Here is a 57,205-nt window from a genome sequence, read left to right on the forward strand (position 1 = left end):
AGGTAATCCCGGTTTATCCGGTAAGCCACCACCTCACCGTCCACCATACAGCGTACGGCTTGCTCCCCCTGATACGGTACCGGAAAGTCCACAGCCTCATTCATCGCCTGACCACTGAGCGCACACCACGGCGTGGTGGTATCGGTGATATGTAACCCGCTATGCCACATCCCGTTACGCCCGATAAGCCAGTGGCCGCTGTACTCTCCTTCCAGGTGCGCCAGCACCTCTTCAAGGTTACCGAACTCACCGTTCCGGTTGTTTTTCGGTACCGGCCAGCAAATGGCGGGAAGCTGTTCCCTGTCTGTCATGATGATGACTCCCTGCGTTATTTTGTTTTTCTAAAACCATAATATTCGCAGGGAGTTAACCCCAATGGGAGCAAAATTTATGCACGTTTTGTTTCAGAAATGAAATTGAAGAGTCGCCATAAAACCACAACAATGAAAGGAGTATTCATACACAAATCAGGAAAATAGAAATGCATGGAGCTTCATTTACACACAATCCGGCATGGCTAACCATTAAATGGTTAGCCTCATTTTTTATGCTGGCTTTTTTTTCAATGCAGAGTTCGGCTTCTGACAGTTTACCCAAGGGGCGGGATTATCCTGTTGAGCATATTTACAGCGGAAAACCGGCTGAACATTTAGACAGGTCAGATGAATTCACCAACATGTTCCGCACTCGTTTTAAAGAAGCGATTCAGGGAGATGTAGTTTTTGCCGGCGAATACGCTCGGGTTGGATGGGGATGTGGCGGATCTGGTTGCAATACAACCGCATTTATCAACAAACGAACCGGACGAGCACTGAATCATTCATTCATGGTTTATTACGTTGGTGATGATGAAAATCCAACCCCTGTAGGGGAGGAAATTCTTTATATCAATAAAAACAGCAGGCTTCTGGTGACATACGAGACAGACGATACTCCCGATAGCAGCTTCTATAATTATTACGCCCTGAATAAAAACGCGCTTACCCTCATCCGAAAAGTCAAAGATACAAACACAAAAGTCCCGTGATAACAAAGAGGTGATGTAATCAACGTAAACCTGTCCTGGAACACAACAAATTTATAAATTTAAACTCATATCATTACGTTATTAGCATACGTTTTCGTTTCATTGGGCTTCAAACCCCTCAACGCACCTGCGGCTTGAAGTATGACGGGTATCCGCAAGACTCCCGCACCACCAATGTAGGCGGGAGAATAATGCGTTTTGGCGGCTCATCGTTGCCCTGAATGCGGCTAAATAACAACTCCCCGGCTTTACGGCCAATCTCCTTGGCGGCCACCGAAACGGTGGTCAACGCAGGCTGAACCAAAGACGCCTCGGTAATATCGTCAAACCCGACCAGCGCAAAATCAACACCTGGCTGGCGGCCCATTTTGCGCAGAGTCTGCATCACGCCCAGCGCCACGATATCCTGATAACAGACCGCCGCCGTGATTTCCGGGTAATGCCGGAACAACTCCTCGGCCACACGTGCACCGTCACTTTGGCTGGCAAGAGAAGACACCACCCACTCGCTTTTCGGCTGAATGCGATGCTCGAGCAATTTGCTGCTGTAGCCGCCAATACGTTGCGCGCGGCTGATGGAATTTTCACTCCCACCAATAAACGCAATATGACGATGCCCCAGACGCAGCAGATGTTGTGTTGCCAGTTGGGTGCCAAGGAAGTTATCGGTGCCGACAAAATCGAAGTCCACGTCGTCCATCGGGCGCACCACCATAATCGCCGGAATGTTGCGCCGCTTCAGCGTTTCAAAAAACAGCGGCGGTGTTTCTCGTGCCGCGCACAACACCATGCCGCAGGCGTTATTGCGCATCAGAGAATCGACAAACTTTTGCTGCCGCTCACCGGATTCTTCGCTGTTTGCCAGAAAAAGCAGCAGATCGTGGCGCTCCATTTCCTGACTCAGACCGGCGGTCATTTCACCGTAAAACGGGTTGGTGATGTCATGGAGCAACAATCCAACCTGATTGCTGGTGCGGTTGCGCAAATTGGCCGCCGTTTGGTTATACACATAACCCAAATCATCCAGCGCTTTGAGCACGCGCTGGCGAGTGGCGTCAGAAATACGGCCCCGATTTCGCAACACCATTGAAACGGTAGCGGTTGAAACTTCAGCCTGTTTCGCGACCAGGGCAAGGGTGACAGTGCTCATTAGCACTCCTCAAAATTAAGCAATTCCACACAGATTAATCGAATAACCCAAAAATTGCATATCTCCATGTGAATGCCGTCACAGATAACTCAACTTTAAGCAACACCTTGTTAAAAATGGCGGGTTAATCGCGTTTACCACGCTGTTCAAAATGGGTTAATCGATTAATCTTAGTTCATCAGAAACAGGGAGAAGATTATGCATCCGGCATCATACGATAAGTATCCCGAAGTCCGCGTTTCGGGGTTTGAGCATCAGGCCTGGCAGGGTTGGCCCGCCATTAAACAAGCCGTGAGCGAACGGCTTTCCGCTTCGGGCAAAACGGTACTGGTGATTGACTGTTATCCCGGCGTTCAACTCGACGAACTGCACACGCAGCTCATTGAACAACTTAACCCGCAACACATTATCAACGCTGAATCCGCGCGTCTGTGTGAACAGCATCTGCATGATTTGCTGGCCCGCAATTTGACGGACGACCGGGTGTTCGGCGTGCTTTCCTGCCACGAACTCAGCGAGTTTTTCTGCCCGGACAAACTGGCGCAAGCACAGCGTGAAGCCGCAGAAACGACGTCTGGCCTGGTGGTGATTTACGGCCCAGGTGCTGCCTTAGTTCATCCGGGTGATGTGCTGATTTATGCCGATCTCGCTCGCTGGGAAATTCAGCAGCGTTTTCGCCGTGGAGAATTGGGCAACTGGGGGGCAGATAACGTTAATGAAGATATTCTGCGCCGCTATAAACGTGCCTTTTTCATTGAGTGGCGCGTGTTCGACCGCCATAAAACCCCGCTTCTCAAGCGCGCGGATTTCCTGCTCGATACCAATAATGCGCAACAACCGGCGATGGTGAACGGAGATGCGCTGCGTCATGGCCTACAACAAACCACGCAGCAACCGTTCCGCGTGGTGCCATTCTTCGACCCCGGTGTCTGGGGCGGGCAATGGATGAAAGACAAGTTTGATCTCGATCCCTCAAAGCCAAATTACGCTTGGTGTTTTGACTGTGTGCCCGAGGAGAACAGCCTGTTACTGCGTTTTGGTGATGTGCGGATCGAGATCCCCTCACAAGATCTGGTGTTGCTCTACCCGCGTCCGCTGCTTGGCGAGCGCGTCCACGCCCGATTTGGCGCAGAATTCCCGATCCGTTTCGACTTCCTCGATACCATCGGCGGGCAGAATTTGAGTTTCCAGGTTCACCCGATTACCGAATACATCCAGCAGCATTTCGGGATGCATTACACCCAGGATGAGAGCTATTACTTGCTGGAAGCCGAGCCGGGCGCAGAAGTCTATCTCGGTACAAAAACGGGGATCGACCCGCAGGAAATGCTCGACGATTTGGCCCGCGCCCAGCGTGGCGAAAAAGCGTTTGATGACGAGAAATTCGTTAACCGTTTCCAGGCGCGTAAACACGATCACTTCCTGATACCGGCAGGCACCGTGCACTGTTCCGGATCGGGAGCCATGGTGCTGGAGATCAGCGCGACACCGTATATTTTCACCTTCAAATTATGGGACTGGGGACGACTGGGGCTGGACGGTCTGCCGCGCCCGGTGCATCTGGACCACGGCGCACAAGTCATTGACTGGCAACGCGATACCCAATGGGTAAGCGAGCACCTGGTTAACCATTTTGAACCGATTGCCGAAGGCGATGGCTGGCGCGAGGAGCGCACCGGCCTGCATGAACGCGAGTTTATTGAAACGCGTCGCCACTGGTTTACACAGCCCGTCACACACCACACGCACGGCGGCGTGAATGTCCTGAATCTGGTGGAAGGCGACGAGGCGCTGGTTGAAAGCCCGAGCGGCGCGTTCGAGCCGTTTGTGGTGCATTACGCCGAAACCTTCATCATTCCTGCTGCCGTCGGGGAATACCGAATTTCACCGTATGGACGGAGTGCAGGTCAGCAACTCGCCACCATGAAAGCCTGGGTAAGGGGTTAATTATGATCAACGTCATTCTGGCAACACACGGCACGCTGGCGGAAGCCCTGCTGGCAAGTTCACGCATGGTCTACGGTGAATTGCCGCATGTATTCCCGGTCATGCTCACGGAAAACAAAGGCATTAATAGCTTTGGCGATGAGTTTGCGGCGGTGTTGAAACAAGCCAGCAAAGAGGCTGATGGCGTCGTGGTACTGTGCGATCTGCAAAGCGGCACGCCGTGGAATATCGCCTGCCACTACGCCTTTAACCCTGATACGCAACCGCCGGTCACTGTACTGGGGGGCGTCAACTTCCCCATGGTGCTGTTAAGCGATGAGATAAAAGATCTCGCGGATATCGAACAGGCCACCGCACAACTGCTTGCAAACACCCAGGACACGCTGGTGCAGGCAACGCTTGCTGAAACTACGCAGTCAGATGATTTTTAAGGGGCAACGATGAGCATTTCATTTGTACGAATCGACGACCGCGTGATCCACGGCCAGCTCGTCACTCGCTGGGCAAAAGAGCTGCCGTGCGATGGGATTATTGCCATCGACGATGCGGTCGCCGCCGATCCTTTACTTTCTTCGGTGATGAAAGGCGCGGTTCAGGACATCAAAGTCTGGCTGTTTGACACCGCCACGGCCATCGAAAAACTGCCAAAAATCATCGCCAGCGAGAAGCATTACTTCGTGATTGGCAAATCACCCGTCACGTTAAAGCGCATCGAAGAAGCAGGTATCAGCCTGCAAAACAGCAATAAAAAAATCAACGTCGGCCCGATGAGCGCACGAGCCACAACCACCACCATTGGCCCTAATCAATCTGTGAATCCGGAAGAGAGTGCTGCGTTCGACTACCTCTTGCTGCGCGGGCATCAGATTGAATTTCGTCTGGTGCCCGATGCCAGCAGTTATAGCTGGCAGGACGCTCGCCAAAAACTCAAATAAAGGAGTGCAATATGGCTTTTGAAGCGGCTTTGATCGGCATTCTCTGTTACCTCGGTGCGTTAAGTAGCCCATGGCTGCTGGGGCTAACCGGCGGCTGGTATTTGATTACCCGCCCATTAGTTTCAGGGATGCTGGTAGGTTTCATTCTCGGCGATGTGCAGACCGGGATTATCATCGGCGTGGCGGTTCAGGCCGTATATATCGCGATGGTAACCCCCGGTGGCTCAATGCCTGCGGATCTCAACTTTGTAGCTTTCCCGGCTATCGCACTGGGTATTCTTTCCAACAAAGGCCCGGAAGTGGCCGTGGCGCTGGCGGCCACTATCGGTATTGCAGGCACCGTATTGTTTAACGCCATGATGGTGCTCAATTCCTGGTGGAACCACCGCGCAGATCTGGCGCTGGAAAAAGGCGACGAGCGTGGCGTGTATCTCAACAGCGCTATCTGGCCGCAGGCGACCAATTTCCTGATGCGTTTTATTCCGACGTTTATCGCGGTCTATTTCGGCGCGCAGTACATCAACGCCTTTATGGACAGCCTGCCGCACATCGTGCTTTCGACGATGAACGTGCTCGGCGGCATTCTGCCAGCGGTGGGCATCGCGATTCTGCTTAAACAAATCATCAAAAATTACAGCATGTTGATTTACTTCCTGGTGGGGTTTATCTGCATCGTTTTCCTGAAACTGAACATGGTGGCGCTGGTCATCGTCGGCGCATTGCTGGCCCTGATTCACTACAACTACAAACCTGAGCCGCAGGCTGAACGTGCAGCCTCCACGCCCGCTGATGATGAGGATGAATTCTGATGGAAGAACGTAAACTCACTCGCCAGGATCTGCGCCGCTGCTGGCGCAGTTGGATGATGTACAACCTTTCGTCCATGAGCTTTGAGCGTCTTGAATCATTCGGCTTTTGTTTGAGTATGTTGCCGGTGGCGAAAAAGCTGTATCCCGATGACGAACAGCGCAAAGAGATGCTTAAACGCCACGCCTCGTTCTATAACACCGAGCCACAGCTTGGGGCGATTGTGAACGGCATGGTGCTGGGGCTGGAAGAGAAACGCGCCAATGGTGAACCGATTGACGGCGAAACCATCAACACCCTGAAAGTCGGCCTGATGGGGCCAGTGGCAGGGATTGGCGATTCGATGATTCCGGGCATGCTGATCCCAATTTTGCTCAGTATCGGCATGGCGCTGGCTGCAGGCGGGAATATCCTCGGGCCACTGTTTTATTGCGTGGCGTGGCTGGCGATTATCATTCCCGGCTCGTGGTTCCTGTTCCTGAAAGGCTACCGCATGGGGTCGACGTCGGTTGAGATGCTGGTCAGCAGTAAATCGACGCGCCTGCGTGAAGCGCTATCGTTATTAGGCGTGTTCGTGATGGGCGGCGTGGCGGCAAGCTACGTGAAGCTCGGCACCGGGCTTGAATTTGTCACCAAAGATGGCGTGAATATTCATGTGCAGCAGATGCTGGACGGAATTTTCCCTAATCTGCTGCCGCTGCTGGTGGTGATTGGCACCTGGTATTTGATGGCGAAACGCGGCGTGTCACCGGTGAAAGCGATGCTGTTGCTACTGGTGCTGGCGGCAGTTGGCGTGGCGGTGGGGTTATTTTCTTAGTTGTATGCCCTCACCCCGACCCTCTCCCCCAGGAGAGGGAGAAAATCGAGTTAATTCCCTCTCCCTCAGGGTGAGGGTTGTTTTAAGGATGAAACCCCACCCACTTCTGCCCGACTATCCCCGGCTTCGAAATAAACTGAAACCGCGCGGGATCATCAATAAACTGCTGATACAACGGCTCCTCGGTTATCCCAAACTCGGTATACTGGCGCGGTGAAGTCACCTGCAAACGCCCCGGCATGTAGCTGCGGTTGTGCTGCCAGGCAATATGCTCGTCTTGCAATAGCGGATACCATGCCAGCCCTTTGTAGGCGCGAACTGCATCGTATTCAAAACCGTATTCGCGGTCGCACCAGGCACCAAACGTCAGCGGTTCATCCGGCGAAGCTGAAATCGTGGCGTGCGCCCAACCCGGCGGCACTAGCACTTTCTCGCCAGGCCCGGCGCAAACCGCAAAGCAACGCCCCGGATCGTCCGCCACATACTCCTGCATGTAGATAATCGCTTTGCCCTGCCAGATTTCATACAGCTCAGGCGGCGACCAACCGCTGTGGCTGCTGATACGGTGAATGTGGCCCTGGCTGCGAATCGGCTCGTCTCCCAGGCGGCCAGAAGCGTAAGTCACCACGCCAAATAACAGCATGCGTTTCTTCAGTTCTTCTCTGTCCTGCAAACGCGCCACATCCATCACGATCGCGTACACATCCTCCGGCCCGTTGCACGAGGGATCGCGCAACGAGGCGCGGATCTGATCGAGTTTACGGATCTCCGGCACCGGGCCGATCACCTCTTCGCCGTAGCTAAACCCCATCGGCTGGTGGTGGATCTTCATATCCAACCCAAAATTCAGGTGCTGATCAGCCATTTTGCACCTCTTTTGCCTGGATTTTGTCGTCCTGCAAAACCACTCGCAGCGCAAAGCCTTGCGCCAACGCCGCGTAATCATGCCCGGCAATGGTTGGCCAAACGGCGAGTGTAGAGAGAACTTCGCTGCCGGTGTTAATCAGGCGGTGCGCTGTAGCACCTGGAATGATATGCACTGACCCCGTAGAAACCTGCTCAAGCCGGGCTTTACCCTGCTCGTCTTGCAGCAGCAACAAGCCCGTTCCGCGCAAGCCAATATACACTTCGCCTTGTTCACGTCGTTGGTGGAAATGGCCACGCGTCATATAAAACTCATCGCCAACACGCCCCGGATTGAGGTGCGTGGTGCCAACAAAAAGCTCACCTTCCCCTTGCGCAGATTGCAGCATTTCAACCTGATAGATGGGTGTATTAGCAGGTAGCGCAAGCCATGCGGCTTCGTCGTGAAAGACGCCCACAAGATCGCCACTGTGTGTGGTTTTATTAATGATATTTTCAGCCGTGAAATGGCCGTTCTGGAATGCCACGCCCGGTGGCATGATGACAGGTATATTCATTTTGTTTCTCCGGCCCAAGGAGAACTGCTTAATCAGCATAGCAGGTTAATCGATTAACCCTATGGTCAGGCCGAAGAAACTCGATCTACGTCGCGTTATATATTTAAGGTGCTAGTGCCAGGACTTCTGCAACCCATGTCTGAAAACCGGCAACATCGAGATCCAACGCCACATGGGCGTTTGGCTCGCGCTGATAACGCCCTTCAATATCCACAACCGTGGTGCCTGCAGTAAATTCACCGTGAGTTTCGACTGCCACAAAACACGGTTGAGTCTGGAATAATTCCGGTTTTACCAGCCAGGCGATGGCGCACAGATCGTGCATGCGTAAACCCGTCGCCATGCTGCCGCTGCGGTAATGGCTAAACAGCGCATGCAGCATTTTCCCGGTTTGGTTGAGTTCTGACAGCGTTGCCAGATATTCAGGACTCAGCAGCGCCTGGTTGGTGACGTCGAGGCCGCACATCACAATTTCCAGGCCACTTTCAAATACGCGCGCACCCGCCTCAGGATCGATAGCGATATTAAACTCGGCATTTGGCGTGAAGTTGCCGCGCCCTGCCGATCCGCCCATGATCACCAGGCGTTTGATCTTCGCTTTACAGCCAGGATATTGGGTGAGCAACAGCGCAATATTTGTCAGCGGGCCGATCGCCACCAGCGTGACGGGTTCAGGGCTGGCATTTAAACAATCATAAATCGCCTGAAAAGCGGGTTTATCCAGCGGCTGACGTTGATGCTCCACAAACGCATAACCTTCCATGCCAGACTCGCCGTGCACATAAGCCGCATCGCGTAATTTACGCACCAGTGGCGTAGCAGCCCCCTGCGCAACGGGAATATCCTTCTGCCAAAAGTGCATCAATTGCAAGGCGTTGCGGGTAGTTTTCTCGACGCTGACATTGCCTGCGACCGTCGTCAGCAACTTTAAATCAAGCTGTGGGGCAAAGAGTGCGGCGGCAATGGCTACGGCGTCGTCGATGCCTGGGTCGGTATCGAGAATAATGGGAGTTGTGCTCATACGTTGCTCTCTTATCTTTTAAGGACATACGGTGCGAATACGGCGCGATTAGCTTACTATGTAGCTCATTTCCATGTTCAGACTCGACCGAGAAAGTGTAATGAAAGTCCCACAGACAAATATTTCAGAATCTGTCACCCAGCATCTTGCACGCCGGATAATGCATGGCGATCTCGCGCCGGGGCTTTCTTTACCAGGTGAAAATGAGCTGGCCGTGGAATATGAAGTCTCCCGCACCTCAGTGCGCAACGCCCTGCAAGTGCTTGCGGCAAAAGGGCTTATCTCGATTCAGGCCAAAAAACGCAGCACCGTGAATAGCCGCGAGCAGTGGAGCCTGCTGGATATTGACGTGCTCGGCTGGCTGGCTGAAGGTGAGCTCGACCTGAAACTGGTTGAGCAACTGATTGTAACGCGCCTGATTTTCGAGCCAAACGTGGCAACGCTTGCGGCGCTAAACGCTAACGGACACGATCTGGCGGCGATGGAGGATGCGTTACAGTTAATGCGCAAAGGCCAGCTCGAGGCGCAGCGCTCCCTGTTTGAAGAAGGCGATATGGCCTTTCACCATGCCTTATTACGCGCCACGCATAACCCCTTTCTTTTAGCCCTCGGTAACGCGCTTTCTGCGGCCATGGCGCTCTCGTTTAAACAAACCCTCGAAAAAGATGTGCGTCAGACCAAAGCCGCCGTCGATGAACACTACCAGTTATTCGATGCGATTCGCCTGAAACAGGTCGATAACGCGCGCCTTAAAATGCGCGATATTTTGCTCAATGCTGCCAAAAAACGTATCTGGCAAGATCGTCCGGAAATGTTCGACCACATTATTTGATCCTCATCTGACGTAATTTCGATCTCCCTCACACACTGTGGGTGTTTTTTGCTCTAGCATTCTTGTATTACAAGATTACATGGTTTGTATTACTTGAATGAAGACTCACTGGATTGCCATCGATTGGGGAACGACCAACTTCCGTGCATTTTTGATGCAGGGTTCAAAGCCAGTTTCCAGAATTAGCCAGCCTTGCGGATTGTTATCCGTCGAGAAAGATCAATTTGCGCCGACGCTGCAAGCCTTGCTGCAAACGTGGTTAGAAGAGTACGGCAACCTGCCGATTGTGATGGCGGGAATGGTCGGTTCGCAGCAGGGCTGGCATGAAGTGTCTTATGCGCCGCTCCCCTGTATGGCAAAAAATCTGGCTGCCCGCACGCTGGCTTTCACCACCCCCTGGGGCAGCACGGCGTGGATTATCCCAGGCGCTAACGGCAACAGTCCGTTCTCTCAACCCGACGTGATGCGCGGCGAGGAAGTGCAATTATTAGGCCTGGCATCACTGCACCCCGCCTACCAGCACACCGCATTACTGCCCGGTACGCACAGTAAACATGCGTATATGGTGAACGGTGAAATCACCTCGTTCGCCACGTTTATGACAGGCGAAATATTCTCGCTCCTCAGCCAGCATTCCATTCTTGGGCGGGCACTGCCTGAACAGCAGGAAGATGCAGATGCTTTCTTGTTGGGCGTGAAAACCGCTCAGCAAGGTGCGCCCTTCACCCACTTAATCTTCTCAGCCCGCACCCGCCGCCTGGCCGGTGAAATTGCTGAAACGAGCGTTCACAGTTATTTGTCCGGTTTAACTATTGGCTACGAATTGCAGGCACTTCCCACTGGGTTGCAGGCGTGGGTGGTTGGCAGCCCGGCTTTGACGGCTCGCTATCAGCTTGCGGCAGGCCCGTTGGATCTCAATCTCATCCCGGCGAATGGCGATGACTGCTTTATTCACGGCCTGTGGCATCTCTTTTGCCAACTTCAAGGAACCCCATCATGAACTCAGAAAATTTCATCGCCCAATGGCAAAAAGAGCCGTTACCACTGGTCGCTATTTTGCGCGGTATTACGCCGCAAGACGCCCTGGAAGCCGCGGAAATCCTACTCGACTGCGGATTTCGTTACCTTGAAGTACCGCTCAATAGCCCGAAACCGCTGGAGTCAATTTCCCTGATGCGAAAAGTGGTCGCCGAACGCGGCTACGTTGGCGCAGGAACCGTGCTGACAGTTGAGCAAGTTGATGCTGTCGCCGAATGCGGCGGGCAATTGATCATCTCCCCGAACTGCTGCCCGGAGGTGATCCGCTATACCCGCAAGCTCGGGCTTATCAGCATGCCGGGGATCATGACACCAAGCGAGGCGTTCAGCGCCATGGCAGCCGGGGCCAGCGCATTGAAACTGTTCCCCGCCGAACATATCAGCCCGGTGATAACCAAAGCCTTTCGCGCGGTGATCCCCGCAGAAGTGGCGTTACTTCCCGTTGGCGGCATTCAGCCCGATGCCGCGCAAATGCGCAGTTACATTCAGGCGGGTGCCAACGGTTTTGGCCTTGGCGGGGGGCTTTACCAGGCGGGGATGAGCATGGATTTGCTACACATGCGTGCGCAGGCTTATCAACACGCCTGGCGCGAGTGTGCGGAATAAATCATGGCGGCATTTATCAGCGGCAGCCTGCAAATCATTGGCGATTACCGCGCCCAGAGCCATCGATTCCTATTTTAAAAATTATAACTATTAAGGTCTTAACTATGAACCCTACAAAAACAAACAGGCAAACAATACTTGTTTGCCTTCTTGCCGCCCTCGCTGGATTGCTGTTTGGTCTGGATATGGGCGTTATCGCGGGTGCACTGCCATTTATTGCTAAAGAATTTGGTTTAAGCAGCCACCATCAAGAAATTGTGGTCAGCGTGATGATGTTTGGTGCCGCGTTTGGTGCCTTGTGTAGCGGCCCGATGTCATCTTCTCTGGGCCGTAAAAAGAGCCTGCTACTGGGTGCGGTGCTGTTTGTGATTGGCTCGATTGGCTGCGCGTTTGCACACAATGTTGAGATCCTCACGGTCTCCCGCTTTATCCTCGGCCTGGCGGTCGGCGTCGCCTCTTTTACTGCCCCGCTGTATCTCTCAGAAATCGCTCCGGAACGTATTCGTGGCAGCATGATTTCGCTTTATCAGCTGATGATCACCATCGGGATTCTGGTGGCGTTTCTCTCCGACACCGCACTGAGTGAAGGTGGACACTGGCGCTGGATGTTGGGTGTGATCACCTTCCCGGCGATTGTTCTGTTTATCGGTGTGTTAACACTGCCGGAAAGCCCGCGCTGGCTGGCGATGAAAGACAGACATGAACTGGCAGGAAAAGTGCTGAAACTGCTACGTAATTCCGACAAAGAAGCGCAGAACGAACTCAATCAGATCCGCGACAGTCTGAAGATGAAACAGCGCGGATGGCAGCTTTTCCGCCATAACTCGCATTTTCGCCGTTCCACCTATCTTGGCGTATTACTCCAGTTCATGCAGCAGTTCACCGGCATGACCGTCATCATGTATTACGCGCCGAAAATCTTCGAAATTGCCGGTTTCTCTACCACGCGTGAACAAATGTGGGGAACGGTGATTGCCGGGTTAACGAACGTGCTGGCGACCTTTATCGCTATCGCCCTGGTGGATCGTTGGGGGCGCAAACCTATCCTGAAATTAGGTTTCTCCGGCATGGCCATCTGCATGGGTATTCTCGGTTATATGTTCCATAGCGGGATATCAAACCCGACGGAGCAGTACGCCGCCGTTATCGTCCTGCTTATTTTCATCGTTGGTTTTGCCATGAGTGCAGGCCCGCTGATTTGGGTGCTGTGTTCCGAAATCCAACCGCTGGCCGGGCGCGATTTTGGTGTGACCTGTTCAACAATGGCGAACTGGATTGCCAATATGATCATTGGCGCGACCTTCCTGACACTCATCGACACCATCGGCAGTCCGAATACCTTCTGGCTTTACGGCGTGATGAACATCGTCTGCATCGTGCTGACGATCCTCTTTGTGCCTGAAACCAAAAATATTTCCCTCGAAAACATTGAACGTAATTTGATGCGTGGCGAACCGCTGCGTCTTATTGGCCAGCAAATTTTCAAGGCAACACGCCCGGGTACCGCCGCGGCGAAATAACAATAAATCTCACCTCTGGAGCAGACAAAATGCAGAAAACTCTGGGCAACAATCCCACCGCTGCGGTGGAAGAATCAAAGGTCTACAGCAAGATAACGCGACGCCTGATCCCGTTTTTGATCTTGTGTTATTTCTTCGCTTATCTGGATCGCGTTAATGTCGGTTTCGCCAAACTCCACATGCAGGATGCGCTGAACTTTAGCGACACCGTATATGGGCTGGGAGCGGGCATCTTCTTTATCGGCTACTTCCTGTTTGAGATGCCGAGCAACCTGCTGATGCAACGCTTCGGGCCATGCTTCTGGATTGCGCGCATTATGGCAACCTGGGCGGTGCTTTCGGCTGGCATGATGTTTGTCACCACCCCGTCGCAATTTTACATCGTGCGTTTCTTGCTCGGTGTGGCGGAAGCCGGTTTCTTCCCTGGCATCGTGTTCTATCTCACGCTGTGGTTCCCGTCGTGGCGCTCCGCTCGCACACTGGGTCTGTTTATTCTGGTGACGCCGCTTTCGACCATTATCGGCAGCCCGCTTTCCGGCCTGATCCTTAAACTTTTTGAAGGCGTTGGCAGCCTGCACAACTGGCAGTGGCTGTTCCTGGTTGAAGCGATTCCCTCTTTCCTGCTCGCTTTTGTGGTGCTGCGTTATCTCGATAACGATGTGAAATCGGCCAAATGGTTAACTGATACCGAAAAACAGGTCGTCATTAACGACCTGGCAAAAGATGCCGCCAACCGTGAGCGTGCCAATAAAGGCAAAGTAGACTCCAGCCTGAAAGGGATGTTGAAAAACGGCTATGTCTGGCTGCTGGCAGTCGTGTTCTTTAGTTTCAACATTGGCTACTACGGCATCAACTTCTGGCTGCCGTCGATCATCAAATCCTCCGGCGTCAGCGACGATTTCCATATCGGCCTGCTCGCGGCACTGCCGTATGTCTTCGGTGCCTGTTTTATGGTGTGGAACAGTCGCCATTCTGATTTGAAACAAGAACGCCGTTGGCACATCGCCATTCCCGCCATGATTGGCTGCGTGGGCCTGGCACTGAGTGCTTATTGCAGCGGGTCTACCTTCTGGATGATGGCGTGGATTTGCGTGGCAATGTCCGGCACCCTGGCATTGATTCCAACCTATATCAGCCTGCCTGGCGCTTTGCTTTCCGGCACAGCTGCTGCCGCAGGTATCGCGTTTGTTAACTCCATCGGCAACCTGGCCGGGTTCTTTGGCCCAACGGTTCTTGGCTGGCTGAAAGATACCACCGGACGCACCGACACGGGCTTATATATTCTCGCCGCCTTCTTGCTGTTGTGCGCCCCGCTCATTCTCACTTTGCCTGCCCGGCTGGCAAACCCGAAGAAAGTTATCGCTGTACCCGAACAGTCAACTGAGCGCTCTGACGCTGCTCAACATATCAACGCGACAATCGATCGCTAACGTTTAGAAGAGATAAAAACTATGAGTGGATGTGGCGGATGTGCCAGCTGTGGCACGCATTTCAACCCGATCCTCGAAGGTGACGATGGTGCACTGAAACGTGCGCTGTACAAATCAATGGGTCATACCGATGAACAATTGCGCAAACCTGTCATTGCAGTGGTTAACAGCTACACCAATGCAACGGCGGGCCATGCCAACCTCAATGAGCTGACCGCTAAAGTGCTCGAAGGCATTGAAGAGGCAGGCGGCGTGGGCATGGTGTTTGGCACTATCGCACCGTGCGACGGCATTGCCGAAGGGCATTTGGGGATGCGCTATATCCTCGCCGCCCGCGAAGTGATTACCGCATCGATTGAAGTGATGATGCGCGCCCACCGTTTTGACGGCATGGTGTTACTCGGCTCGTGCGACAAAATCGTTCCGGCGATGTTAATGGCCGCGGCACGCCTGGATATCCCGGCGATTATGGTTAACGGCGGGCCGATGTATCCGGCTGAATACAAAGGCAAACACTGGGACGGCAATATCGTTACCGAAGCCATCGGCTGGAAAAAACGCGGTGAAATCAGCGAAGAAGAGTTCGCGCATATTGAAAATATCGCCGAACCTGGCCCTGGCTCCTGCACCATGTATGGCACCGCGAACACCATGTGCTGTATTGGCGAAGTGCTGGGCATGAGTTTGCCGGGCAGCAGCACGCTACCTGCCGTGTCGCAAGAGCGCCGTGATTGTGCAGTAGAAACCGGCCGCCAGTCGGTAGAGCTGGTGCTCAATGGCGTGAACGCGCGCCAAATTATTACCCGGGAGTCCATCCATAATGCGATGGTTTATCTGCTGGCAACGGGCGGCTCAACCAACGCGATCCTTCACCTTCAGGCCATTTATTACGAAGCAGAATTGGGCCACCTGCCGCTATCAGCGTTTGATGAACTGAGCCATAAAGTCCCGTTAGTCGCGTCGCTGTATCCGGCTTCCGAGCATGACATGATTGATTTCTGGGAAGCGGGTGGCGTGCAGGCTGTAGAGGTTGAAATCAGCAAGCTGATGCATCTGGATGCGCTGACTGTAGCCGGCAAAACCAAAGCCGAACTGATTGCCGAAACAAAACCGAGTTGCCGCCCGGAAGTGATTCACACGCTGGCGATTCCTGTGCGAAATGAAGCGGGCGTTGCCGTGCTGCACGGTAATCTTTCGCCACTCGGATGCGTGGTGAAACCGGCTGCCGTACCGGAAAACCTGATGGTATTCCGTGGCCCTGCGGTGGTGTTCAACAGCGAGCTGGAATCCGTAGAAGCGATTATGTCCGGTCAAATTCAGCCGGGCAGCGTGCTGGTGCTACGCTACGAAGGGCCGAAAGGCGGGCCTGGCATGCCGGAAATGTATAAGCCGATGAAATCGCTGGAAGGCATGGGGCTTTCTGATACTTGCGCCCTGATCACCGATGGGCGTTTTTCTGGCTCCAACCGTGGTTTGTTCGTGGGCCATATTTCGCCAGAGGCGGTAGACGGCGGTGAACTGGGGCTGGTGGAAAATGGCGATGAAATCTCGATTGATATTCCTTCGCGCACCCTGACGCTGCACGTAGCCGAGGCCGAACTGGCTACGCGTCGTGAAAACTGGCAGCCGGTCGATAAAGAAGTCCCGCGCGGTTTCCTGCGTTTGTATCGCCGTTGGGCGCTACCTGCCGCCCAAGGTGCGGTGCTGGCCGACCGGGAGGAAGACTGATGACTAAGCACTATACGGCGCAAGACATTGGTGGTGTGAATCCGATTACCGCAATGCCGTTTACCGCTGGCGGCGAGATTGATGAAGTGAGTTTTGTGCGTCTGCTGGAGCATCTTTCCGCCAGCGGCGCGCAAGGCACCACGCTGTTTGGCATCGCCAGTGAATTCCCGAAATTACATGACCAGGAACGCGATCGACTGGCGCAAATGTTTGTCAGCACTCTGGCAGGTAGCCCGCTTTATCGGGCGATGTCAGTGACCGATCACAGCACCGAGCTGGCAGTCAAACGCGCGCGTTACTACGCCAGGTTGGGTGTGGATGCGCTAATGCTGTTGCCACCGTTCTTTCTCAGCCCTAATCCACAGGCGATTCAGGAGCATATTTTTGCCGTGCTGGAAGCGGTAGATATTCCGGTGATGGTGCAGTATGCGCCGGGCGAAACCGGCCTGGCGATTACGCCAGAACAACTGGCGGCTGTCGCGGCGCGATATCCGCATGCGGTGTTCAAAATCGAGTGTAACCCGCCAGTCGACTACACCTGCGATTTCCTGAGACTGGCTCCGCAGGCCAGCGTGCTCAACGGCTATGCGGGTTTATATATGCTGCAAATGCTGGCGGCAGGCGGAAAAGGTGTGATGCCGGGCTGTTCGTTTACCGACGTTTATGTGCGGATTTATCAGCACTGGCAGCGGGGCGAAACGGCCCAGGCCGAGGCGTTGCATCAGGCACTATTACCGTATATCCAGCGCTGGATGACGCATTGCGAATACATCATTCAGGTTGAGAAAACGATTCTGAAACGACGGGGAATTATCGCAACGGATTATTGCCGCAAGCCTGGCTGGCCGCTTTCCTCAGACGATAGTCAGCTTATCGATCATTTCATCAGGGACTTATTATGAAAACCCAACAATCTGCACGCGTTGTGATTGTTACCGGAACCAGTCAGGGGATCGGCCAGGCCATTGCACAGACTTTTTTGAATAATGGCGACATCGTTATCGGTTGTGCGTTTTCTGCATTAGAAAAAGCACCCAATGCCCGGAAGATGCTGGGTGAATATCCCGATCGTTATTTCTATTTTTCCGTCGACGTCACCAAAACGGAATCTATTAAGCAGTTCGTTATTGATGCCGAAAAGCTGTTTGGTCGCATTGATGTCGTGATTTCTAACGCGGGCAAAAACGTATTCAAAGGCATCGACTGTGAAGAGAGTGACTGGTCACATAACTTCGATTTGAATTTACGATCCCACTGGTTCCTGGCGAAATGCGCCCGCCCGGCGCTGCGCAAAAGCAACGGGGTGATTATTGTTATTACCTCGAATCACGCATTTTCGACTATGCCGGGCTGTGCGCCGTATAACATCAGTAAGCGGGCGCTATTGTCGCTGGTGCAAAGCCTGACTATCGAATGGGGACCAGAAATCCGAACCGTGGGTATCGCGCCTGGCTTTATTGATACAGATGGCAACCAGGTGTGGTTCGACTCGCATGCTGATGGAAAAATGGCACGCGAGAAAACCATCAAAAAGCACCCGGTTGGGCGCATTGGCCGTTCAGATGAAGTTGGCGATCTTTGCCTGTTTTTATCCAGTGATAAAGCCGGGTTTATTGCCGGGACAACGATTGTGATGGATGGCGGGCGAAGCGCGATTATGCAGGATGAGGAAGACGCCTGAGTTTCTGGCAAAGAAAAATGGGGAGCCTAAGCTCCCCATTTAAAACGGATGACGGTATTGCTTATGCGCCCTACACTTCTTTCACATCCATACGCAGTTCACGCGGCACTTCGAAGATAATATTTTCTTCGCGCCCGACCAACTCGCGGGTTTCGCTGCCGCCTAACTCACGCAGGCGAGCCAGAACGTTTTGCACCAGGATATCTGGCGCGGACGCTCCTGCCGTAACACCAACACATGCCACATCTTTAACCCAGGATTCCTGGATATCCATCGCATCATCAATCAGATATGCGGCTTTGCCCATGCGTTGTGCAAGCTCTGCCAGACGGTTGGAGTTGGATGAGTTCTTCGAACCAACGACCAACACCACGTCAGCTTCATCTGCCAACGCACGTACAGCTTCCTGACGGTTAGTCGTTGCGTAGCAAATGTCGTCTTTACGTGGGCCGATGATTTTCGGGAAGCGTTTACGCAGCGCGTCAATCACGTCGGAAGTGTCATCAACAGAAAGCGTGGTTTGCGTCATAAACGAAAGTTTTCCTTCGTTTTTCACATCCAGCTTGCTGACATCTTCCGGTGATTCAACCAGGTACATGCCGCCTTTCGGGTTGCTATACTGGCCCATGGTGCCTTCCACTTCCGGATGACCGGCGTGGCCAATCAGAATGGATTCTTCACCACGACGGCTGGCGCGAGCCACTTCCATATGCACTTTAGTCACCAACGGGCACGTCGCATCAAACACCGTTAAATCACGGCCTTTCGCTTCGTTACGCACCGCCTGGGAAACACCATGTGCCGAGAAAATCAGAATTGCGCCATCCGGCACTTCACTGATCTGCTCGATGAAAATCGCTCCACGTTCACGTAGGCTATCAACCACGTAGCGGTTATGCACCACTTCGTGACGGACATAAATCGGCGCGCCGTAAATAGCCAGCGCGTTTTCAACAATGCTGATAGCGCGGTCTACCCCGGCACAAAAGCCGCGTGGGTTAGCCAACAGGATCTGCATTCAACGCCTCCAGTACCGGGTCAATTTCCAGTACTTCGATATCGAAATGAATGGTTTGCCCGGCAAGTGGGTGGTTAAAATCAACGGTGATGGAATCGCCGTTAACTTCACGCACCACGCCTGGCATCTCGCTGCCATCCATTCCTGTGAACAGCATAATGGCACCCGGCACCGGTTCGCCCGCGTCAATAAATTCACGACGCGAGAAATACTGGATCATGTCCGGGCTTGGAATACCAAACGCGGATTCAGGTGCCAGAGAGAACGCTTTTTTGTCCCCTGCTTTCAAACCGACTAGCTGGTCTTCCATGCCTGGCGACAGTGTTTCATCGCCCAGCGTGAAGAGTGCCGGTTTGCCGTTGTTGCGGGTCGACTCGGCAGTGGAGCCATCTTCGAGTTTCAGCGTGAAATGCACGAAAACTCTGCTATTGGCCTGGATAGACTCAGCCATGGATTACCCTTTTTGCTTAGCGGGCTTGTCGGAGGAGACAAAGAACCCCTCCAGCACAATCAGCGCCGCGCCGATACAGATTGCCGTATCGGCCAGATTAAACGTGGCGAAGTGCCAGTCGCCGACATAGAAATCAATCATGTCGACCACAAAACCGTGCCATAAACGGTCAAACAAGTTGCCGAGTGCGCCGCCAATGATTAAAGCATAGGCGATATTATTCAGCTTCTGCGTCGCTTTAGCGCGATACATCAGCACCGCCAGAATCACGCAGATACCAATGGCGATACCCGCGAAGAACCAGCGCTGCCAGCCGCCTTTATCCGCAAGGAAACTAAACGCGGCACCGTAGTTACGGGCATAGTGCAGATTCAGCGACGGGAACAGCGATACGGTGTCCCCCAGCATGAAATGCTGGAGGATCAGGTATTTGCTGCCCAGATCGACAATCAGGACTACGACCACCAGCCACAGCCAGCGCAGACCAGTCGAACTAATCAATTTACTCATCAGGCAAATTTACGCTTTTCGCCGTCACCGGCAATGTTAGTTACACAGCGGCCACAGATTTCTGCGTGTTCCGCTACCTGGCCAACGTCAGTGGTGTAATGCCAGCAACGCGGGCACTTCTCACCGTCAGCTTTACGCAGTGCAACTTTCAACCCTTTAAGGATTTCGCTTTGCTGCGCGTCTTCAGTTGCTTGCGCATAATCGACAACTTCGCTACCTGAGGTCAACAGGACAAATCGCAATTCCTCGCCCAGGCTGTTGAGCTTCGCTGCCAGTTCGCTGTCAGCGTATAAAGTCACAGCTGCTTCCAGAGAACCGCCCACACGCTTGTCAGCACGCGCTTGTTCGATGACTTTGTTGACTTCGCCACGCACGGTTAACAGGGTGTCCCAGTAATCGTTGTTCATGGTTTCGCTATCAGCCAGGCCGAACAAACCTTCGTACCATTCGCCGGTGAAGACATATTTCTCGCGCTCACCTGGCAGGTAAGCCCAGATTTCATCAGCAGTGAAGGACATGATCGGTGCCATCCAGCGAACCAGCGCTTCGGCAATGTGGTACAGAGCAGTCTGGCAGCTACGACGCGCCACGCTGTCTGACTTCGCGGTGTACTGGCGGTCTTTAATGATGTCGAGATAGAACGAGCCCATTTCGATGGAGCAGAAACGCATCAGGCGTTGCACCACTTCATGGAAGTCGTAGTTTTCGTAAGCTGCAAGGATATCGGCCTGTGCTTCTTGCGCACAACCTACCGCCCAGCGATCCAGTTTCACCATCTCTTCTGGTTTCACCATATCGGTTTCTGGATTGAAGCCGTTCAGGTTCGCCAGCAGGAAGCGTGCGGTGTTACGGATACGACGATAAGCGTCGGCAGCACGTTTCAGGATTTCGTCAGAAACCGCCATTTCGCCGGTGTAATCGGTCGATGCCACCCACAGACGCAGGATATCCGCGCCCAGTTTGTTCATCACGTCTTGCGGAGAAACGGTGTTACCGATGGATTTAGACATTTTGCGGCCCTGACCATCAACGGTGAAACCGTGTGTCAGTACCTGGCGGTATGGCGCTTTGCCTTTCATCGCCGTCGAAATCATCAGGGAAGACATGAACCAGCCGCGATGCTGATCCGAACCTTCCAGATACATATCTGCTGCATGGCCGCTGAACTCTGGGCGCACATCAACAACAGATGAATGTGTTGAACCGGAGTCGAACCACACGTCCAGGGTGTCTGGCACTTTGGTGTAGTTGTCAGCGTCATCACCCATGATGTCGCGCGGGTCGAGATCCCACCACGCCTGGATGCCGTCTTGCTCCACGCGTTTAGCGACTTCTTCCATCAGCTCCAGCGTGCGCGGGTGCAGCTCTTCGGTGTCTTTGTGTACGAACATGGACATTGGCACGCCCCACGTACGCTGACGAGAGATACACCAGTCCGGGCGGTTCGCCACCATAGATTCGATACGCGCCTGGCCCCAGTCAGGGATCCATTGCACGCCTTTGATCTCTTTCAGAGACTGCGCGCGCAGGCCTTTTTGATCCATGCTGATGAACCATTGCGGCGTTGCACGGAAGATGATTGGCGTTTTGTGACGCCAGCAGTGCGGGTAGCTGTGCAGCAGTTTTTCAACATGCAGCAGAACGCCTTTATCTCGCAGGATATTGACGATCAGGTCGTTCGCTTTGAACACCTGAACGCCGTCCAGACCTTCATACGTACCTGGCAGGTAGCAACCGTCCGGGCCAACCGGGTTGGCGATTTCCAGATTGTATTTCTGGCTGATCACATAGTCGTCAGGGCCGTGGCCGCCAGCGGTATGAACCGCACCGGTACCGGCTTCCAGCGTAACGTGGTCGCCAAGAATAGCTGGCACGTCGAAATCTAAGAACGGGTGTTTGTAGCGGGTCAGCTCAAGGTCTGCACCTTTGGCAGTACCCAGAACGGTCCAATCGGTGATAGCCGCGCTCTTCATTACGCCTTCGAGCAAATCTTTGGCGACAATCAGCGCCTGACCGTCAACCTGAACCAGCACGTATTCGAATTCGGCATTCAGAGAAACCGCACGGTTTGCTGGCAGAGTCCACGGAGTGGTCGTCCAGATAACCATTGAAACTGGGCCGTTAACTTGTGTTACACCAAACTTCGCTTTGACCGCGTCGGCATCAACAGCCTTGAAGTTCACAAAGATGGATGGAGACGTTTTGTCGTAATACTCAACTTCCGCTTCAGCCAATGCTGAACGGCAGTCAACACACCAGTGCACAGGCTTAGCGCCTTTATGCAGGTGGCCGTTACCGACGATTTTACCCAGCGCACGGATGATGTTCGCTTCGGTTTTGAAATCCATGGTCAGGTACGGACGTGACCAGTCGCCCAGCACACCCAGACGGATGAAGTCTTCGCGCTGCCCATCAACCTGCTCAGCGGCGTATTTACGGCACGCGGCACGGAATTCAGCGGCAGACACTTTCTCACCAGGCTTACCGATAAGCTGCTCTACTTTCAGCTCGATTGGCAGGCCGTGGCAGTCCCAACCCGGAACGTATGGGGAGTCAAAACCGCTCAGTCCTTTGGACTTCACGATAATGTCTTTCAGAATCTTGTTAACTGAGTGACCAATGTGAATGCTGCCGTTCGCGTATGGAGGGCCATCATGCAGAATGAAGGATTTTTTGCCTTTCTTTGCATTACGGATGATGCCGTACAGGTCATCATCATTCCAGCGAGCCAGCATGCCCGGTTCGCGTTTGGCGAGATCGCCACGCATCGGGAACCCTGTTTCCGGTAAATTCAGGGTAGATTTAAAGTCACTCATTAGATTCTCGGTTCCGTAGTTAGCTTGCTCAGGTATTGGGCCCAAAAAATTCGCGGGCGGTTACCACATCTTTGGCGATTTGCGCTTTCAGTTCATCAAGCGAAGCAAACCGTTGTTCATTTCGTATTTTTTTACGTAGCACCACATCAATATGGTGCCCATATAAGTCCATTACAACGTCCAGCAAATGGACTTCCAGCTGTTGGCGCAGGCCCGCCACCGTTGGACGAGTACCAATATTGGCAACACCAGGCAGCAGTTTATCGCCAAGGCCTGCGACTTCTACCGCAAACACCCCTTTCACCGGGGAAACCTGACGACGAAGCGGTAAATTCGCCGTTGGGAAACCAATGGTTCTTCCGAGTTCATCACCATGGACAACGCGCCCGGAGATGATAAACGGATGACCCAGTAAACTTTCAGCCAGCGCTAAGTCGTCCTCGGCCAGAGCCTGACGCACCGCTGTGCTGCTAATTCGCACGCCGCCTTCACAGAAAGTTTGCGTACTGGTGACGTCAAAGCCGTATTCCAGGCCAGCCTTCTGTAATAACAAGAAATCCCCCTGGCGACCAGCACCAAAGCGGAAATCATCACCTACCGCGAGGAATTTTACCCCGAGGCGGTCGACCAGCAGATCGCTGACGAAGTTTTGCGCGGTGAATGCAGCAAAGCGACGGTCAAATCGCACGCACAACACGTAGTCCACTCCACACTCGGCCAGATAACGCAGCTTTTCGCGCAGCCTTGTCAGACGCGCTGGAGCTTTATCACCCGCAAAAAGCTCAAGCGGTTGCGGCTCAAAGATCATGACCATCACCGGCAGATTGCGCGCACGTCCTTCCGCACACAGCCCTTTTAACAGGGACTTGTGGCCTCGATGAACGCCGTCGAAATTCCCAATGGTGAGGACACACCCGTGGTGGTTCTGGCGTAAATTATGTATGCCGCGTATCAGCTTCATGGCTGGCTCAAGACAGTGGAAATCGGCGGATTATATCAATTACCACGGTGAAGGTTAACCGGCGATTGTACCCTTTGACATAAAGCATTAAGGATTTCATCGCGCTGGCGTCTGGTTTCTATATAGATGCGCATCACTGGACGATTTTTGTTGCTTAAAGCTGTATTCATGAGCATGAAGCTGGTAGAATCCGCGCCATCACAACGTAAGAGGCTCCGGAAATTTAACGGCGCTTATTTGCACAAATCCATTGACAAAAGAAGGCTAAGAGGGCATATTCCTCGGCCTTTGAATTGTCCACATAGATCATATTTGGGAGTTGGACCTTGGCTAATATCAAATCAGCTAAGAAACGTGCTGTACAGTCTGAAAAGGCTCGTAAGCACAACGCAAGCCGTCGCTCTATGATGCGTACTTTCATCAAGAAAGTATACGCAGCGATTGAAACTGGCGACAAAGCTGCTGCACAGAAAGCATTTAACGAAATGCAACCAATCGTGGATCGTCAGGCTAGCAAAGGTCTGATCCACAAAAACAAAGCTGCGCGTCATAAGGCTAACCTTGTAGCGCAAATCAACAAACTGGCTTAATCGCCAACTTGTTGTTAGCTTAAAAAAAACCGGCTTCTGCCGGTTTTTTTATATCTGAAATTTGAGCTTTTGAATCAAGCTTCTTTGAACAAAGCCGAATAATCCCTGTTACACACACGCTGCACCGCGGGGTGCTGAATCATTCGTTCAGCGAATATCGCGTGATATTCTTCCATCACATTCTCAACGCGCCCGATTTCGACAATGCTCTCATCTTTGTAAGTGTCTTCACCGTAAAGGGTTGGTGCGACAAATATCGCATTATGCGCCGCCCCAAAAGCCTTCATCAGTGCCGCATCATCAAACTCGCCGAGGATCTCAACATTCAGCCCCTGGCCATTAATCCAGTTGAGAATTTTGCGCCCTAGCATCGAACGACGCCCCGGAATCAGTAAGCGTCGGGTTTCCAGGCATGCAGGGAATGGCAAATCAGGCACCGGATTCTGGCTCCAGAAGCTAATTCCGCATTCGCCGATTTTCACCGAGAACAACCCTTCTTGCTGGGTCGAATCAATCGGGCAGTCAGAGATAATCATATCCAGCTTATGTTGGCTCAATTGTTCGAGCAGCATTTCGTGTGTCGATTCAAAGCAGCGCAGGTGAATTTGTTCATCCTCAACCACCGCGGCATCCAGCACGCCGCTGACCAGACGTTTTGATAACGCATCGGCAATACCCACATCAAAGAGCAGGCTCGACTCTTTGCGATAGTTGACGATATCCAGCATCTCCTGGCTTAGCGTAAACATGCGGTCTGCATAACGAAATACAAGCTGGCCCAGTTCAGAAGGAACTAAACCACGCCCCTGGCGACGGAACAGTTTGCCTTGCAGGCGTTCTTCTAATGCTTTGATTTGGCCGGTAATGGTTTGTGGCGTCAGATATAGAGCTTCTGCTGCACCTACGACAGAACCTTCTTTGCAAACGTGCCAGAAATAGTAGAGATGATTGTAATTTATGTGTGACATGCGTTGTTCGCTCCCTGATAAACCATCCATTTGCTAACGGCTCCCAAGGAGCCGTTAGTGGAATATTAATTATGTTTTAGTTGTGGGCTGAAACGACTTCTCAACATGCAGTAACCCACCACTGCTGAAAGCAGTGAGCCAAGCAGAATACCCAGTTTCGCCCAGGTAATAAGTGCCGGATCCGCGCCGTCGAATGCCAGCGACGCGATGAAAATCGACATCGTAAAGCCAATTCCGCACAGCACACCCACCGCCATAATCTCTTTGCAGGTTGTCCCTTCAGGCAAGGTTGCCAGTTTAAATTTCAGGGCAGCCCAGCAGAACAGGCTAATGCCCAGCGGCTTGCCGATAAACAGACCCGCCATAATCCCCATTGGCAACAGCGAGGTTAAGCCGGCAAAAGTTACACCGCTCAACGACACACCTGCATTGGCAAAAGCGAACAATGGGAGAATCAGGAACGCGACCCAAGGGTGAAGCACATGCTCCAGCTCTTTTGCCGGGGAACGCCCGTCTTTCTCTTTAAGCGGAATAAGGAAGCCAATGATGACCCCGGCAAGCGTTGCGTGTACACCTGATTTCAATACCGCAGTCCACAATACGACCCCCACCAGAATATACAAGCCGGTGCGACGAACGTTGCAGATGTTCAGTAATGCCAGGACCGCAATCGCCCCCGCAGCAACCGCCAGCGACAGAATTGAAAGGTCGCTGGTGTAGAACAAAGCGATGATAACAATCGCGCCCAGGTCATCGATAATCGCCAGCGCCATCAGGAACACTTTAAGTGCAACAGGTACACGGTTGCCCAGCAATGCCAGAATACCCAAAGCGAAAGCGATATCCGTCGCAGCCGGGATCGCCCAGCCCTCACGGGTGATTGGGTCCTGGAAGTTAAACAGTAAATAAATTGCCGCCGGAACAACCATGCCGCCCAACGCCGCAATTACCGGGAACGACGCCTGACGCATGCTGGCAAGCGAGCCGCTCACCATTTCACGCTTCACTTCCAGACCAATCATCAGGAAGAAGATGGCCATCAGTGCATCATTCACCCATAACAACAGGTTTTTACTGATATCCAGAGAACCGATACGGACTTCTACCGGTGTGTTCAAAAACGATTGATATAACTCGCTGGTGGAACCCAGATTAGCAAGAACCATTGCCAGAACTGCGGCAAGGATCAAAAAGATGCCGCTTGAGGCATCGCTATGGAAAAAGCATTTTAGTTTTTTAGTCATTCTGTCATCCCGGTTTTTCAACTGCCTTAAATCATTTAGGGCTTTAATATGTATTAAGCATAGCCTGTCTAATACATCGAGAAAAGTAGATTATATAGCATCAAAGAATCGGAAATAACGAACTGTATTACTTGTAGAATTAATACATTTTTAGCGCATAAAAAAGCCTGAATCAAAAAACAAACGATTCAGGCTTTTGTACTGCTGAAAGGAAATGGGGTTTAGCGGGTCAAATCATCAAAGAACTTTTTCACGCCGTCAAAGAAGTTCTTTGAACGCGGACTGTTCTTTTCACCGCTTGGGCCACCAAAACTTTCAGCCAAATCACGCAGCAGTTGTTTCTGCTTTTCGTTCAGGCTGACAGGGGTTTCCACCACAACGCGGCACAGCAGATCGCCTTGAGCGCCGCCACGTACGGATTTCACACCTTTGCCACGCATTCTGAACAATTTGCCCGTTTGCGTTTCGCCCGGCACTTTCAGGTTCACACGGCCATCAAGCGTAGGGACTTCGATTTCGCCACCGAGCGCAGCCATCGCGAAGTTAATTGGCACTTCGCAATACAGGTTGTTGCCTTCACGTTCGAAGATCGGGTGCTGTTTAACCTGAACCTGAACGTACAAATCACCTGATGGAGCGCCATGCTCACCCGCTTCACCTTCGCCTGCAAGACGAATACGGTCACCGGTATCGACGCCAGCCGGGATTTTCACCGACAGGGTTTTCGTTTTCTCTACACGGCCATGACCATGACAGGTATTGCACGGATCTTTAATAATAGAGCCGCGACCCTGGCAGTGCGGACAACTCTGCTGCACGGTGAAGAAGCCCTGGCGCATTTGCACCTGACCTTGTCCATGACAAGTCGGGCAAGTCTGCGGCTTAGAGCCAGCTTTCGCGCCGCTACCGTGGCAAACACCGCACTCTTCAAGCGTTGGGATACGGATCTCTTTGGTGACGCCACGAACCGCTTCTTCCAGCGTTAAGTCCATGTTGTAACGCAAATCGGACCCGCGGGAAGCGCGCTGACGGCGGCCACCACCGAAGATGTCACCGAATACGTCGCCAAAGATATCGCCAAAGTCAGCACCGCCACCGCCAAATCCGCCGTGACCGCCGCCGCCCATCCCGCCTTGCTCAAACGCGGCATGACCATATTGGTCGTAAGCAGCACGTTTTTGATCATCGGTCAGGATTTCGTAGGCTTCTTTGATCTCTTTAAATTTGCCTTCGGACTCTTTGTCACCCTGATTACGATCCGGGTGAAACTTCATTGCCAGGCGTTTATAGGCTTTCTTGATTTCACGCTCTTCCGCGTTTTTCGGAACGCCTAAAACCTCGTAATAGTCTCTCTTCGCCATCTTTTTTGTCTGCCCCTAACATGCGGGCACGGGCGCAGAGGAAAACCTCGACGCCCGTGCCAGTTACCAACCGCTCAAAGGGCGATTATTTTTTGTCTTTAACTTCTTCGAACTCAGCATCAACAACATCGTCGTCTTTGCTTGTTGAGTTACCAGCATCAGTTGCGTTACCAGCTTGCTGCTCAGCATGTTGCGCCTGAGCCAGTTCCATCAGTTTCTGAGAAACTTGTGCCAGTACCTGCATTTTCGCTTCGATGTCTGCTTTGTCTTCGCCTTTCAGAGAAGATTCCAGCGCTGTCAGTGCGGACTCAATAGCAGTTTTGTCATCAGCTGGCAGTTTGTCGCCTGCTTCTTCAACCTGCTTGCGAGTGCTGTGCAGCAAATGGTCGCCCTGGTTGCGAGTCTGAACCAGTTCTTCAAACTTACGGTCAGCTTCGGCGTTAGCTTCTGCATCGCGAACCATTTTCTGGATTTCTTCTTCGTTCAGACCAGAAGAAGCCTTGATGGTGATCTTCTGCTCTTTACCGCTGTTTTTGTCTTTCGCGGAAACGTGCAGGATACCATCAGCATCAATATCGAAAGTTACTTCGATCTGCGGCATGCCGCGTGGTGCTGGGCTGATACCATCCAGGTTGAACTGACCCAGAGATTTGTTATCCGCCGCACGCTTACGCTCACCCTGAATCACATGGATGGTCACCGCAGACTGGTTATCTTCAGCTGTAGAGAACACCTGGCTGTGCTTAGTCGGGATAGTGGTGTTTTTGTTGATCAGTGAAGTCATCACACCGCCCATGGTTTCGATACCCAAAGACAGCGGGGTAACGTCCAGCAGCAGTACGTCAGTCACATCACCAGCAAGCACACCCCCCTGAACAGCTGCACCGATTGCAACAGCTTCGTCCGGGTTAACGTCTTTACGTGGTTCTTTACCGAAGAACTCAGTCACTTTCTTCTGCACCATTGGCATACGAGTCTGACCACCAACCAGGATAACGTCCTGGATATCAGATACAGACAGGCCAGCGTCTTGCAGAGCAACTTTCAGCGGCTCGATAGAACGGTTTACCAGGTCTTCGACCAGGGATTCCAGTTTTGCACGAGTCACTTTGATGTTCATGTGTTTTGGACCGGTCGCGTCTGCTGTGATGTACGGCAGGTTCACGTCGGTCTGTTGAGCAGAAGACAGCTCAATTTTCGCTTTTTCAGCAGCTTCTTTCAGACGCTGCATAGCCAGTGGATCGTTACGCAGATCGATACCTTGATCTTTCTTGAACTCTTCCACTAAGTAGTTGATCAAACGGCTATCGAAGTCTTCACCACCCAGGTGGGTATCACCGTTGGTTGCCAGAACTTCGAAGGTTTTTTCGCCATCAACTTCGTCGATTTCGATAATAGAGATATCAAAAGTACCACCACCCAAGTCGTAAACCGCGATAGTACGGTTGCCAACTTCTTTATCCAGACCGTAGGCCAGAGCCGCTGCGGTTGGTTCGTTGATGATACGTTTTACTTCCAGACCTGCGATACGGCCAGCATCTTTAGTTGCCTGACGCTGTGCATCGTTGAAGTATGCAGGAACGGTGATAACAGCTTCAGTTACTGGCTCGCCCAGATAATCTTCAGCGGTTTTCTTCATTTTCTTCAACACTTCAGCAGAGATCTGCGGAGGTGCCATTTTCTGACCTTTAACATCAATCCATGCGTCGCCGTTGTCGGCTGCAATGATTTTGTACGGCATGATGGCTTCATCACGCTGCACTTCTTCATCCTGGAAGCGACGGCCAATCAGGCGCTTGATCGCGAACAGTGTGTTCTGCGGGTTAGTCACTGCCTGACGTTTAGCCGGCTGACCAACCAGAATCTCACCATCCTGGGTATAGGCAATGATTGAAGGAGTGGTGCGATCACCCTCGGCGTTTTCAAGAACGCGAGCGGTGGTACCATCCATAATTGCTATACAAGAGTTGGTTGTACCCAAGTCGATGCCAATAATTTTACCCATCTAAACGTCTCCACTTAAAATTTGTTCGTCATATGGTCGTGAACCTGTTATGCGGGCAAACAAGAGTCTTTCAACTGCCCAAACACGTTTTTTTGCAGGCTCATCAACTGCGGTTGCATACAAGATGGGGTCACTCGGCTCGCCATCAAGGGGCAAGGCAAAAAAAATTTTCATCTTCACACCTGTTTAGATCATGGACTCGAACCCCTCTCCTGATTATGATGCCGCGCCCCGCTGCCCTTTCGCAGTCGTGTGGCGACTACAACTATTCATTTTCAGACGAATTTTAGAGGAACTATGGGCAACACTAAGTTGGCTAATCCAGCTCCCCTGGGCTTGATGGGCTTCGGCATGACTACCATTCTGCTCAACCTGCATAACACCGGCATATTCCCTTTTGATGTCAACATCCTTGCAATGGGCATTTTCTACGGTGGTATCGCACAAATTTTTGCCGGCCTGTTGGAATTTAAGAAAGGTAATACTTTCGGCCTGACTGCATTCACTTCTTATGGATCTTTCTGGCTGACTCTGGTCGCCATTCTGATCATGCCTAAGATGGGTCTTGCAGACGCTGCAAACGCACACTTCCTCGGCGCGTATCTCGGTCTGTGGGGCGTATTCACGCTATTCATGTTCTTCGGCACCCTGGCTTCCGCGCCACGTATGCTGCAGTTCGTGTTTGCAAGCCTGACCGTTCTGTTTGCTCTGCTGGCTATCGGCCACCTGGCTGACAACGAAGGCATCGTACGCATCGCGGGCTGGATTGGTCTGGTGTGTGGCGCGAGCGCCATCTACCTGGCGATGGGCGAAGTGCTCAACGAGCAGTTTGGCCGTACCGTGCTGCCGATTGGTGAAAAACACTAATTCCGGCAAGCAACGAATCAGAAAACAAAAACGCGGAGGTTTTCCTCCGCGTTTTTTTATGAATGTTGCAGCGGCCTTTCAACCACTTTGCTTTCCGACGTTAAATCGTTGCGCAGCCAAATCCCCAGACCTAAACCCACCATCGCTAACGCCAGCACATACCACGCGGGTCCCATCGGTGATATTGCTGATAGCATCGTCACGAAGATTGGCGTCAGGCCACCGAAAATGGCATACGACATATTGTAAGAGAACGAGATTCCGGTAAAACGCACTTCCGCCGGGAACGCTCTGACCATCACATACGGAACTGCCCCAACAACGCCGACGCTTAAACCGACCAGACCATATAAGAAGAACAGGTATTCAGGGTGACTCGCTGTCAGGTGGTAGAACATCCAGCTACAAACAGCCAGCATCAGACTGCCGACAATAAACGTTTTACTGGCACCAATACGATCGATAACCAACCCCGCCACAATACAACCGATACACAGCATCACGATGGCAATGCTGTTTGCCTGGAGCGTTAATGCAGGCGCAATCCCCAACTGTTTTTGCAACCAGGTAGGAGCCATCAAAATCACCACTACAATCCCTGCCGACAACAACCAGGTCAGGAGCATCGAAATCACGACCGCTTTTTTATGGTTTGCGATGACAGATTTCAACGGCAACTCTTCTGCCAGCGCTTTGCGTTGCTGCATCTCTATAAAGATGGGGGTCTCTTGCAGCCAGCGACGCAGATACATCGCCACCAGGCCGAATATACCGCCTAAGAAGAACGGAATACGCCAGCCGCCATCGTGAATGGCTTCCTGCGTCATCGAGGTATTAATGATGGTAGCGACAACGGAACCCAGCAAAATCCCGGCTGTTAAGCCCGCCGTTAACGTGCCACACGCAATGCCGATACGTTTATAAGGAACGTGTTCGGCAACAAAGACCCAGGCACCTGGGACTTCACCGCCAATTGCCGCGCCCTGAAGCACACGCATCAAAAGCAGCAAGACTGGAGCCGCGATGCCCAACGTTTCGTACGTTGGGAGCATACCAATCGCCAGCGTCGGTAACGCCATCAGCAAAATGCTCAGGGTGAACATTTTCTTGCGGCCAACCAGATCGCCAAAGTGCGCCATGATGATGCCGCCTAAGGGACGCGCCAGATATCCCGCAGCAAAAATGCCGAAGGTTTGTAGCTGGCGTAGCCATTCAGGAATATCCGCTGGGAAGAAAAGCGCCCCGACAACGGTGGCGAAGAAGACGAAGATGATGAAGTCGTAAAATTCGAGCGCACCGCCAAGGGCGGCAAGAGTCAGAGTTTTATAATCCTGACGATTCAGAGGTCTTGTGCGTTGTATTGAATGCTGTTGTTGTGACATAAGAACCTGCGTATGCAATAGGGCGTGGTATTTAGTTTCCATTTTGCTGTAAAGCAAAACTTACTATAACGAACCCCGCCACACATACCACACTCACTACATCTTATGTCACAAACAATTAATTTTTAGGAGTTTATCTCGCGTATCGCGCTTTTAGGCCGAAAAGCTGCTACTACAACGCTATCCGTTTCGATATAAGGACCATCAAGCAACTGTATACAATACGGTACACTTGCAAAAATTCCCGGCACAACGACTTTCCCGTCCGCATCTTTGACGCCTTCCAGCGTTTCCTGAATTGATTTCGGCTGCCCCGGCAAGTTAAGGATTAATGCTTGTTTGCGGATAACACCGACCTGGCGAGAAAGAATGGCCGTCGGCACAAACTGCAGGCTTATCTGACGCATCTGCTCGCCAAAGCCAGGCATCACGCGGTCAGCAATCGCAAGCGTAGCATCAGGGGTTACATCACGACGCGCGGGGCCAGTGCCACCAGTGGTTAACACCAAATGACACGCCATTTCATCAACCAGCTCGCAAAGAGCCTGCTCAATCAACGGCTGCTCATCAGGGATTAAACGGGTTTCAATCTGGAAAGGGGTGGTTAAGGTTTTTTCAAGCCAGGCAACAAGCGACGGAATGCCTTTATCTTGATAGACACCGCTCGAAGCGCGGTCAGAGATGGAAACTAAGCCAATGCGTAAGGTATTCATATCATTCCCGGGGAAATCAGCAAACTTAACGGAATGATACACGGCGAAGAGAGTTGCAGACAGGGTGAAACACTAAAAAGCGTGACCGGAATGCTCCGGCCACGCCAATGATTACAGCAGGTCGCCGATCATTTTTTCCAGTTTTTCCTGGTCGATAGCAAACTTACGGATGCCATCAGCCAGTTTATCAACAGCCATTGGATCTTGGTTGTGGCTCCACAGGAACTCAGACTCGGTCATACGTTCTGGGCGCGCTTTAACTTCGCCGGTGTAAGACAGTTTACGCTCAACAGCGCCTTCACTTTCTGCCAGCTCTTTGAGCAGTGCAGGAGCAATGGTCAGACGGTCACAACCAGCCAGTTCGATGATCTCGCCCAGGTTACGGAAGCTTGCGCCCATAACCACAGTCTCGTAACCATGTTCTTTGTAGTACTGGTAGATTTCAGAAACAGAAACCACACCTGGATCTTCGTTTGGTGCGTACTCTTTCTTATCGGTATTCGTTTTGTACCAGTCGAGGATACGACCTACGAATGGAGAAATCAGGAATACGCCCGCTTCTGCACAAGCACGCGCCTGCGCGAAGGAGAACAGTAGAGTCAGGTTACAGTTGATGCCTTCTTTTTCCAGCTGCTCAGCAGCACGGATGCCCTGCCAGGTAGAAGCCAGTTTAATCAGGATACGGTCGTTGCTGATACCCGCATCGTTGTACATTTTGATCAGGCGTTTTGCTTTAGTGATGCTGGCATCAGTGTCATAGGACAGACGCGCATCCACTTCAGTAGAGATGCGACCTGGGATCAGTTTCAGGATTTCCAGACCAATATTCACCGCCAGCTTGTCAGTGGCATCCACAACTTGTTGTGCATGGTCACTGCTCTGCTCACGCGCCCATGCAACCGCATCATCAATCAGTTTGCGGTATTCAGGAATTTGCGCAGCGTTCAGAATCAGAGAGGGGTTGGTGGTCGCATCTTGCGGCTGATACAGCTTCATTGCCGCAATATCCCCGGTGTCCGCAACAACTGTGGTTAGCTGACGCAGGGAGGTCAATTTATCCGTCATGATAGTTTCTCGTTTGGTAGAACTTGTTAGGGGGATGTAACCGGTCTGGCTTGATGATATCACGACGCAATTCAGGTGCAACCGCAGTGACACATCGGTAAGAACTGAACGCTAAACTGATATATTCTATGTATTATTCGCCTGCAATCTAATGGAGCATACGCGCAAGCTGCGCATTGGCTGTGCACGTATCGCATGCAAAAGAGGGATGTTAATGGCAGATTTTTTTCTTTTTATCAATGAGATACTCTGGGGTTCAATCCTCATTTACTTATTAGTCGGCGCGGGTTTGTGGTTCACCTGGCGATGTGGATTTGTGCAATTCCGCTATCTGACTCATCTACGCAGTCTCCTCCTTGCGAATAAAAACGCAGATTCTTCCGGACTATCCTCATTCCAGGCATTGTGTACAAGCCTTGCTGCGCGTGTTGGAAGCGGTAATCTTTCCGGGGTCGCACTCGCTCTGACGCTCGGTGGCCCGGGCGCTATTTTCTGGATGTGGGTCGTCGCAATGCTGGGTATGGCGACTTCCTTTGCCGAATGTACCCTTGCCCAACTTTATAAAACCCGTGACAGCGAAGGCAATTATCGCGGCGGCCCGGCCTGGTACATGGAACGCGGGCTGGGAATGCGCTGGATGGGCGTCATGTTCTCCATTTTCCTGATGATAGCCTTTGGCCTGATTTTCAATGCGGTCCAGGCAAACTCTATCGCCAATGCGGTAAACCATGCTTTTGGTATTCCTAAAACCTGGATTGGCATGGCTCTTGTTGTCATCACCGCAGGCACCATTTGGGGCGGAATGCGAGGCACCGCGCGTGTTGCCCAATGGTTAGTGCCCTTCATGGCGTTAATCTGGGTGTTGATGAGCCTGGTGGTTATGGCGATGAACATTGAGCGTTTACCAGAAGTGGTTTCGCTGGTGTTCAAAAGCGCGTTTGGCTGGCAAGAAGCCGCCTCGGGCGCAATTGGATTCACCATCAGCCAGGCGATTACCACCGGTTTTCAGCGCGGAATGTTCTCTAACGAAGCGGGTATGGGCTCTTCGCCCAACGCAGCAGCGGCGGCGGCACCGTGGCCACCCCACCCCGCCTCGCAAGGGCTGGTGCAAATGTTCGGTGTGTTGATTGATACCATGATCATTTGTACTGCAACCGCAGGCATCATCCTGTTTTCCGGAATACTCGATACCGCCGATCCCAGCATGAATGGCATTACCCTGGTACAACAAGCGCTGAGCAGCATGGTTGGCTCGTGGGGAACCGGGTTTATCGCTTTTATCGTGATGCTTTTTGCCTTCACATCTATTGTCGCCAACTATGCCTATGCAGAAAACAACCTCTTCTTTTTGCAACAAAAAAGCCCGTTCGCGACGGTGTTATTCCGCTGTCTGGCGCTGGTGATGGTGATGTTTGGTACGCTTTCGCCACTGCCGCTGGTCTGGCAAATGGCGGATGTGGCAATGGCGTTTATGGCTGTCACCAACCTCACGGCAATCCTGCTGCTCTCACCGATTGCACGCGACCTGAGTGCTGATTACCTGCGCCAGTTGAAGCTCGGAGAAATACCGGTTTTCGATCCGAACCGTTTTCCTGAAATTAAAAGCCAACTGGCACCGGGTATTTGGGACAATCCAAAGCCTCCTGAAACCAAACGCTAATCGCAACCATTGGCTAATACTTCCAGTAAATTTGTTAGAGTAGGCGGTAAAAGTGAGCAAGGAACAAATATGCTAATTCTAATTTCACCTGCAAAAACCCTGGATTATCAAAGCGATCTGCCTACCGATCGTTATACACAACCCGAACTGTTGGACTATTCCCAGCAGTTGATTGCCGTGGCGCGCAAACTCAGTGCGCCGCAAATTTCTTCTCTGATGCATATTAGCGACAAACTGGCCTCACTAAACGAAACTCGTTTTCACGAATGGCAGCCGGATTTCACGCCGCAAAATGCGCGTCAGGCGATTCTGGCCTTTAAAGGCGACGTCTACACCGGATTACAGGCAGAAGAGTTTAGCGATGCGGATTTCGACTTTGCTCAGCAGCATTTACGCATGCTTTCCGGCTTATATGGCGTGTTGCGCCCGTTGGATTTGATGCAGCCGTATCGGCTAGAAATGGGTATCAAGCTTGAGAATCCGAAGGGTAAAGATCTGTACCACTTCTGGGGCGATACCATCACCGAGAAGTTGAATCAGGCGCTCGAGGCTCAGGGTGACAATATCGTGGTTAACCTGGCATCTGATGAGTATTACAAATCGGTGAAACCGAAAAAACTCAATGCAGAAATCATCAAGCCGGTGTTCCTCGATGAGAAGAACGGCAAGTTTAAAGTTATCAGCTTTTACGCCAAGAAAGCGCGTGGCTTGATGAGCCGTTACATCATTGAAAACCGCCTCACCCAACCTGAACAACTGATCGGTTTTAACACTGACGGCTACTTCTTTGATGAAGCCGCCTCCGGTGAACATGAACTAGTGTTCAAGCGCCACGAGCAGTAAGCCAAAACGCCAGCGCAATGCTGGCGTTTTGTTTAGTGATGTTTGTTTTGGCCGTAGTGATTACCGTTGTCATGATGGTCTTTGCCATGATGATTGTGGTCATCGCGATGATCGTTGTGATGATCATGCGGATGCCATCTGTTATCACGCCATTCATAGTGATCATTCCACCAACCATGGTCGCGCCAGTTACCGCCATCCCAATAGTTTCCGTGATTATCCTGATCGCCAATTTGTAATTTCACTGCCGGAACTAATGTAATTTCTGAAGCTTGGGCAGCTAACGGAGCGATTACCAGCATCGATAACGCAAGAATAATTGATTTCAACATAAGTGACTCCTTACTGCATTCATGCCCCATATGGGTCGTTGAAGAGAGCATATGCCTTACAGCATGGGGTTGTTATTCTCCGCAATCCTAATCTCTAAGCGCCCGCATTTAATGGGAATTCCTACATTTTCCCTCCTTGTTTCCTGCACATTTCCTCCATGATTCAGAGATAAAAAAACCACTCCGAAGAGTGGTTTTTAAAGCAATGCGGTCATTACGCTTTGGCCATCATCAACTCACGCAGCGCAGCAAAATCCGCGGGTAGATTGTGGGAAAGCAGCGGTAAATCAGCACGTTCGGCAAGCTCTGCTGGCAGTGGCAGAGTTTCACCGAGGATCTCCTCCACGCTTTCTTTGAATTTCGCCGGATGCGCAGTGCCAAGGAACAAGCCGTATTCGCCTGGCTGGAGCTGGTCACGCAGCGCGCGATAAGCGATAGCCGCGTGCGGTTCAGAAACATAGCCCACTGCTTTCAGTTCTTTCATCGTGGCTTTGGTGGTTTCGTCGGTGACGGTCGCATAACCGAGGTCGGTCAGACGCCAAATCTTACGGCGGAACAACTCTTCTACACGCGGCCAGTTGTTTGGCTGGCTGACATCCATGGCGTTAGAAAGTGTCGCAACCGTGGTTTTCGGTGCCCATTCGCCGTTGGTCAGGAAACGTGGAACGGTGTCGTTGGCATTGGTCGCCGCGATAAAACGCTTGATTGGCAAGCCGAGTGATTTTGCCAGCAAGCCTGCGGTTAAATCACCAAAGTTGCCGCTTGGTACGGAAACCACCAGCTGATTGCGAGCTTCTTGTGGCAGTTGCGCCACCGCTTCAAAGTAATAGCAAATCTGCGCCAGCAAACGGCTGATGTTGATTGAGTTGGCGGAGTTTAACCCCAGCGCCAATTTCAACTCTTCATCATCAAACGCTTGTTTCACCAGCGCCTGGCAGGCATCGAAATCGCCGTCGATAGCGACAGTTTCAATATTACCGCCAAGGGTACAGAACAGTTTTTCCTGTAGCGGGCTAATTTTGCCACGCGGATACAGGATAACGACGCGCACGTTTTTCAGGCCGTAGAAAGCATGCGCTACCGCAGCACCCGTATCGCCAGAAGTCGCGGTCAAAATAGTGACCGGTTTGTCGCCGCTAATATGCGTCAGCATCTGCGCCATAAAGCGGCCGCCGAAATCTTTAAATGCCAGCGTCGGGCCGTGGAACAGCTCAAGGCAGCCGATATCTGGCTCTACGCTTTTCACAGGTGCAGGGAAAGCAAACGCCGCACGCACACGTTCTTCGAGAATTTCTTGCGGGATTTCATCACCGATAAATGCAGACAGAATTTTGCTGCTGCGGGCGACAAAGTCCATCTTCAACATTTCGTCGACTTCGGTCAGTTCAAATTCCGGCAAATCGTGTGGAAAAAACAGCCCCTGCTGTTTACCCAAACCCTGCACAATTGCCTGGGCAAAAGTGACCTGCTCATTATGATCTTTAAGGTTATACAGTTTCATGCGTTATCCCAGAACTCGTGCGCCCGCCGTGTCCAGACGGCAAATATGTACAAAACCTTCCTGGTTCTGCAAATAGTGTTGGCTGAGCCAGTCAGCCACGCGATGTGCGGTGTCAGTGTTATCGCACAGTGCAAAAAGAGTGGGGCCGGAGCCCGAAATACCACTTGCCAGTGCACCAATATCCGCGGCAGCCTGGCGTGCTTCGTTAAAGCGCGGCAGCAATTTTGCGCGGTACGGCTCGGCAATCACATCACGCATCAGTTTTGCCGCAAGATGTGGCTGACGGGTGTGACAGGCGTGAATAAAGCCTGCCAGATGGCGTCCGTGGCTGATGCAATCCTGGCGGCGATATTGCGCCGGCAGAATCGCACGGGCTTCGGCGGTCGAGACTTTAATTCCCGGATACGCCAGCACCCAAAGCCATTCATCAAAGCCCGGTACAGACTGGCTGATGATGCCATTTTCTTCAATCATCAATTGCATACCGCCAAGGAAGCACGGCGCAACGTTATCATAGTGAACGCTGCCCGAAATGCGCCCTTCCAGCTCACCCATCAGGCTCAGCAAGCGGGTGTCGCTTAGCGGTTTACCGCAGTATTCGTTCATCGCCATTAAGCCTGCGACTACCGAACACGCGCTCGATCCCAGACCAGAACCAATCGGCATGCTTTTTTCCAGCGTCATGGCTACCGGAATGTTTTTGCCGATTTCCTGGCAGAAACGCTCCCAGCATTGGTAAACGATATTTTCGCGCGGCTCATCAGGTAACTTGCTGGCGAAGCGCCCAATATTATTCAAACTGAAAGTGTCTGCCGCTTCGACCGTCACGTAATCGCCGAGCAGCGAACCGTCTATTGGCGAAACCGCCGCGCCCAGTACATCAAACCCGACGCTCATATTGGCACTGGAAGCCGGGGCATATACTTTAACCATCTTAAACTCCTAACTTCCATGACAAAGTGCGCAATAAGTCGGCGAAAACACCGGCAGCAGTAACATCATTCCCTGCTCCGTAACCACGCAACACAAGCGGTAACGGCTGATAGTAATGGCTATAAAACGCCAGGGCGTTCTCGCCGTTTTTAACTTTATACAACGGGTCATTACCATCAACCGCATCAATTTTAACTTTGCAGCTGCCATCCGCTTCAATCACGCCAACATAACGCAACACTTTTCCTTCGTCGCGGGCTTGTGCCACACGCGCAGAAAACTCGTCATCCAGTTGCGGGATACGCGCCATAAACGATTCGACATCACCTGTAGAATCAAATGACTCAGGCAATACAGGCTCGATAACAATATCGGAAAGCTCAAGGTTGCTGCCGGTTTCACGCGCCAGAATTAACAGCTTACGCGCGACGTCCATGCCGGAAAGATCGTCACGCGGATCGGGTTCGGTGTAACCCATTTCTCGCGCCACTTTGGTGGCTTCTGACAAGCTCATACCTTCGTCGAGTTTGCCAAAGATAAACGACAGTGAACCAGAAAGAATGCCGGAGAAACGTTGTAATTCATCACCCGCGTTAAGCAGGTTTTGCAGGTTTTCGATAACCGGCAGGCCCGCGCCCACATTGGTGTCGTAAAGGAATTTACGGCGTGATTTCGCCGCAGCGTTACGCATCTGATGGTAGTAATTCATGGTGGAAGTGTTCGCCTTTTTGTTCGGCGTCACGACGTGGAAACCTTCCCCCAGGAAATCGGCGTATTGATCGGCCACCGCCTGGCTGGACGTACAGTCAACAATGACCGGGTTCAGCAAATGGTACTCTTTCACCAGGCGAATCAGGCGGCCAAGGTTGAACGGCTCTTTTGCCTGCGCCAGCTCTTCCTGCCAGTTGTTCAGATTCAGGCCGTGGATATTGGTCAGCAGCGCTTTCGAGTTCGCAATGCCACACACACGCAAATCAATGTGTTTTTGCTTGAGCCACGCCTGCTGGCGTTTCACTTGCTCGACCAATGCCGCACCAACGCCGCCCACGCCAATCAGGAACACTTCGATAACCTGATCGGTATTGAACAGCATCTGATGGGTCACACGCACGCCAGTTGTCGCATCGTCATTGCTGACCACCACAGAAATCGAGCGCTCGGAAGAACCTTGTGCAATGGCCACGATATTGATGTTGGCGCGGGCAAGAGCGGCGAAGAACTTGGCAGAAATGCCACGCAGCGTGCGCATGCCGTCACCAACGACAGAGATAATCGCCAGATGCTCCATGATCGCCAACGGTTCAAGCAGACCTTCTTTCAACTCAAGATAAAACTCATCTTCCATCGCACGACGCGCACGGGCGCAATCTGCCTGCGGCACGCAATAGCTGATGCTGTATTCAGAAGATGACTGAGTAATCAGCACCACCGAAATCCCGGCGCCGCTCATCGCCGCAAAAACACGAGCCGCCATACCGACCATGCCTTTCATGCCAGGGCCTGAGACGTTAAACATTGCCATGTTGTTCAGATTGGTGATGCCTTTGACCGGCAGAGAGTCTTCGTCGCTTTCCGCGCCAATTAACGTGCCAGGCGCTTGCGGGTTTCCGGTGTTTTTAATCAGACAAGGGATTTGGAACTGAGCGATAGGAGAAATGGTGCGTGGATGCAGAACTTTAGCGCCGAAGTAAGAAAGCTCCATCGCCTCCTGATACGACATAGATTTCAATAACCTGGCATCTGGAACCTGGCGCGGGTCGCAAGTGTAAACTCCGTCAACATCAGTCCAGATTTCACAGCAATCAGCACGTAAACAGGCGGCCAGCACGGCGGCGGAATAGTCAGAACCATTACGCCCTAACACCACCAGCTCACCTTTGTCGTTCCCGGCAGTAAAGCCCGCCATCAGGATCATATGGTCAGCCGGGATGCGGCTGGCGGCGATGCGCCGAGTGGACTCTGCGATATCAACAGTGGACTCAAGGTAATGCCCGACGGCGAGAAGTTTCTCAACCGGATTGATAACCGTCACGTTGTGGCCGCGCGCTTTGAGCAATTCAGCCATGATCGCGATAGAGAGTTTTTCTCCACGGCAGATCATTGCGGCGTTGATGCTGTCTGGACATTGCCCCAACAGGCTGATGCCGTGCAGGACATGCTTTAACTGAGCAAACTCCTGGTCAACAAACGATTTCAGCTGCGCATGAGGAAAACCGGGTTGTGCTTCTGCCAGGCCATTAAGAAGTTCGCTGAAGATGCGTTCTGCGTCACTGATATTCGGTAGGGCATCCTGGCCGCCAATGGTTTTTTCAATCATGGCAACGAGGTGATTGGTAATTTTCGCCGGGGCAGAAAGCACTGTTGCCACCTGCCCCTGTTTGGCATTGCTTTCCAGGATATCGGCAACACGGAGAAAACGCTCCGCATTTGCCACTGAAGTACCACCGAATTTCAACACTCGCATTTGTTATTACCCTTGAGTTTTTAGTCCAAAAAAAAGCCCGCACTATTTAGGTGCGGGCTTTTTTCGTTTTTCCTGGTATGCGTCAGCCCGCACCGTTACCTGTGGTAATGGTGGTTGTAATAATTGTGGTCATCAGGCTGCTGCGAATCATGGATGTTGTGTGCTCGTAATATGATTTACCTATATTGACTAAAGTATCCGACAGGCTAAGTCAATTTATTTTTAATTTTACCACTATCTGTGACATGACTATTGAACGCTGATAATTCATCACAAAATGCGCTCATTACGCTAAAAAAGAGGGGGGAGCACACCCCATCCTCACTACTATGCATTCAGTTGCCAGCATTTTTCTCTGGTAACTTTTTTTCAATATCATGGAGCAAACGGTGCAACATCGCCGTATCACGCTGCGCTAAAAGCCCCAACCGCTGCTGCAACCAGTCGACCATTTTTTGGTCTTCGCTGGCATCAACACGCTCAAGTAAAGAGGCGATACGCGCACGCAAAGCCACTAACTGTTTTGCGTCAACGACACCATGCTCAGGAGCGGGCTGTTGCATCAGCGCGGAGAGTTGGTAGCAATACACCATGACAGCCTGCCCAAGATTGAGAGACGGATAATCTGCCACCATCGGCACGCCGGTTAAGACATCAGCCAGCTCCAGCTCTTCGTTGGTCAGCCCCGAATCTTCACGCCCAAAAACCAACGCCGCCGTGCCGACCCATTCCCGCTTTTCTTCAAGCAAGGGCACGAGTTGCTGCGGCGTGGCGTAGTAATGGAATTTCGCACGGCTACGAGCAGTGGTGGCAATCGTGAAATCCACATCATGCAGCGCTTGCGCGAGTGTATCGAAATGCTGCGCGTTATCCAGCACGTCGCCGGAACCATGTGCCACCCATCGCGCTTCAGGCTGACGGTCCGCTTCGCTATCAACAACGCGTAGTTCAGCAAATCCCATGGTCTTCATTGCGCGGGCTGCGGCACCGACATTTTCAGCTCTGGCGGGAGCAACCAAAATAATTAAAAAACGCATCAAAGCTCTCTTAAAAAAGTGTCTGTTTTCGGACATTCACAAAATACAAATGATAATACGCATCAAAAATTTACATTAAAGTAACATTGATATATAAAATGCATGAATGCGAATCATAAGCACCACAAATGCTTTTCGGTGGTTTGACCAGCACCAATACAGATCACAAACAATACTATCAATTTGTTTTATATAACAAAAAGACCATAAAAACGCCATCGACAATCTGATTTACATTCTTAACTAATCAATTCGCGTAACTATCTATATTATTAAAATATTGTGACGAAAGGTGGCAAAACGCTACGATGATTTCATCAAACTGTTAACGTGCTACAATTGAATTTGATATATGTCAACGAAGCGTAGTTTTATCAGATGTCTAAAGCGGTCCTGCCTGTTATGTTGCTGTTAAAATGGTATAGGATAACAACCGTTTTTGACACCGTCGGGTCCAGAGGGAAAAGTGCCCACGACCAAGCTAATGATGTTGTTGACGTTGATGGAAAGTGCATCAAGAACGCAATTACGTACTTTAGTCATGTTACGCCCAGCATGTTAATTTATGGCATGTAATAGGCAGGTCAGGGACTTTTGTACTTCCTGTTTTGATTTAGTTGGCAATTTTAGGTAGCAAACATGCAGACCCCGCATATTCTTATCGTCGAAGACGAATTAGTAACACGCAACACGTTAAAGAGCATTTTTGAAGCTGAAGGCTATGATGTTTTTGAAGCGACCGATGGCGCTGAAATGCATCAGATCCTTTCTGATAATGACATCAACCTGGTCATTATGGATATCAATCTGCCAGGTAAAAATGGCCTGCTCCTGGCGCGTGAATTGCGTGAGCAAGCCAATGTGGCATTGATGTTCCTGACCGGCCGCGATAACGAAGTGGATAAAATCCTTGGTCTTGAAATCGGCGCAGATGATTACATCACTAAGCCATTCAACCCACGTGAATTAACCATTCGTGCGCGTAACTTGTTGTCTCGTACTATGAACCTGGGTGCAATCAGCGAAGAACGTCGTTCCGTTGAAAGCTACAAGTTCAATGGTTGGGAACTGGACATCAACAGCCGTTCACTGGTCAGCCCAAATGGCGAGCAGTACAAATTGCCGCGTAGCGAATTCCGCGCGATGCTGCACTTCTGCGAAAACCCTGGGAAAATTCAGTCTCGCGCTGAATTGCTGAAGAAAATGACAGGCCGTGAGCTTAAGCCGCACGACCGTACCGTTGACGTCACAATTCGTCGTATTCGTAAGCATTTCGAATCGACTCCAGATACACCTGAAATCATCGCCACCATCCATGGCGAAGGTTATCGCTTCTGCGGCGATTTACAGGAATAAACCTGTAATCAACTTGAACACGAAAGGGCGGATTAAATCCGCCCTTTTCTTTTGCTTTTAGAAAACCTCTATTTCCACAGGCGGAAGCGGTCAGGATCTTTCTGAGCGTCGCCAGTTTCCGGTATCTGCACTTTTTTACTCATACCGTACCAATCTGTATGACGGGTTAGCATCATAATGGCCGAAAGCACCACAAAAAGGACTCCCGTACCAAGTAACAAAGCACTGTCCTCAGACTGAAGCAACTGCCAGAGCACAGCATCAAGCGTCAGCAAGCCGGTCGTAAACATCAAACTGGTTTTCCAGCTGTTCAAAATGGCCTTCAAATAGAACCCATTAATCCCCGCACAAATCAGACTCGCCAGCAGCCAGGCGCCGTTAAACCCGATATGTTCTGAGACCGCCAACAGAACGAGATAAAACATCACCAGCGATAGCCCAACCAACAAATACTGCATCGGGTGAACGCGCAAACCCGTCAGCGTCTCCAGCAGGAAGAAACTCATAAACGTCAAACCAATCAGTAAGATGGCATATTTAACAGCGCGATCGGTGAGTTGATATTGATCGACAGGATTTGCCACCGTCACGCTAAAGGCTGGCAGGCGATCGACATCCACAATTTGTCCATCATAGAAGCTGGTGTTCAGGTTGTTGGCAAACCAGGTGCTCTGCCAATTAGCGGTAAATCCGCTTTCCGTTACCGTGCGCTGTTGCGGCAGGAAATCGCCAATAAAGCTCGGATGCGGCCAGTTGCTGGTTAAAGTGAACTGGCTATTGCGCCCAAGCGGCACCACGGCAAGCTGTTTGGTGCCCATCAAGTCCAGACTAAAGCGAAGCGTGAGTTTCTCATCCTGGAGGTGCTCGGCAGGGAGAATGGCGTGCAGCCCCTGTTCGACGCCGGGTAAGTGACTCCCAGGTTCAATCGGATAAGATTTGCCGTTGATATCCAACTCGCCAACTTTACCGATACCGCGAGAGTCGCCTACTGCCAACACGACATACGGTGTGCCAATTTGAGTGTTACCGCTGAAATCATTATTGAGCTGCTGGCGGTTAAACGTGGCATCAAGCGTGATAGCTGTGCGCCAAATTTGCCCCTCGTAAATGCCGATATGTCGTGGCTCAACGGTCTGTTTTCCCACAATACTCAAGTTTTCCGGCAGATAGTAGCGAATGAAGCGGCGCTCTTTTTTAACCTCTTTATTGTCTTCCATAACGGTTGTCAGCTCGGTTATGGGAATGGCAATGAGCGGGCCGGTAATGGTTTGCGGGCCACTGGTACTCTGGCGCAGCGACTGCTCAACATCATCCCGATAACTACTACGCTCATCAATTAACGAACTCAGCATACTCAGCGGAATGAGCAACAGCAGCATGCAACCGAGTAAAGTCATCACTTTCCAGAACAACGCAGATTTCAACATATTCCCCTCCATATTTTGATGTGGCGAGGATAGCGAGCGTATGTGGGGGCTAAATGAAGTTATGTGAAGAGACGGTGAAGTGGCGAAATTATTTTCCGGGGAGGCTCAGCCTGGCTTGCGCCCCACCCTCCGGGCGGTTCTCAAGCGTAATGGTGCCGCGATGCAGACGCGCGACTTCGCGCACAAAAGCCAGCCCTAAGCCGCTGCTCTTTTGCCCGTTGCTGCGGGGTAATGAATAGAAACGCTCAAAAACACGATCGCGAGCATAGTCCGGAATACCGCTTCCGGTATCCGTTACCAGGATAGCAATGCCGTCATCGGCATTTTCGATACTCAGCGTAATCTCACCGCCTGGCCGGGTGAAATCGAGCGCGTTATCCAGCAAATTCCCGATAGCCTGTTCTAGCAGCGCGAAGTCGCCTTCGACGATGGTGTCTTTCAGTGCGCTCTCATTGATGCTTAACGAAATCTTTTTGCTATGAGCGATCACTTCACGGCTGTCGCACAAGGCAGAAAACAGTGCGGCCAGATGAATCGGCTGCGGTATGATTTCCGCCCGGCTTTCGAGTTTTGCCTGGCGTAATAAATTATCCACCAGTTGCTGCATACGCAGATTTTGCTGAAGAATGTTCCCCGAAAATTTCTCAATCACCTCCGGTGGCGGGCCTTCACGCAAAATTTCAGCCGCCCCCCGAATTGCCGCCAGAGGGCTTTTCAGCTCATGCGTTAACGCATGAACATACTGTTCGATATAACTTTTCCCTTCGAGTTTCAGGCGCATGCTTTCGAGCGCTAACGCCAGTTTGCGCAATTCGCTGCTGCCGGGTTTGGGTAGCGGGAGAGGATGTTCTTCGGTGACTGAATCGGCGTAACGCACAAGCTGACCAATTGAGCGATTAATCCATAACACCACCCCGAAGCCAATCATCAGCGCGATACCCAGTAACGCAACGCCCGCCCACAGAATTCGGCGCTCGCTACGATGAATCACGGGTTCCAGAGCGCTATTAGGTTTCCCAACACTGAGCACACCGACAATATTGACCCCGTCGCGCACGGGAGCGGCCACGTACATTACGGTGCTTTCAGGTTTATTGGCATTGACTGGCGTACTGCGCGCGCCATATTTCCCTTGCAGGGTCAGCCACACATCATTCCAGCGCGAGTAATCCTGGCCCGTTGCTTTGCCGCTGGAATCGAACAAAACAATGCCTTTCGCATCCGTCAGGTAGACACGATATTCATTTCGGGATTTGGTAATACCGCCGATATTGGCCTGAAAGTTATGTTGATTAAGGCGGGAAAATGCTTGCGCGAGTTGCCCGTTTTGCGCATTTCCAGCCAGCATGTCGGCACGCGCAAACTCGGCAAGTAACGTTGCGGTATCAATCAATGTTCCCTCGGTTGCTCGTCGAACACCGGGTTTCACTTCTTGTAAAAAAATCGACAGCACAAACCAGGCCGCAATTGCCACAATCAGAAAATAGCCCAGCAACAAGCGCATACCGATGCGCATTAGTTCACTCCCAGGCTGTAACCCAGGCCACGGTGCGTGTTAATGGGGGAAAGATCAGGATTAATAGCCCGGAGTTTGGCTCGCAGGGTTTTGATGTGAGTATCCACGGTGCGATCAAAACTTTCTTCCGCCGTGCTCCAGACTAATTCCATGAGTTGCTGGCGCGAAAATACACGCCCTGGCCACTGCAAAAAAATCTTCAGCATCAAATATTCATAGCGAGTGAGATGCAAAGGTTGCTGGCACCAGGTGATCAGCGCAGCCAATTCGTTAAGTTCAAACAATCCAATACGCTGAACGCTTGCCCCGGTATTTTGCCGCTGCTTGTGTAAACGGCGCAAAACGGTTCGCACCCTCGCACACACTTCCCGCGGGGAGAATGGTTTGGCGATATAGTCATCCGCGCCAATTTCGAGGCCAATCAACCGGTCGACCTCTTCGCTTCGCGCCGTCAGAAACAGTAACGGTAATTCTGGATAATCAGCCAACAAGCGACGACATAACTCAAAACCATTAATGTCTGGCAGGCCAACGTCCAGAATCGCCAGGTCCGGACGCGCAACACGCGCCGCATCCAGCACTGGCAAACCGCGATCAAACCCGCGCACCACAAAGCCTTCTTGTTGCAACGTGTAGATAAGCGTATCGGCGATACTGGCTTCATCCTCAACTAACCAGATTGTGGCCTGACTCATCATTCGCTCCTGGTTACTTCCACGGCATAATTGGCACGGCACTTAGCGCGTTTTTTGGCGAGCCGTCGACGACTTTGTCAGAATAAGCCAGGTATGCCAGCGTGTTACGTTTTGCATCGTAAAAACGAACCACTTGCAGCTTTTTAAAGACCAGCGATGTCCGTTTCTGGAACACCACATCTCCCTGAGTTTTACCCGCTTTAATTTTCTCGCTCAGTTCTACCGGTCCCACTTGCTGGCAGGAAATTGCCGCATCTGATGTATCTTCGGCAAGACCTAAACCACCTTTAATGCCACCTGTTTTTGCGCGACTGATATAACAGGTCACGTTTTTAACATCAGGGTCGTCAAACGCCTCAACGACGATTTTATGGTCAGGGCCAAATATTTTGAAAACCGTGTCAACCGAGCCAATTTGCTCTGCCCGAACACCCAATGAAATCAACATTAATGAACCCAGTACAACTAAAACTTTATATTTCATATTGTTACCATTGGTTAAGATTGCATGTAGGGACTATTAACTTTTTCGACCAGAAAGTCGTTAAATATCACGTTATTAATAAAATTATCAGAATGAGTAGCTAATTTTGGCACGACTTGTTAAAAAAAACTCTGAATGTCATAACAACAAAAAGTGCTATCATCGCCCACATTAACGGCACTCACCGTGTCAGGATGAGGATATTATATGGATCAGGCAGGGATCATTCGCGATCTATTAACCTGGCTAGAAGGCCATCTGGATCAGCCTCTGTCACTGGATAATGTGGCGGCAAAAGCAGGCTATTCCAAGTGGCATCTACAACGGATGTTCAAAGATGTCACGGGTCATGCCATTGGTGCATACATTCGTGCGCGTCGTTTATCTAAATCCGCCGTAGCATTGCGATTGACCGCGCGTCCAATTCTGGATATTGCCTTACAATATCGTTTTGACTCGCAACAGACGTTTACTCGCGCCTTCAAAAAACAATTTACTCAAACGCCTGCATTGTACCGTCGTTCTCCTGACTGGAGCGCTTTCGGCATGCGTCCGCCGTTGCGTTTAGATGAGTATGCACTGCCGCAAGCGCAGTTTGTCACGCTACCAGAAACTCACCTGGTTGGCGTCACGCAAAGTTATAGCTGCACGCTTGAACAAATATCTGATTTCCGTAACGAAATGCGCATTCAGTTCTGGACGCAGTTCCTGGGGAACTCTCCAACTTTGCCACGTGTACTTTACGGTTTGCATGAGCCGCGCCCAAGCATTGAGCGTGATGACGAGCAGGAAGTGTTTTATACCACGGCACTCGCGCCAGAACTGGCGAACGGGTTCTTGCCCGATTCCCATCCAGTCAGGCTGGAAGGCGGCGACTACGTGCAGTTCGACTACGAAGGCCCAGGCACCGGTTTGCAGGAATTTATCCTGACGATATACGGTACCTGTATGCCATCGCTGAACCTGACGCGTCGCAAAGGTCAGGATATCGAACGCTTCTTCCCGCAAGAAGAAGCGCGTGTTCAGGACCGACCAATGCAAATCAGATGTGAATATCTGATTCCTGTACGTCGTTAACGCTGTAACTCATCCAACGCAGGGGCGTCTAAATGCGAGATGTCCCCTGCCGTTTCAACCACCCAGCCAGAAGCCAGCCACGGACTTTGTTGGTGATCCACCCGAGAAATCGAACAGTTTCTTAAACGTAAGCGACGTTCAGCCCAGGCGGGCAAACCCAGAATCGTACTCACCAGGCAACCCAGCGCCATACCATGACTCACCAGCAACGGACGACTCCCCGCAGGTAAATCCAGGCAAGCATTTAAAGCCGCGTGCATACGTTCGCTCATCTCCAACATGCTTTCACCGTCGGGAATTCGACCATCAGCCGTGCCATTGACGAGTTGACGACGCCAGCCCTCTTCTTCTTCATTTAGCGTGTCCAGATTGCGGCGTTCCAGAACGCCCATATCCAGCTCGCGTAAACGGGCATCCAGCGTGACATCCACACCACACGCCATCGCAATGATCTCAGCGGTGCGGCGGGTACGCCCCAAATCACTGGCAATCACATGCGTAATGCCCAACGTTTTGACACGCTCAGCCACCTGCTCGGCCTGACGTTCTCCTTTTTCAGTCAGCGCACTGTCTGACTGGCCCTGAATGCGGCGCTGCGCATTCCACTGCGTTTCGCCGTGGCGAACAAGGTATACCTGTAACATGCGTTTTTTCCGTTATACTGCGGCAACAATTTCTTGAGAGTTTCAATGATTATGTACCATGTCGTCTGCGCAACAACCAATCCTGCCAAAATTCAGGCAATTCTCCAGGCATTCGACGATATCTATGGTGAGGGATGCTGCCATATTGAACCCGTCGCCGTCGATAGTGGCGTGCCCGAACAGCCATTCGGAAACCATGAAACGCGAACTGGCGCACGATGCCGAATTATGAATGCTCGCCAGGTTCGCCCTGAAGCAGATTTTTGGGTGGCGGTTGAAGCAGGAATTGACGACGACAGTACGTTTAGCTGGGTCGTTATTGAAAACCACAAGCAGCGCGGTGAAGCCCGTTCGGCAACCCTTCCGCTGCCTGCCATCATTCTTGAGAAAGTCCGGGCAGGCGAAGCGTTAGGGCCAGTGATGTCGGCCTATACCGGGATTGATAAGATTGGTAATAAAGAAGGGGCGATTGGTGTCTTTACCGCCGGGAAACTGACACGCAGTAGCGTTTATCACCAGGCCGTGATTCTGGCATTAAGCCCGTTCCACAACTCGATGTATCACTAGTTTTTACTGGCTAATAATTCCTGCTCCAGCCAGGCACGCAACGCAGGCGGGGCAGATTTCAGGCTATTGGAGCCACGAGTGATTGTCGCAATCCCCGCGCCAAGCTCGTTTTTAAGCTCACGCTGGCTCATCTCACCACGCAGTAACTCTTCAATGATTCTGACGCGCGTCCCCAGGGCTGTGCGTTCGTCTGGCGTCAGCAACAGCATAAGCAGCGGCATGTGCAGCTGCTTATCGAACGATTGCTGTAGCAGCTCCACAAAGCGGAGCCACTCTTGATTACTTTGCTCGGCGTGCTCTGCCGAATATTGAGAGTGCTGAGTCATGTTATGCCACCATACTATTCAACTAGTACAATACAATATCACAACCCCCACAAAATCAATAACGGCGTTGCCACTCTCCATCGGTCAGCAGCGGTTTAGATTTGCCCATGAAATAGCTGTAGTAGGCATCGTAAGCCAGCACGTTTTTCACATATCCGCGCGTTTCAGAGAAAGGAATACTTTCAACGAAGGCCACTGCGTCGATGCGCCCGGCGCTGTTACCCAGCCAGGTTCTGACACGTCCCGGACCAGCGTTATACGCCGCTGATGAGAAAATCCGGTTATTCTCAAATTGCTGAGAAACATACTGCAAATAGCTGGTGCCGATGTTGATGTTGGTATCCGGGTCCAGTAGCTGATTAGTGCTGGTGTAACCTGGAATATTAAACATCTTCACGGTGTGCGTCGCAGTACCCGGCATAATTTGCATTAAACCACTCGCGCCAACAGGCGATCTTACTTTAGGGTTCCAGGCACTTTCCTGCCGCGCAATCGCCATTGCGTAGCTTTGCGAGATATCTTTTCCGCTCACGTAACGAGAGAAAATATCTTTGTACGCCAGCGGGAAGCGCTCTTCGAGATGATCCCAAAGTTTTCCGGCGATCGTTGCCTGCACACTCAGATCCCACCAGTTTTGCTCAAACGCGTAACGCGCTAACCCTTCCTGCTCGGGTTTACTGCGGCTGGTGATCAAATTCGCCCATTCGCTGCGGGCGGTATTATCCAGATTCCAGTACATCAGTTCGCGTACACGCGCCATTTCGGGCCCCTGAACCAACGCTGGGTTTACCGCAACCGCTTTATCAACGCGTAACGGATATTCTTCCCCTAAACGCTGCGCTGCCACCATCGGGTAGAAACCCCGTTGCTGCATCAGTGAATGGAGAATTTCTTTGGCTTCCGTTTCACGGCCACGCTCCATCAGCAGATCCGCTTGCCAGTAGCGCCATTCATCTTTCTCTTTGGCTTCCATCGGCAAACGCGCAAGCCAGGTATTCAGACCATTTCGATCGCCCGTACCCAGCGCCATTCGCACGCGTCGTTCAACTAAACTTGTGGACTCCGAACGCATAATCGCATCATCACGCCAGGCAGCCTGTTCGGCAGTGATATCGTTGCCCATCAAACGCCAGGCCACGGTGTCTCTTAGCTCCTGAGCCTGAGAGTCGTTAAGTTGCTGCGCCTGAACAAGCGATGGAATCATCATGCGCGCATTTTCTACGTCATCGCGTGCTACACGCGTGAATGCAATGGCGACAGCCTGACGAGTGAAGTCAGTGGCACCAACTGAACGGGCAAACGTTAGTACCGTATTAGGATCGTTTTGCAGGCTAATGAGCGCGCTGGATATGGTCTGGTAGTCGGCTGGCATTTGGCTCGCCAGATTGTTAACCAACGAAGTATTACCTTCTTTCATCGCCAGGCGGATACGTTCCAGATACGCCAGCGGATCCAGGCTGCCGGACGAACGCCACGCCGAGAATAAACGGTCACAGCTCGACGGCTGGTTTTTACCTGTCAACCACAAATCTTTAGCACCCGCCCATGCAGCATCTGCCTGCCCGGTGTTAAATTTCGCGTAGTAATAATTACATTTGGCTTCTGTTGTGCCCGGTTGATCAGGGCTGAATGCCAGCAAGCCACGCCAGTCTTCACGGCGCGCCAGTTCATTCACAAAACGTGATTTCAGCACCCGCGCTGGCGGAAGTGTTGGGTTGGCTGCAATAAATTGGCTGACGACGAGCGTTGGCTCATTCATTAAGTCGTCAGTAATCTGGCGATATTCGAGATAGGGATACAGCGGATAATCTTGCAAAGTGGGCATTATTCGCGCCACCACATCCATTTGCTTGCTATCCCATGCTTGTTTGATTTGCGCGTAGCGGCTGCGCTGCTCGTCCAGAGAATCCGCACGAACTGCATGAGTTATTGCCGCAAGAGTTACCATCGCCACCAGCAATTGCCCTACGACTTGTTTGGCTTTCCCCACAAGTTCTCCTCACATGTTCACGGGCAGCATCATGCCGCCATTAATTACTTCATGCTAACCCTGGTATTGCAGTTTCGCCACGCCAGAGGGTGTTATTTTGTCTTTAAAAGCGTTAAGGCTGTTCCGGGTAACACATCCCGCTTCCCCTGCTGGGATTACCAGCTGAAAACGGCTACACTTCGCCACTGATATGTACCATCTTACATCACGAAAAAGAGGCGAAGTCGCACTGTGGCTCAATTCGTTTATACCATGCATCGTGTCGGCAAAGTTGTTCCGCCGAAACGTCATATTCTGAAAAATATCTCGCTCAGTTTCTTCCCTGGCGCCAAGATTGGCGTACTGGGTCTGAATGGTTCCGGTAAATCCACGCTGCTGCGCATTATGGCCGGCATTGATACCGACATCGAAGGCGAAGCTCGTCCACAACCTGGACTGAAAATCGGCTATCTGCCGCAAGAACCGCAACTCAACCTTGAACATACCGTCCGTGAATCGGTTGAAGAAGCCGTGGCTGAAGTGGTTAATGCCCTGAAAGGCCTCGACGAAGTGTATGCCAAATATGCAGAGCCGGACGCTGACTTCGACAAACTGGCTGCCCAACAGGGCAAGTTTGAAGAAATCATTCAGGCACACGACGGTCACAACCTGAACGTGCAACTCGAGCGTGCTGCTGATGCACTGCGTCTGCCAGACTGGGATGCGAAAATCGCTAACCTGTCCGGTGGTGAGCGTCGCCGCGTGGCACTTTGCCGCCTGTTGCTCGAAAAACCAGACATGCTGCTGCTCGACGAACCAACAAACCACCTGGATGCTGAATCCGTGGCATGGCTCGAGCGCTTCCTGCACGACTTCGAAGGCACCGTTGTGGCAATTACCCACGACCGTTACTTCCTCGACAACGTTGCAGGCTGGATTCTGGAACTTGACCGCGGTGAAGGTATCCCGTGGGAAGGTAACTATTCTTCCTGGCTTGAGCAGAAAGATGCTCGTCTGGCTCAGGAAGCCTCAACGGAAGCGGCTCGCCGTAAATCCATTGAGAAGGAACTGGAGTGGGTTCGTCAGGGCGCTAAAGGCCGCCAGTCTAAAGGCAAGGCCCGTCTGGCTCGCTTTGAAGAACTGAACAACACCGAATACCAGAAACGTAACGAAACCAACGAACTGTTTATTCCACCAGGTGCACGTCTGGGCGATAAAGTCGTTGAGGTTACCAATCTGCGTAAATCCTACGGCGACCGTCTGCTGATTGAAGACCTGACATTCTCTGTACCGAAAGGTGCAATTGTCGGGATCATCGGTCCGAACGGCGCGGGTAAATCTACCCTGTTCCGTATGATGTCTGGTCAGGAACAGCCTGACAGCGGCACCATTGAGCTGGGCGAAACCGTGAAACTGGCGTCTGTCGATCAGTTCCGTGACGCGATGGACAACAGCAAAACCGTGTGGGAAGAAGTTTCCGGCGGCCAGGACATTATGCGTGTCGGTAATACCGAGATGCCAAGCCGTGCATACGTTGGTCGCTTTAACTTTAAAGGCGTTGACCAGGGTAAACGTGTTGGTGAACTATCTGGTGGTGAGCGTGGTCGTCTGCATCTGGCGAAACTGCTGCAAGTTGGCGGTAACGTATTGCTGCTCGATGAACCAACAAACGACCTGGATATCGAAACCCTACGCGCGTTAGAAAACGCCCTGTTGGAATTCCCAGGCTGTGCAATGGTTATCTCGCACGACCGTTGGTTCCTTGACCGTATCGCCACGCACATTCTGGATTACCAGGATGAAGGCAAAGTGGAGTTCTTTGAAGGTAACTTTACTGAGTACGAAGAGTACAAGAAACGCACCCTGGGTGCGGATGCGCTGGAACCTAAGCGTATTAAGTACAAGCGCGTAACGAAGTAATAAAAAGGGGCGCTTAATGCGCCCCTTCTTTTGACAAGCCCGCTTATCCCCGCTCGCCAATCATATTCTTAACCAAATCCACACAGCGCAAGAAACGCGAATCGTAGTCCGACTCTTCCACGTGCACATAGCTGATGTTGTTTTCATCAAGCATCGATACCAACAAATTCTGGAAAGACTTCCGATCCGTATCACTGCCAAGGCTACGCAAGCCATCGGCTACCCACGGCGTGTTGTTTTCCAGCAAAATCACCAGATCAAAGCGGTACTCATCAATCAGCGCCTGCACAAACGGGTGTTCGCGGCCTTCGTACTTTTTACAAAATGCCTGCGTAGTCACAAAATCGGTATCAATAAACGCCACTTTATTCGCATACTTCACTGCAAAATCAACGTACTGCGCGTGACCGATAGCAATCTTGTCATAATCAGAATATTGCAGCGCCATCTCATCCCCACCCAGATGAGAAAAGACGTAATCACGCCCGTATTCCCAGGCACTGGTGGTATTGAAAATATTGGCGAGCTTATTCACCATCCACGACTTACCGCTCGACTCACCGCCCAGAATCGCCACGGTGCGCACAAAGAACGGTTTCACTTCCGTTGGGATATATTCCCAGTAGCGGAACGGGTTTTCGCGAATCTGCCCACCGCTGATATTCATGAACGTGCGCTTCGGGTCTATCAGCACCGTTTCAATGCCGAGCTGTTCGATAAACCGTGGCGCATCGCCCTCTTCTGAGGTGTAGATGCAATCGGGATTGATACCTTTGCTTTCCATAAAAGTTTTGATACCGCGGCTCCAGACATCCCAGCCGTGCGGATACGGCTCCATCCCCTCTTCGTTAAACGAATGAATGCGGATGTTTTTCTGATATTTGAAAGTCTGTAGCAGCCAGCGCAGACGGTCGCCCGTGGTGGGTTGTTGAGACATGGCGCTGTCTTCAAACAACAAACGGTCGCGAGTTTCGTCATAACCCATAATGATGTGCAGTTCATCAACCTGGCTTGCCGCGCGTTGAATCAAATAGATATGGCCGGTATGCAGTGGGTAAAACTTACCAAACACCACGCCGACTTTTTTCTCACGGCGGGGAAATTCAAGACCCAGAAAACGGTGTAACGCCTCCAGCTTCTGCGCGCTTGGACTTTTGATTTTGGCGTTCAATAGCTGACTAAGGTAGCCCTTAGTCATGCCGCAGGATTCCGCAACTTGTTGCAGCGTAACGCTCTGCTGACGAATAGCGGTCTTCAGATACTCAAAAGACGACATGCTGTGCCTCCTGCGAAATAGGTCATTATAAGTCGTCAAACACCGACAGCGCATCAGCAAGTTTTTTCACGCCGAAGACCTGCATCCCTTCCGGTAGTTTTTTCGGCACATTCGCCTGCGGCACAATGGCACGTTTAAAGCCGTGTTTTGCCGCTTCGGAAATTCGTTCCTGGCCGCTTGGCACCGGGCGAATTTCACCTGCCAGCCCGACCTCACCAAACACCACTAAATCTTGCGGTAAAGCGCGATTTCGCAGACTGGAAACCATCGCCAGCAGTAACGCCAGGTCAGCACTGGTTTCCGTGACTTTCACGCCACCCACCACATTTACAAACACATCCTGATCAGCCATTTGCAAACCGCCATGGCGGTGTAAAACGGCAAGTAAAATTGCCAGGCGGTTTTGCTCAAGACCCACAGCCACACGACGTGGGTTGGACATCATGGATTGATCCACCAGCGCCTGGATTTCTACCAGCAATGGCCGCGTGCCTTCCCACACCACCATCACCGAGCTGCCGGGAGTCACTTCATCACCACGGCTCAGGAAGATGGCAGAAGGGTTGCTCACTTCACGCAGTCCTTGTTCCGTCATGGCGAACACGCCCAATTCATTCACCGCACCGAAGCGGTTTTTATGGCTACGCAACGTGCGGAAACGGGAATCGGCATCGCCATCCAGCATTACCGAGCAGTCGATACAGTGTTCGAGGACTTTTGGCCCGGCAAGTGAACCGTCTTTAGTCACGTGACCGACCATGATAATTGCCACACCGCGCGTTTTGGCAAAGCGCGTCAGGTAAGCGGCGGACTCACGCACCTGCGCCACACTGCCCGGCGACGATTGCACGTCGGCCATATGCATTACCTGGATGGAGTCGATAACCATCAGCTTCGGCGCTTCTTCTTCGGCAATCATGCAGATTTGCTCGATGCCGGTTTCCGAAAGCATATTCAGGTTGTTAGTCGGCAAACCCAGGCGGTGGGCGCGCATGGCGACTTGTTGCAGCGATTCTTCACCCGTGACATACAGCGTTTTCATCTGTTCGCTGAGCTTGCATAACGTTTGCAGCAGCAGCGTGGATTTACCCGCGCCCGGATTACCACCAATCAGAATGGCGCTGCCAGGCACCACACCGCCGCCTAACACACGGTCAAACTCTTTAAAACCGGTGGAAAAACGCGGCAGTTCCTCGAGGCTAATATCTGAAAGTTTTTGGACTTTGCTTACGCCCGCACTGCCAGCATAACCCGACAAACGCTCGTT

At 51.8% G+C, this 57,205-nt stretch carries 54 protein-coding genes, 2 pseudogenes and 1 other annotated feature (1 of these 57 cut by a window edge); of the genes and pseudogenes, 22 read left to right on the forward strand and 34 right to left on the reverse strand.

Annotated elements, in window-relative coordinates:
* Nucleotides 1-311, reverse strand: a pseudogene (locus GBAG_RS17110) (hypothetical protein); the annotation flags it as partial.
* Nucleotides 312-481: 170 nt separating this feature from the next.
* Here GBAG_RS17110 and GBAG_RS17115 point away from each other — a divergent pair.
* A complete protein-coding gene (locus tag GBAG_RS17115; RefSeq protein ID WP_246864889.1) occupies nt 482-1,027 on the forward strand; it encodes a hypothetical protein in 546 nt (181 codons plus the stop codon).
* 118 nt (nt 1,028-1,145) lie between these two features.
* Here GBAG_RS17115 and GBAG_RS17120 read toward each other — a convergent pair whose 3' ends face one another.
* Nucleotides 1,146-2,177, reverse strand: coding sequence for a LacI family DNA-binding transcriptional regulator (locus GBAG_RS17120; RefSeq protein WP_034498500.1), 1,032 nt, complete (start codon nt 2,175-2,177; stop codon nt 1,146-1,148).
* Nucleotides 2,178-2,375: 198 nt separating this feature from the next.
* Here GBAG_RS17120 and GBAG_RS17125 point away from each other — a divergent pair, with 198 nt between their 5' ends.
* From GBAG_RS17125 to GBAG_RS17145, 5 genes are read left to right on the forward strand one after another with little or no spacing between them, the layout of a single operon-like run.
* The gene (locus GBAG_RS17125; protein ID WP_034498503.1) at nt 2,376-4,124 is read left to right on the forward strand and encodes a class I mannose-6-phosphate isomerase; all 1,749 of its coding nucleotides are present in this window, start codon (nt 2,376-2,378) and stop codon (nt 4,122-4,124) included.
* A 2-nt stretch (nt 4,125-4,126) separates the two neighbouring features.
* A complete protein-coding gene (locus GBAG_RS17130) occupies nt 4,127-4,555 on the forward strand; it encodes a PTS sugar transporter subunit IIA (protein WP_034498506.1) in 429 nt (142 codons plus the stop codon).
* 9 nt (nt 4,556-4,564) lie between these two features.
* Nucleotides 4,565-5,059, forward strand: coding sequence for a PTS sugar transporter subunit IIB (locus tag GBAG_RS17135; RefSeq protein WP_034498509.1), 495 nt, complete (start codon nt 4,565-4,567; stop codon nt 5,057-5,059).
* An 11-nt stretch (nt 5,060-5,070) separates the two neighbouring features.
* Nucleotides 5,071-5,868 carry a PTS mannose/fructose/sorbose/N-acetylgalactosamine transporter subunit IIC gene (locus GBAG_RS17140; protein ID WP_034498512.1) on the forward strand — a complete coding sequence of 266 codons (798 nt, stop codon included), beginning with the start codon at nt 5,071-5,073 and terminating at the stop codon, nt 5,866-5,868.
* Nucleotides 5,868-6,683: a PTS system mannose/fructose/sorbose family transporter subunit IID gene (locus tag GBAG_RS17145; RefSeq protein ID WP_034459364.1), complete on the forward strand. Its 816-nt coding sequence runs from the start codon at nt 5,868-5,870 to the stop codon at nt 6,681-6,683. The genes GBAG_RS17140 and GBAG_RS17145 overlap by 1 nt, the downstream gene beginning before the upstream one ends.
* An 82-nt stretch (nt 6,684-6,765) precedes the next feature.
* Here the strand turns inward: GBAG_RS17145 and GBAG_RS17150 are convergent, their stop codons facing one another.
* The 3 genes from GBAG_RS17150 to rihC all read right to left on the reverse strand — a co-directional run bounded on the left by GBAG_RS17150 (nt 6,766) and on the right by rihC (nt 9,125).
* On the reverse strand, nt 6,766-7,548 hold the full coding sequence (locus GBAG_RS17150; protein ID WP_034498515.1) for a glucose-6-phosphate isomerase family protein: 783 nt from the start codon (nt 7,546-7,548) through the stop codon (nt 6,766-6,768).
* Complete coding sequence (locus GBAG_RS17155; protein WP_034498517.1) at nt 7,541-8,104, reverse strand: glucose-6-phosphate isomerase family protein; 564 nt, start codon at nt 8,102-8,104, stop codon at nt 7,541-7,543. Before GBAG_RS17155 ends, GBAG_RS17150 begins: the two co-directional genes overlap by 8 nt.
* 103 nt (nt 8,105-8,207) lie before the next feature.
* A complete protein-coding gene (rihC, locus tag GBAG_RS17160) occupies nt 8,208-9,125 on the reverse strand; it encodes a ribonucleoside hydrolase RihC (RefSeq protein WP_034498520.1) in 918 nt (305 codons plus the stop codon).
* Between the two features lie 100 nt (nt 9,126-9,225).
* Here rihC and GBAG_RS17165 point away from each other — a divergent pair, with 100 nt between their 5' ends.
* From GBAG_RS17165 to GBAG_RS17200, 8 genes are all read left to right on the forward strand, one after another.
* Nucleotides 9,226-9,957 (forward strand): FadR/GntR family transcriptional regulator, encoded by a 732-nt coding sequence (locus tag GBAG_RS17165; RefSeq protein WP_034498522.1) that lies wholly within the window; start codon nt 9,226-9,228, stop codon nt 9,955-9,957.
* A gap of 97 nt (nt 9,958-10,054) precedes the next feature.
* A complete protein-coding gene (locus tag GBAG_RS17170) occupies nt 10,055-10,957 on the forward strand; it encodes a 2-dehydro-3-deoxygalactonokinase (protein WP_034498526.1) in 903 nt (300 codons plus the stop codon).
* Nucleotides 10,954-11,601, forward strand: coding sequence for a 2-dehydro-3-deoxy-6-phosphogalactonate aldolase (locus GBAG_RS17175; RefSeq protein ID WP_034498530.1), 648 nt, complete (start codon nt 10,954-10,956; stop codon nt 11,599-11,601). The genes GBAG_RS17170 and GBAG_RS17175 overlap by 4 nt, the downstream gene beginning before the upstream one ends.
* A 104-nt stretch (nt 11,602-11,705) precedes the next feature.
* Complete coding sequence (locus GBAG_RS17180; protein WP_034498532.1) at nt 11,706-13,121, forward strand: sugar porter family MFS transporter; 1,416 nt, start codon at nt 11,706-11,708, stop codon at nt 13,119-13,121.
* Between the two features lie 29 nt (nt 13,122-13,150).
* Nucleotides 13,151-14,551 carry an MFS transporter gene (locus GBAG_RS17185; protein WP_051873746.1) on the forward strand — a complete coding sequence of 467 codons (1,401 nt, stop codon included), beginning with the start codon at nt 13,151-13,153 and terminating at the stop codon, nt 14,549-14,551.
* A 21-nt stretch (nt 14,552-14,572) separates the two neighbouring features.
* Entirely contained in the window at nt 14,573-16,279 is a 1,707-nt protein-coding gene (ilvD, locus tag GBAG_RS17190) for a dihydroxy-acid dehydratase (protein ID WP_034498535.1), read from the forward strand.
* The gene (locus GBAG_RS17195; RefSeq protein WP_034498537.1) at nt 16,279-17,181 is read left to right on the forward strand and encodes a dihydrodipicolinate synthase family protein; all 903 of its coding nucleotides are present in this window, start codon (nt 16,279-16,281) and stop codon (nt 17,179-17,181) included. Before ilvD ends, GBAG_RS17195 begins: the two co-directional genes overlap by 1 nt.
* A complete protein-coding gene (locus GBAG_RS17200) occupies nt 17,178-17,960 on the forward strand; it encodes an SDR family NAD(P)-dependent oxidoreductase (protein WP_034498540.1) in 783 nt (260 codons plus the stop codon). The genes GBAG_RS17195 and GBAG_RS17200 overlap by 4 nt, the downstream gene beginning before the upstream one ends.
* Nucleotides 17,961-18,030: 70 nt before the next feature.
* On the opposite strand, the gene ispH is transcribed toward GBAG_RS17200, so the two are convergent.
* The 5 genes from ispH to ribF are packed head-to-tail and all read right to left on the reverse strand — an operon-like array spanning nt 18,031 to nt 23,716.
* On the reverse strand, nt 18,031-18,978 hold the full coding sequence (gene ispH / locus GBAG_RS17205) for a 4-hydroxy-3-methylbut-2-enyl diphosphate reductase (protein WP_034498543.1): 948 nt from the start codon (nt 18,976-18,978) through the stop codon (nt 18,031-18,033).
* Nucleotides 18,959-19,429, reverse strand: a complete 471-nt coding sequence (gene fkpB / locus GBAG_RS17210) for an FKBP-type peptidyl-prolyl cis-trans isomerase (protein WP_034498546.1) — start codon at nt 19,427-19,429, stop codon at nt 18,959-18,961. The genes ispH and fkpB overlap by 20 nt, the downstream gene beginning before the upstream one ends.
* 3 nt (nt 19,430-19,432) lie before the next feature.
* Nucleotides 19,433-19,939, reverse strand: a complete 507-nt coding sequence (gene lspA / locus GBAG_RS17215; RefSeq protein ID WP_034498549.1) for a signal peptidase II — start codon at nt 19,937-19,939, stop codon at nt 19,433-19,435.
* Nucleotides 19,939-22,755, reverse strand: coding sequence for an isoleucine--tRNA ligase (ileS, locus tag GBAG_RS17220; protein ID WP_034498551.1), 2,817 nt, complete (start codon nt 22,753-22,755; stop codon nt 19,939-19,941). Before ileS ends, lspA begins: the two co-directional genes overlap by 1 nt.
* A 28-nt stretch (nt 22,756-22,783) precedes the next feature.
* Entirely contained in the window at nt 22,784-23,716 is a 933-nt protein-coding gene (ribF, locus tag GBAG_RS17225) for a bifunctional riboflavin kinase/FAD synthetase (protein WP_034498554.1), read from the reverse strand.
* A gap of 326 nt (nt 23,717-24,042) precedes the next feature.
* On the opposite strand from ribF, the gene rpsT reads away from it, so the two are divergent.
* Nucleotides 24,043-24,306 carry a 30S ribosomal protein S20 gene (rpsT, locus tag GBAG_RS17230; RefSeq protein WP_034459390.1) on the forward strand — a complete coding sequence of 88 codons (264 nt, stop codon included), beginning with the start codon at nt 24,043-24,045 and terminating at the stop codon, nt 24,304-24,306.
* A gap of 74 nt (nt 24,307-24,380) precedes the next feature.
* Here the strand turns inward: rpsT and nhaR are convergent, their stop codons facing one another.
* The 5 genes from nhaR to GBAG_RS22820 form a co-directional block, all read right to left on the reverse strand.
* Entirely contained in the window at nt 24,381-25,274 is an 894-nt protein-coding gene (gene nhaR / locus GBAG_RS17235; protein ID WP_034498557.1) for a transcriptional activator NhaR, read from the reverse strand.
* A gap of 65 nt (nt 25,275-25,339) precedes the next feature.
* Nucleotides 25,340-26,518, reverse strand: a complete 1,179-nt coding sequence (gene nhaA / locus GBAG_RS17240; RefSeq protein WP_034498560.1) for a Na+/H+ antiporter NhaA — start codon at nt 26,516-26,518, stop codon at nt 25,340-25,342.
* Nucleotides 26,519-26,739: 221 nt separating this feature from the next.
* Entirely contained in the window at nt 26,740-27,879 is a 1,140-nt protein-coding gene (dnaJ, locus tag GBAG_RS17245) for a molecular chaperone DnaJ (protein ID WP_034498562.1), read from the reverse strand.
* 85 nt (nt 27,880-27,964) lie between these two features.
* Nucleotides 27,965-29,884 (reverse strand): molecular chaperone DnaK, encoded by a 1,920-nt coding sequence (gene dnaK / locus GBAG_RS17250; protein WP_034498565.1) that lies wholly within the window; start codon nt 29,882-29,884, stop codon nt 27,965-27,967.
* Entirely contained in the window at nt 29,885-30,058 is a 174-nt protein-coding gene (locus GBAG_RS22820) for a hypothetical protein (protein WP_156104907.1), read from the reverse strand. It abuts the gene before it with no gap.
* A 123-nt stretch (nt 30,059-30,181) separates the two neighbouring features.
* On the opposite strand from GBAG_RS22820, the gene satP reads away from it, so the two are divergent.
* Nucleotides 30,182-30,751, forward strand: a complete 570-nt coding sequence (satP, locus tag GBAG_RS17255; RefSeq protein WP_034498568.1) for an acetate uptake transporter — start codon at nt 30,182-30,184, stop codon at nt 30,749-30,751.
* Between the two features lie 56 nt (nt 30,752-30,807).
* Here satP and GBAG_RS17260 read toward each other — a convergent pair whose 3' ends face one another.
* The 3 genes from GBAG_RS17260 to tal all read right to left on the reverse strand — a co-directional run bounded on the left by GBAG_RS17260 (nt 30,808) and on the right by tal (nt 33,911).
* Nucleotides 30,808-32,133, reverse strand: a complete 1,326-nt coding sequence (locus GBAG_RS17260; protein WP_034498571.1) for an MFS transporter — start codon at nt 32,131-32,133, stop codon at nt 30,808-30,810.
* A gap of 125 nt (nt 32,134-32,258) precedes the next feature.
* Entirely contained in the window at nt 32,259-32,846 is a 588-nt protein-coding gene (mog, locus tag GBAG_RS17265; RefSeq protein ID WP_034498574.1) for a molybdopterin adenylyltransferase, read from the reverse strand.
* Between the two features lie 111 nt (nt 32,847-32,957).
* A complete protein-coding gene (gene tal, locus GBAG_RS17270; protein ID WP_034498577.1) occupies nt 32,958-33,911 on the reverse strand; it encodes a transaldolase in 954 nt (317 codons plus the stop codon).
* A 214-nt stretch (nt 33,912-34,125) separates the two neighbouring features.
* On the opposite strand from tal, the gene GBAG_RS17275 reads away from it, so the two are divergent.
* Together GBAG_RS17275 and yaaA are read left to right on the forward strand one after the other, a co-directional pair.
* Complete coding sequence (locus GBAG_RS17275) at nt 34,126-35,571, forward strand: alanine/glycine:cation symporter family protein (protein ID WP_034498701.1); 1,446 nt, start codon at nt 34,126-34,128, stop codon at nt 35,569-35,571.
* A gap of 69 nt (nt 35,572-35,640) precedes the next feature.
* Nucleotides 35,641-36,414: a peroxide stress protein YaaA gene (gene yaaA / locus GBAG_RS17280; protein ID WP_034498580.1), complete on the forward strand. Its 774-nt coding sequence runs from the start codon at nt 35,641-35,643 to the stop codon at nt 36,412-36,414.
* Between the two features lie 32 nt (nt 36,415-36,446).
* Here yaaA and GBAG_RS17285 read toward each other — a convergent pair whose 3' ends face one another.
* From GBAG_RS17285 to yjjY, 7 genes and pseudogenes are all read right to left on the reverse strand, one after another.
* Entirely contained in the window at nt 36,447-36,746 is a 300-nt protein-coding gene (locus GBAG_RS17285; RefSeq protein WP_034498583.1) for a DUF2502 domain-containing protein, read from the reverse strand.
* A gap of 214 nt (nt 36,747-36,960) precedes the next feature.
* A complete protein-coding gene (gene thrC, locus GBAG_RS17290) occupies nt 36,961-38,247 on the reverse strand; it encodes a threonine synthase (RefSeq protein ID WP_034498587.1) in 1,287 nt (428 codons plus the stop codon).
* Nucleotides 38,248-38,250: 3 nt separating this feature from the next.
* Complete coding sequence (thrB, locus tag GBAG_RS17295; protein WP_034498590.1) at nt 38,251-39,180, reverse strand: homoserine kinase; 930 nt, start codon at nt 39,178-39,180, stop codon at nt 38,251-38,253.
* A 1-nt stretch (nt 39,181) separates the two neighbouring features.
* A complete protein-coding gene (thrA, locus tag GBAG_RS17300; RefSeq protein ID WP_034498592.1) occupies nt 39,182-41,644 on the reverse strand; it encodes a bifunctional aspartate kinase/homoserine dehydrogenase I in 2,463 nt (820 codons plus the stop codon).
* Between the two features lie 26 nt (nt 41,645-41,670).
* Nucleotides 41,671-41,788 (reverse strand) — a sequence feature (Thr leader region).
* Nucleotides 41,727-41,795, reverse strand: a complete 69-nt coding sequence (gene thrL / locus GBAG_RS23300; RefSeq protein WP_072011210.1) for a thr operon leader peptide — start codon at nt 41,793-41,795, stop codon at nt 41,727-41,729. Its footprint overlaps the feature before it by 62 nt.
* A 184-nt stretch (nt 41,796-41,979) precedes the next feature.
* Entirely contained in the window at nt 41,980-42,681 is a 702-nt protein-coding gene (locus GBAG_RS17305; RefSeq protein WP_034498594.1) for a tRNA/rRNA methyltransferase, read from the reverse strand.
* A 400-nt stretch (nt 42,682-43,081) separates the two neighbouring features.
* Nucleotides 43,082-43,224 (reverse strand): annotated as a pseudogene (yjjY, locus tag GBAG_RS22830) (YjjY family protein).
* A gap of 96 nt (nt 43,225-43,320) precedes the next feature.
* Here yjjY and arcA point away from each other — a divergent pair.
* Nucleotides 43,321-44,037 (forward strand): two-component system response regulator ArcA, encoded by a 717-nt coding sequence (gene arcA, locus GBAG_RS17310; RefSeq protein ID WP_034459438.1) that lies wholly within the window; start codon nt 43,321-43,323, stop codon nt 44,035-44,037.
* Nucleotides 44,038-44,105: 68 nt separating this feature from the next.
* On the opposite strand, the gene creD is transcribed toward arcA, so the two are convergent.
* From creD to creA, 4 genes are all read right to left on the reverse strand, one after another.
* Nucleotides 44,106-45,464 carry a cell envelope integrity protein CreD gene (creD, locus tag GBAG_RS17315; protein WP_034498597.1) on the reverse strand — a complete coding sequence of 453 codons (1,359 nt, stop codon included), beginning with the start codon at nt 45,462-45,464 and terminating at the stop codon, nt 44,106-44,108.
* Nucleotides 45,465-45,552: 88 nt separating this feature from the next.
* The gene (gene creC, locus GBAG_RS17320) at nt 45,553-46,980 is read right to left on the reverse strand and encodes a two-component system sensor histidine kinase CreC (protein WP_034498600.1); all 1,428 of its coding nucleotides are present in this window, start codon (nt 46,978-46,980) and stop codon (nt 45,553-45,555) included.
* Complete coding sequence (creB, locus tag GBAG_RS17325; protein ID WP_034498602.1) at nt 46,980-47,675, reverse strand: two-component system response regulator CreB; 696 nt, start codon at nt 47,673-47,675, stop codon at nt 46,980-46,982. Before creB ends, creC begins: the two co-directional genes overlap by 1 nt.
* A gap of 13 nt (nt 47,676-47,688) precedes the next feature.
* The gene (gene creA, locus GBAG_RS17330) at nt 47,689-48,159 is read right to left on the reverse strand and encodes a protein CreA (RefSeq protein WP_034498604.1); all 471 of its coding nucleotides are present in this window, start codon (nt 48,157-48,159) and stop codon (nt 47,689-47,691) included.
* A gap of 207 nt (nt 48,160-48,366) precedes the next feature.
* On the opposite strand from creA, the gene robA reads away from it, so the two are divergent.
* A complete protein-coding gene (robA, locus tag GBAG_RS17335) occupies nt 48,367-49,236 on the forward strand; it encodes an MDR efflux pump AcrAB transcriptional activator RobA (RefSeq protein WP_034498607.1) in 870 nt (289 codons plus the stop codon).
* Here robA and gpmB read toward each other — a convergent pair.
* Nucleotides 49,233-49,880: a 2,3-diphosphoglycerate-dependent phosphoglycerate mutase GpmB gene (gpmB, locus tag GBAG_RS17340; protein WP_034498609.1), complete on the reverse strand. Its 648-nt coding sequence runs from the start codon at nt 49,878-49,880 to the stop codon at nt 49,233-49,235. The genes robA and gpmB overlap by 4 nt on opposite strands.
* A gap of 51 nt (nt 49,881-49,931) precedes the next feature.
* On the opposite strand from gpmB, the gene yjjX reads away from it, so the two are divergent.
* Nucleotides 49,932-50,447 (forward strand): inosine/xanthosine triphosphatase, encoded by a 516-nt coding sequence (yjjX, locus tag GBAG_RS17345; RefSeq protein ID WP_034498703.1) that lies wholly within the window; start codon nt 49,932-49,934, stop codon nt 50,445-50,447.
* Here the strand turns inward: yjjX and trpR are convergent.
* Together trpR and sltY are read right to left on the reverse strand one after the other, a co-directional pair.
* Nucleotides 50,444-50,773 (reverse strand): trp operon repressor, encoded by a 330-nt coding sequence (gene trpR, locus GBAG_RS17350; protein WP_034498611.1) that lies wholly within the window; start codon nt 50,771-50,773, stop codon nt 50,444-50,446. The genes yjjX and trpR overlap by 4 nt on opposite strands.
* Before the next feature lie 55 nt (nt 50,774-50,828).
* The gene (sltY, locus tag GBAG_RS17355; RefSeq protein WP_034498613.1) at nt 50,829-52,763 is read right to left on the reverse strand and encodes a murein transglycosylase; all 1,935 of its coding nucleotides are present in this window, start codon (nt 52,761-52,763) and stop codon (nt 50,829-50,831) included.
* Nucleotides 52,764-52,994: 231 nt separating this feature from the next.
* On the opposite strand from sltY, the gene ettA reads away from it, so the two are divergent.
* Nucleotides 52,995-54,662, forward strand: a complete 1,668-nt coding sequence (ettA, locus tag GBAG_RS17360) for an energy-dependent translational throttle protein EttA (protein WP_034498615.1) — start codon at nt 52,995-52,997, stop codon at nt 54,660-54,662.
* A gap of 43 nt (nt 54,663-54,705) precedes the next feature.
* On the opposite strand, the gene nadR is transcribed toward ettA, so the two are convergent.
* A complete protein-coding gene (gene nadR / locus GBAG_RS17365) occupies nt 54,706-55,938 on the reverse strand; it encodes a multifunctional transcriptional regulator/nicotinamide-nucleotide adenylyltransferase/ribosylnicotinamide kinase NadR (RefSeq protein ID WP_034498617.1) in 1,233 nt (410 codons plus the stop codon).
* Nucleotides 55,939-55,963: 25 nt separating this feature from the next.
* A protein-coding gene (gene radA / locus GBAG_RS17370) for a DNA repair protein RadA (protein ID WP_034498619.1) crosses the window boundary here: on the reverse strand, nt 55,964-57,205 show its 3' portion. The gene runs 141 nt beyond the window's last position; the window shows 1,242 of its 1,383 coding nt (coding positions 142-1,383); its start codon lies beyond the right edge, outside the window; the stop codon is at nt 55,964-55,966.

Source organism: Buttiauxella agrestis ATCC 33320 (assembly GCF_000735355.1).
GTDB lineage: Bacteria > Pseudomonadota > Gammaproteobacteria > Enterobacterales > Enterobacteriaceae > Buttiauxella > Buttiauxella agrestis.

What these genes read in the sequence shown, in the direction of transcription:
- GBAG_RS17305 (WP_034498594.1), bottom strand. Translation starts at nt 42,681, where the DNA reads ATGCGTTTTTTAATTATTTTGGTTGCTCCCGCCAGAGCTGAAAATGTC.
- GBAG_RS17275 (WP_034498701.1), top strand. Translation starts at nt 34,126, where the DNA reads ATGGCAGATTTTTTTCTTTTTATCAATGAGATACTCTGGGGTTCAATC.
- dnaK (WP_034498565.1), bottom strand. Translation starts at nt 29,884, where the DNA reads ATGGGTAAAATTATTGGCATCGACTTGGGTACAACCAACTCTTGTATA.
- GBAG_RS17150 (WP_034498515.1), bottom strand. Translation starts at nt 7,548, where the DNA reads ATGGCTGATCAGCACCTGAATTTTGGGTTGGATATGAAGATCCACCAC.
- ribF (WP_034498554.1), bottom strand. Translation starts at nt 23,716, where the DNA reads ATGAAGCTGATACGCGGCATACATAATTTACGCCAGAACCACCACGGG.
- yaaA (WP_034498580.1), top strand. Translation starts at nt 35,641, where the DNA reads ATGCTAATTCTAATTTCACCTGCAAAAACCCTGGATTATCAAAGCGAT.
- GBAG_RS17260 (WP_034498571.1), bottom strand. Translation starts at nt 32,133, where the DNA reads ATGTCACAACAACAGCATTCAATACAACGCACAAGACCTCTGAATCGT.
- nhaR (WP_034498557.1), bottom strand. Translation starts at nt 25,274, where the DNA reads ATGTCACACATAAATTACAATCATCTCTACTATTTCTGGCACGTTTGC.
- GBAG_RS17125 (WP_034498503.1), top strand. Translation starts at nt 2,376, where the DNA reads ATGCATCCGGCATCATACGATAAGTATCCCGAAGTCCGCGTTTCGGGG.
- GBAG_RS17165 (WP_034498522.1), top strand. Translation starts at nt 9,226, where the DNA reads ATGAAAGTCCCACAGACAAATATTTCAGAATCTGTCACCCAGCATCTT.
- ilvD (WP_034498535.1), top strand. Translation starts at nt 14,573, where the DNA reads ATGAGTGGATGTGGCGGATGTGCCAGCTGTGGCACGCATTTCAACCCG.
- thrA (WP_034498592.1), bottom strand. Translation starts at nt 41,644, where the DNA reads ATGCGAGTGTTGAAATTCGGTGGTACTTCAGTGGCAAATGCGGAGCGT.
- creA (WP_034498604.1), bottom strand. Translation starts at nt 48,159, where the DNA reads ATGAAATATAAAGTTTTAGTTGTACTGGGTTCATTAATGTTGATTTCA.
- mog (WP_034498574.1), bottom strand. Translation starts at nt 32,846, where the DNA reads ATGAATACCTTACGCATTGGCTTAGTTTCCATCTCTGACCGCGCTTCG.
- GBAG_RS17185 (WP_051873746.1), top strand. Translation starts at nt 13,151, where the DNA reads ATGCAGAAAACTCTGGGCAACAATCCCACCGCTGCGGTGGAAGAATCA.
- fkpB (WP_034498546.1), bottom strand. Translation starts at nt 19,429, where the DNA reads ATGGCTGAGTCTATCCAGGCCAATAGCAGAGTTTTCGTGCATTTCACG.
- ispH (WP_034498543.1), bottom strand. Translation starts at nt 18,978, where the DNA reads ATGCAGATCCTGTTGGCTAACCCACGCGGCTTTTGTGCCGGGGTAGAC.
- ileS (WP_034498551.1), bottom strand. Translation starts at nt 22,755, where the DNA reads ATGAGTGACTTTAAATCTACCCTGAATTTACCGGAAACAGGGTTCCCG.
- GBAG_RS17115 (WP_246864889.1), top strand. Translation starts at nt 482, where the DNA reads ATGCATGGAGCTTCATTTACACACAATCCGGCATGGCTAACCATTAAA.
- gpmB (WP_034498609.1), bottom strand. Translation starts at nt 49,880, where the DNA reads ATGTTACAGGTATACCTTGTTCGCCACGGCGAAACGCAGTGGAATGCG.
- creB (WP_034498602.1), bottom strand. Translation starts at nt 47,675, where the DNA reads ATGAGTCAGGCCACAATCTGGTTAGTTGAGGATGAAGCCAGTATCGCC.
- creD (WP_034498597.1), bottom strand. Translation starts at nt 45,464, where the DNA reads ATGTTGAAATCTGCGTTGTTCTGGAAAGTGATGACTTTACTCGGTTGC.
- GBAG_RS17140 (WP_034498512.1), top strand. Translation starts at nt 5,071, where the DNA reads ATGGCTTTTGAAGCGGCTTTGATCGGCATTCTCTGTTACCTCGGTGCG.
- tal (WP_034498577.1), bottom strand. Translation starts at nt 33,911, where the DNA reads ATGACGGATAAATTGACCTCCCTGCGTCAGCTAACCACAGTTGTTGCG.
- lspA (WP_034498549.1), bottom strand. Translation starts at nt 19,939, where the DNA reads ATGAGTAAATTGATTAGTTCGACTGGTCTGCGCTGGCTGTGGCTGGTG.
- GBAG_RS17195 (WP_034498537.1), top strand. Translation starts at nt 16,279, where the DNA reads ATGACTAAGCACTATACGGCGCAAGACATTGGTGGTGTGAATCCGATT.
- GBAG_RS17120 (WP_034498500.1), bottom strand. Translation starts at nt 2,177, where the DNA reads ATGAGCACTGTCACCCTTGCCCTGGTCGCGAAACAGGCTGAAGTTTCA.
- GBAG_RS17145 (WP_034459364.1), top strand. Translation starts at nt 5,868, where the DNA reads ATGGAAGAACGTAAACTCACTCGCCAGGATCTGCGCCGCTGCTGGCGC.
- GBAG_RS17285 (WP_034498583.1), bottom strand. Translation starts at nt 36,746, where the DNA reads ATGTTGAAATCAATTATTCTTGCGTTATCGATGCTGGTAATCGCTCCG.
- GBAG_RS17180 (WP_034498532.1), top strand. Translation starts at nt 11,706, where the DNA reads ATGAACCCTACAAAAACAAACAGGCAAACAATACTTGTTTGCCTTCTT.
- robA (WP_034498607.1), top strand. Translation starts at nt 48,367, where the DNA reads ATGGATCAGGCAGGGATCATTCGCGATCTATTAACCTGGCTAGAAGGC.
- GBAG_RS22820 (WP_156104907.1), bottom strand. Translation starts at nt 30,058, where the DNA reads ATGAAAATTTTTTTTGCCTTGCCCCTTGATGGCGAGCCGAGTGACCCC.
- GBAG_RS17130 (WP_034498506.1), top strand. Translation starts at nt 4,127, where the DNA reads ATGATCAACGTCATTCTGGCAACACACGGCACGCTGGCGGAAGCCCTG.
- trpR (WP_034498611.1), bottom strand. Translation starts at nt 50,773, where the DNA reads ATGACTCAGCACTCTCAATATTCGGCAGAGCACGCCGAGCAAAGTAAT.
- satP (WP_034498568.1), top strand. Translation starts at nt 30,182, where the DNA reads ATGGGCAACACTAAGTTGGCTAATCCAGCTCCCCTGGGCTTGATGGGC.
- yjjX (WP_034498703.1), top strand. Translation starts at nt 49,932, where the DNA reads ATGTACCATGTCGTCTGCGCAACAACCAATCCTGCCAAAATTCAGGCA.
- nadR (WP_034498617.1), bottom strand. Translation starts at nt 55,938, where the DNA reads ATGTCGTCTTTTGAGTATCTGAAGACCGCTATTCGTCAGCAGAGCGTT.
- thrC (WP_034498587.1), bottom strand. Translation starts at nt 38,247, where the DNA reads ATGAAACTGTATAACCTTAAAGATCATAATGAGCAGGTCACTTTTGCC.
- thrB (WP_034498590.1), bottom strand. Translation starts at nt 39,180, where the DNA reads ATGGTTAAAGTATATGCCCCGGCTTCCAGTGCCAATATGAGCGTCGGG.
- GBAG_RS17200 (WP_034498540.1), top strand. Translation starts at nt 17,178, where the DNA reads ATGAAAACCCAACAATCTGCACGCGTTGTGATTGTTACCGGAACCAGT.
- dnaJ (WP_034498562.1), bottom strand. Translation starts at nt 27,879, where the DNA reads ATGGCGAAGAGAGACTATTACGAGGTTTTAGGCGTTCCGAAAAACGCG.
- creC (WP_034498600.1), bottom strand. Translation starts at nt 46,980, where the DNA reads ATGCGCATCGGTATGCGCTTGTTGCTGGGCTATTTTCTGATTGTGGCA.
- GBAG_RS17135 (WP_034498509.1), top strand. Translation starts at nt 4,565, where the DNA reads ATGAGCATTTCATTTGTACGAATCGACGACCGCGTGATCCACGGCCAG.
- GBAG_RS17170 (WP_034498526.1), top strand. Translation starts at nt 10,055, where the DNA reads ATGAAGACTCACTGGATTGCCATCGATTGGGGAACGACCAACTTCCGT.
- nhaA (WP_034498560.1), bottom strand. Translation starts at nt 26,518, where the DNA reads ATGACTAAAAAACTAAAATGCTTTTTCCATAGCGATGCCTCAAGCGGC.
- rihC (WP_034498520.1), bottom strand. Translation starts at nt 9,125, where the DNA reads ATGAGCACAACTCCCATTATTCTCGATACCGACCCAGGCATCGACGAC.
- arcA (WP_034459438.1), top strand. Translation starts at nt 43,321, where the DNA reads ATGCAGACCCCGCATATTCTTATCGTCGAAGACGAATTAGTAACACGC.
- GBAG_RS17175 (WP_034498530.1), top strand. Translation starts at nt 10,954, where the DNA reads ATGAACTCAGAAAATTTCATCGCCCAATGGCAAAAAGAGCCGTTACCA.
- GBAG_RS17155 (WP_034498517.1), bottom strand. Translation starts at nt 8,104, where the DNA reads ATGAATATACCTGTCATCATGCCACCGGGCGTGGCATTCCAGAACGGC.